The organism is Arcicella sp. GW821-FHT09D11 (assembly GCF_059416265.1).
Genome location: NZ_JBWKOV010000013.1, coordinates 1 through 57,671, shown reverse-complemented (window position 1 = coordinate 57,671; position 57,671 = coordinate 1). Strand labels below are relative to the sequence as shown.

At 35.8% G+C, this 57,671-nt stretch carries 51 protein-coding genes (1 of these 51 running past the window's edge); 27 read left to right on the top strand and 24 right to left on the bottom strand.

Annotated elements, in window-relative coordinates:
* A protein-coding gene (locus AC07N0_RS21910; protein ID WP_494590997.1) for a DEAD/DEAH box helicase crosses the window boundary here: on the top strand, positions 1-502 show its 3' portion. 2,435 nt of this gene lie to the left of the window's left edge; only the last 502 of its 2,937 coding nucleotides appear in the window; the start codon falls outside the window, past its left edge; its stop codon occupies positions 500-502.
* Positions 503-681: 179 nt separating this feature from the next.
* Positions 682-1,203 carry a transposase gene (locus AC07N0_RS21905; protein WP_494590996.1) on the top strand — a complete coding sequence of 174 codons (522 nt, stop codon included), beginning with the start codon at positions 682-684 and terminating at the stop codon, positions 1,201-1,203.
* Between the two features lie 204 nt (positions 1,204-1,407).
* Here the strand turns inward: AC07N0_RS21905 and AC07N0_RS21900 are convergent, their stop codons facing one another.
* From AC07N0_RS21900 to gldB, 4 genes are all read right to left on the bottom strand, one after another.
* Positions 1,408-4,608, bottom strand: coding sequence for a S41 family peptidase (locus AC07N0_RS21900; protein ID WP_494590995.1), 3,201 nt, complete (start codon positions 4,606-4,608; stop codon positions 1,408-1,410).
* 407 nt (positions 4,609-5,015) lie between these two features.
* Positions 5,016-5,441, bottom strand: a complete 426-nt coding sequence (locus tag AC07N0_RS21895) for a Fur family transcriptional regulator (protein ID WP_492801311.1) — start codon at positions 5,439-5,441, stop codon at positions 5,016-5,018.
* Complete coding sequence (locus tag AC07N0_RS21890) at positions 5,438-7,366, bottom strand: ABC transporter ATP-binding protein (RefSeq protein WP_494590994.1); 1,929 nt, start codon at positions 7,364-7,366, stop codon at positions 5,438-5,440. The genes AC07N0_RS21895 and AC07N0_RS21890 overlap by 4 nt, the downstream gene beginning before the upstream one ends.
* Positions 7,367-7,491: 125 nt before the next feature.
* Positions 7,492-8,526 (bottom strand): gliding motility lipoprotein GldB, encoded by a 1,035-nt coding sequence (gene gldB, locus AC07N0_RS21885; protein ID WP_494590993.1) that lies wholly within the window; start codon positions 8,524-8,526, stop codon positions 7,492-7,494.
* A gap of 74 nt (positions 8,527-8,600) precedes the next feature.
* On the opposite strand from gldB, the gene AC07N0_RS21880 reads away from it, so the two are divergent.
* Positions 8,601-9,365 carry an outer membrane beta-barrel protein gene (locus AC07N0_RS21880; RefSeq protein WP_494590992.1) on the top strand — a complete coding sequence of 255 codons (765 nt, stop codon included), beginning with the start codon at positions 8,601-8,603 and terminating at the stop codon, positions 9,363-9,365.
* Here AC07N0_RS21880 and AC07N0_RS21875 read toward each other — a convergent pair.
* Entirely contained in the window at positions 9,362-9,850 is a 489-nt protein-coding gene (locus AC07N0_RS21875; RefSeq protein ID WP_494590991.1) for a SixA phosphatase family protein, read from the bottom strand. The genes AC07N0_RS21880 and AC07N0_RS21875 overlap by 4 nt on opposite strands.
* A gap of 158 nt (positions 9,851-10,008) precedes the next feature.
* Positions 10,009-11,784, bottom strand: coding sequence for a signal peptide peptidase SppA (sppA, locus tag AC07N0_RS21870; protein ID WP_494590990.1), 1,776 nt, complete (start codon positions 11,782-11,784; stop codon positions 10,009-10,011).
* Positions 11,785-12,005: 221 nt separating this feature from the next.
* Here sppA and AC07N0_RS21865 point away from each other — a divergent pair, with 221 nt between their 5' ends.
* Positions 12,006-13,886, top strand: coding sequence for an ABC-F family ATP-binding cassette domain-containing protein (locus AC07N0_RS21865; RefSeq protein WP_494590989.1), 1,881 nt, complete (start codon positions 12,006-12,008; stop codon positions 13,884-13,886).
* A gap of 348 nt (positions 13,887-14,234) precedes the next feature.
* Here the strand turns inward: AC07N0_RS21865 and AC07N0_RS21860 are convergent, their stop codons facing one another.
* Entirely contained in the window at positions 14,235-16,451 is a 2,217-nt protein-coding gene (locus tag AC07N0_RS21860; protein WP_494590988.1) for an alpha-galactosidase, read from the bottom strand.
* Between the two features lie 142 nt (positions 16,452-16,593).
* On the opposite strand from AC07N0_RS21860, the gene AC07N0_RS21855 reads away from it, so the two are divergent.
* The 6 genes from AC07N0_RS21855 to AC07N0_RS21830 all read left to right on the top strand — a co-directional run bounded on the left by AC07N0_RS21855 (position 16,594) and on the right by AC07N0_RS21830 (position 23,043).
* Complete coding sequence (locus AC07N0_RS21855) at positions 16,594-17,943, top strand: glycoside hydrolase family 88/105 protein (protein WP_494590987.1); 1,350 nt, start codon at positions 16,594-16,596, stop codon at positions 17,941-17,943.
* A 156-nt stretch (positions 17,944-18,099) separates the two neighbouring features.
* Positions 18,100-18,828, top strand: a complete 729-nt coding sequence (locus AC07N0_RS21850) for an SIMPL domain-containing protein (protein WP_494590986.1) — start codon at positions 18,100-18,102, stop codon at positions 18,826-18,828.
* A 225-nt stretch (positions 18,829-19,053) separates the two neighbouring features.
* The gene (locus AC07N0_RS21845) at positions 19,054-20,310 is read left to right on the top strand and encodes a metal-dependent hydrolase family protein (protein ID WP_494590985.1); all 1,257 of its coding nucleotides are present in this window, start codon (positions 19,054-19,056) and stop codon (positions 20,308-20,310) included.
* 94 nt (positions 20,311-20,404) lie between these two features.
* The gene (locus AC07N0_RS21840) at positions 20,405-21,877 is read left to right on the top strand and encodes a DUF4301 family protein (protein ID WP_494590984.1); all 1,473 of its coding nucleotides are present in this window, start codon (positions 20,405-20,407) and stop codon (positions 21,875-21,877) included.
* Positions 21,878-22,057: 180 nt separating this feature from the next.
* Positions 22,058-22,552, top strand: a complete 495-nt coding sequence (locus tag AC07N0_RS21835; protein ID WP_494590983.1) for a hypothetical protein — start codon at positions 22,058-22,060, stop codon at positions 22,550-22,552.
* A 5-nt stretch (positions 22,553-22,557) separates the two neighbouring features.
* A complete protein-coding gene (locus AC07N0_RS21830) occupies positions 22,558-23,043 on the top strand; it encodes a GAF domain-containing protein (RefSeq protein ID WP_494590982.1) in 486 nt (161 codons plus the stop codon).
* 78 nt (positions 23,044-23,121) lie between these two features.
* Here the strand turns inward: AC07N0_RS21830 and AC07N0_RS21825 are convergent, their stop codons facing one another.
* Complete coding sequence (locus AC07N0_RS21825; RefSeq protein ID WP_494590981.1) at positions 23,122-24,672, bottom strand: FG-GAP repeat domain-containing protein; 1,551 nt, start codon at positions 24,670-24,672, stop codon at positions 23,122-23,124.
* 106 nt (positions 24,673-24,778) lie between these two features.
* Complete coding sequence (locus tag AC07N0_RS21820; RefSeq protein WP_492801326.1) at positions 24,779-25,438, bottom strand: phosphatidylserine decarboxylase family protein; 660 nt, start codon at positions 25,436-25,438, stop codon at positions 24,779-24,781.
* A 179-nt stretch (positions 25,439-25,617) separates the two neighbouring features.
* Here AC07N0_RS21820 and AC07N0_RS21815 point away from each other — a divergent pair, with 179 nt between their 5' ends.
* Together AC07N0_RS21815 and AC07N0_RS21810 are read left to right on the top strand one after the other, a co-directional pair.
* Complete coding sequence (locus AC07N0_RS21815) at positions 25,618-26,169, top strand: RNA polymerase sigma factor (RefSeq protein ID WP_492801327.1); 552 nt, start codon at positions 25,618-25,620, stop codon at positions 26,167-26,169.
* A gap of 51 nt (positions 26,170-26,220) precedes the next feature.
* Entirely contained in the window at positions 26,221-27,684 is a 1,464-nt protein-coding gene (locus AC07N0_RS21810) for a putative outer membrane beta-barrel protein (RefSeq protein WP_494590980.1), read from the top strand.
* Between the two features lie 7 nt (positions 27,685-27,691).
* Here AC07N0_RS21810 and AC07N0_RS21805 read toward each other — a convergent pair whose 3' ends face one another.
* From AC07N0_RS21805 to AC07N0_RS21790, 4 genes are all read right to left on the bottom strand, one after another.
* Positions 27,692-28,777, bottom strand: coding sequence for a type III polyketide synthase (locus AC07N0_RS21805; protein ID WP_494590979.1), 1,086 nt, complete (start codon positions 28,775-28,777; stop codon positions 27,692-27,694).
* Between the two features lie 118 nt (positions 28,778-28,895).
* Complete coding sequence (locus tag AC07N0_RS21800) at positions 28,896-29,681, bottom strand: alpha/beta fold hydrolase (RefSeq protein WP_494590978.1); 786 nt, start codon at positions 29,679-29,681, stop codon at positions 28,896-28,898.
* Between the two features lie 6 nt (positions 29,682-29,687).
* Positions 29,688-31,112, bottom strand: coding sequence for an MFS transporter (locus AC07N0_RS21795; RefSeq protein ID WP_492801331.1), 1,425 nt, complete (start codon positions 31,110-31,112; stop codon positions 29,688-29,690).
* Between the two features lie 152 nt (positions 31,113-31,264).
* On the bottom strand, positions 31,265-31,705 hold the full coding sequence (locus AC07N0_RS21790) for a Dabb family protein (RefSeq protein WP_492801332.1): 441 nt from the start codon (positions 31,703-31,705) through the stop codon (positions 31,265-31,267).
* 190 nt (positions 31,706-31,895) lie between these two features.
* Here AC07N0_RS21790 and AC07N0_RS21785 point away from each other — a divergent pair, with 190 nt between their 5' ends.
* Positions 31,896-32,474, top strand: a complete 579-nt coding sequence (locus AC07N0_RS21785) for an NAD(P)H-dependent oxidoreductase (protein WP_492801333.1) — start codon at positions 31,896-31,898, stop codon at positions 32,472-32,474.
* 171 nt (positions 32,475-32,645) lie between these two features.
* Here AC07N0_RS21785 and AC07N0_RS21780 read toward each other — a convergent pair whose 3' ends face one another.
* The 8 genes from AC07N0_RS21780 to AC07N0_RS21745 all read right to left on the bottom strand — a co-directional run bounded on the left by AC07N0_RS21780 (position 32,646) and on the right by AC07N0_RS21745 (position 41,194).
* The gene (locus tag AC07N0_RS21780; protein WP_494590977.1) at positions 32,646-33,350 is read right to left on the bottom strand and encodes a sulfite oxidase-like oxidoreductase; all 705 of its coding nucleotides are present in this window, start codon (positions 33,348-33,350) and stop codon (positions 32,646-32,648) included.
* Between the two features lie 304 nt (positions 33,351-33,654).
* Positions 33,655-34,884: an MFS transporter gene (locus AC07N0_RS21775; protein WP_494590976.1), complete on the bottom strand. Its 1,230-nt coding sequence runs from the start codon at positions 34,882-34,884 to the stop codon at positions 33,655-33,657.
* A gap of 94 nt (positions 34,885-34,978) precedes the next feature.
* Entirely contained in the window at positions 34,979-36,511 is a 1,533-nt protein-coding gene (locus AC07N0_RS21770) for a M20/M25/M40 family metallo-hydrolase (protein WP_494590975.1), read from the bottom strand.
* A 404-nt stretch (positions 36,512-36,915) separates the two neighbouring features.
* Positions 36,916-37,908 carry an aspartate-semialdehyde dehydrogenase gene (locus tag AC07N0_RS21765; protein ID WP_309924535.1) on the bottom strand — a complete coding sequence of 331 codons (993 nt, stop codon included), beginning with the start codon at positions 37,906-37,908 and terminating at the stop codon, positions 36,916-36,918.
* Between the two features lie 39 nt (positions 37,909-37,947).
* The gene (locus AC07N0_RS21760; RefSeq protein ID WP_494590974.1) at positions 37,948-38,445 is read right to left on the bottom strand and encodes a hypothetical protein; all 498 of its coding nucleotides are present in this window, start codon (positions 38,443-38,445) and stop codon (positions 37,948-37,950) included.
* A 201-nt stretch (positions 38,446-38,646) separates the two neighbouring features.
* On the bottom strand, positions 38,647-39,219 hold the full coding sequence (locus AC07N0_RS21755) for a 5-formyltetrahydrofolate cyclo-ligase (protein ID WP_494590972.1): 573 nt from the start codon (positions 39,217-39,219) through the stop codon (positions 38,647-38,649).
* 7 nt (positions 39,220-39,226) lie between these two features.
* Complete coding sequence (locus AC07N0_RS21750; RefSeq protein ID WP_494590971.1) at positions 39,227-40,147, bottom strand: S66 peptidase family protein; 921 nt, start codon at positions 40,145-40,147, stop codon at positions 39,227-39,229.
* 63 nt (positions 40,148-40,210) lie between these two features.
* Positions 40,211-41,194, bottom strand: coding sequence for an ion channel (locus AC07N0_RS21745; protein WP_494590970.1), 984 nt, complete (start codon positions 41,192-41,194; stop codon positions 40,211-40,213).
* A gap of 297 nt (positions 41,195-41,491) precedes the next feature.
* Between AC07N0_RS21745 and AC07N0_RS21740 the strand changes: the two genes are divergently transcribed.
* The 4 genes from AC07N0_RS21740 to AC07N0_RS21725 all read left to right on the top strand — a co-directional run bounded on the left by AC07N0_RS21740 (position 41,492) and on the right by AC07N0_RS21725 (position 45,692).
* Positions 41,492-42,067: a thioredoxin family protein gene (locus AC07N0_RS21740; protein WP_494590969.1), complete on the top strand. Its 576-nt coding sequence runs from the start codon at positions 41,492-41,494 to the stop codon at positions 42,065-42,067.
* A gap of 119 nt (positions 42,068-42,186) precedes the next feature.
* The gene (locus AC07N0_RS21735) at positions 42,187-43,680 is read left to right on the top strand and encodes a M20/M25/M40 family metallo-hydrolase (RefSeq protein ID WP_492801342.1); all 1,494 of its coding nucleotides are present in this window, start codon (positions 42,187-42,189) and stop codon (positions 43,678-43,680) included.
* 78 nt (positions 43,681-43,758) lie between these two features.
* Positions 43,759-45,084, top strand: a complete 1,326-nt coding sequence (gene ftsZ, locus AC07N0_RS21730; protein ID WP_492801343.1) for a cell division protein FtsZ — start codon at positions 43,759-43,761, stop codon at positions 45,082-45,084.
* Between the two features lie 101 nt (positions 45,085-45,185).
* A complete protein-coding gene (locus AC07N0_RS21725; RefSeq protein ID WP_492801344.1) occupies positions 45,186-45,692 on the top strand; it encodes a hypothetical protein in 507 nt (168 codons plus the stop codon).
* A 21-nt stretch (positions 45,693-45,713) separates the two neighbouring features.
* Here the strand turns inward: AC07N0_RS21725 and AC07N0_RS21720 are convergent, their stop codons facing one another.
* Positions 45,714-46,040: a DciA family protein gene (locus AC07N0_RS21720; protein ID WP_309924515.1), complete on the bottom strand. Its 327-nt coding sequence runs from the start codon at positions 46,038-46,040 to the stop codon at positions 45,714-45,716.
* Positions 46,041-46,148: 108 nt separating this feature from the next.
* Between AC07N0_RS21720 and AC07N0_RS21715 the strand changes: the two genes are divergently transcribed.
* The 9 genes from AC07N0_RS21715 (at position 46,149) to AC07N0_RS21675 (ending at position 54,087) form a co-directional block, all read left to right on the top strand.
* Positions 46,149-46,544, top strand: a complete 396-nt coding sequence (locus tag AC07N0_RS21715) for a hypothetical protein (protein ID WP_492801345.1) — start codon at positions 46,149-46,151, stop codon at positions 46,542-46,544.
* 307 nt (positions 46,545-46,851) lie between these two features.
* Positions 46,852-47,691 (top strand): MotA/TolQ/ExbB proton channel family protein, encoded by an 840-nt coding sequence (locus AC07N0_RS21710; RefSeq protein WP_323253843.1) that lies wholly within the window; start codon positions 46,852-46,854, stop codon positions 47,689-47,691.
* 76 nt (positions 47,692-47,767) lie between these two features.
* Positions 47,768-48,373: an ExbD/TolR family protein gene (locus AC07N0_RS21705; RefSeq protein WP_323253841.1), complete on the top strand. Its 606-nt coding sequence runs from the start codon at positions 47,768-47,770 to the stop codon at positions 48,371-48,373.
* A gap of 115 nt (positions 48,374-48,488) precedes the next feature.
* The gene (locus tag AC07N0_RS21700; protein WP_323253839.1) at positions 48,489-49,004 is read left to right on the top strand and encodes an ExbD/TolR family protein; all 516 of its coding nucleotides are present in this window, start codon (positions 48,489-48,491) and stop codon (positions 49,002-49,004) included.
* 142 nt (positions 49,005-49,146) lie between these two features.
* A complete protein-coding gene (locus AC07N0_RS21695; protein WP_492801346.1) occupies positions 49,147-49,983 on the top strand; it encodes an energy transducer TonB in 837 nt (278 codons plus the stop codon).
* A gap of 145 nt (positions 49,984-50,128) precedes the next feature.
* The gene (locus AC07N0_RS21690) at positions 50,129-50,380 is read left to right on the top strand and encodes a hypothetical protein (protein ID WP_492801347.1); all 252 of its coding nucleotides are present in this window, start codon (positions 50,129-50,131) and stop codon (positions 50,378-50,380) included.
* Between the two features lie 15 nt (positions 50,381-50,395).
* Positions 50,396-51,346: a PstS family phosphate ABC transporter substrate-binding protein gene (locus AC07N0_RS21685; protein WP_494590968.1), complete on the top strand. Its 951-nt coding sequence runs from the start codon at positions 50,396-50,398 to the stop codon at positions 51,344-51,346.
* A 226-nt stretch (positions 51,347-51,572) separates the two neighbouring features.
* Entirely contained in the window at positions 51,573-53,234 is a 1,662-nt protein-coding gene (locus AC07N0_RS21680) for a tetratricopeptide repeat protein (RefSeq protein WP_494590967.1), read from the top strand.
* A gap of 82 nt (positions 53,235-53,316) precedes the next feature.
* The gene (locus tag AC07N0_RS21675) at positions 53,317-54,087 is read left to right on the top strand and encodes an SDR family NAD(P)-dependent oxidoreductase (RefSeq protein ID WP_492801350.1); all 771 of its coding nucleotides are present in this window, start codon (positions 53,317-53,319) and stop codon (positions 54,085-54,087) included.
* Positions 54,088-54,126: 39 nt separating this feature from the next.
* On the opposite strand, the gene AC07N0_RS21670 is transcribed toward AC07N0_RS21675, so the two are convergent.
* Positions 54,127-56,040, bottom strand: coding sequence for a RecQ family ATP-dependent DNA helicase (locus AC07N0_RS21670; protein WP_494590966.1), 1,914 nt, complete (start codon positions 56,038-56,040; stop codon positions 54,127-54,129).
* Between the two features lie 66 nt (positions 56,041-56,106).
* Positions 56,107-56,634 (bottom strand): acyl-CoA thioesterase, encoded by a 528-nt coding sequence (locus AC07N0_RS21665; protein ID WP_494590965.1) that lies wholly within the window; start codon positions 56,632-56,634, stop codon positions 56,107-56,109.
* Positions 56,635-56,803: 169 nt separating this feature from the next.
* Between AC07N0_RS21665 and AC07N0_RS21660 the strand changes: the two genes are divergently transcribed.
* A complete protein-coding gene (locus AC07N0_RS21660) occupies positions 56,804-57,490 on the top strand; it encodes a response regulator transcription factor (protein ID WP_492801353.1) in 687 nt (228 codons plus the stop codon).
* The last annotated feature ends 181 nt before the right edge of the window (positions 57,491-57,671 follow it).

Here is a 57,671-nt window from a genome sequence, read left to right as displayed (position 1 = left end):
TAAGTTGGAAGATGTAATGGAAAAACTAGACACAATTCTAGAAGAAGGGCATAAAGTATTGATTTTTAGTCAATTTGTGAAGCATCTCGACCTTTTTAAAGAACGACTTGACCAAGAATCACGAACGTATGCGTATTTAGATGGCAGTACACATGACCGACAAGCACAGGTAGAGAAGTTTCAGAATAACGAGGACATACAGATTTTTTTAATTTCTTTGAAAGCAGGAGGGCTAGGATTAAACCTTACTGCGGCTGACTATGTATTTATCTTAGACCCTTGGTGGAATCCTGCTATTGAAGCTCAGGCTATAGATAGGGCGCATAGAATTGGGCAAGTAAATACCGTTTTTACCTATAAGTTTATTACTAAAAATACTGTTGAAGAAAAAATATTAGCATTACAGCAAAGCAAACAACGCCTAGCGAATGAATTGATTACAACGGAAGAAAGTTTTGTGAAATCCTTGACGAAGGATGATGTATTGGCTTTATTGGAGTAGATAAGTAGAACTTTTAATATAATATAAAATGATAACGTCATTAAATGATATTTAACACCCATGGCTGGTCTCCCGACCAGTCCATTTCTTTCCCGATCAGTCCATTCTAATTCATGATTTACCTCGTCTATTATAACAAATTCTACACTATGAATACCCCTCAAATACGTAATTCACACATGGAGATTGGAGAAGTTTATTTTTATACATCAACAATACTTGCATGGAAACATCTGTTAAAACATGACTTATATAAAACTATAATTATAGATAGTTTAAGAAATTTAGTAGAACGTGATTGTATAAAAATCTATGGATTTGTCATTATGCCAAATCATATACATCTCCTTTGGGAAATGCTAAAAAAGAATGGTAAAGAAATGCCTGATACTAGTTTTACTAAGTTTACGGCACATCAATTTAAGCATGATTTAAGTAAGAATTATCCTCACATATTAGAAAAATTCAAGTCTGATAAAAATGACCGAGAATATCAGTTTTGGCAGAGAGATGCTTTGGCAATAAGAATTTTTTCACGAGAAGTGTTTATTCAAAAACTAGAATATATGCATTTAAATCCATTACAGGAAAGATGGAATTTGGCTAATAAACCTGAGAATTATGTTTGGTCTTCAGCTAAGTTTTATGAGCTTAGAGAAGATGATTATGGGTTTATTACTCATTTTATGGATAGGTTTTAGCATTAATATTTAGTATTGCTTACGCATTTATGGACTGGTCGGGAGACCAGCCATGGGAATTGAGGGTAACACCCATGGCTGGTCTCCCGACCAGCCCATTTCTCTCCTGACCAGTCCATTGTAATTCATGATTTCAACCAGTCCACAAAAAAAGCCGTAACCAACAATTTGTTGATTACGGCTTTTTATTTTTACTAAATAAATTTACTTTTTAGCATCAATATCCTTTAGTAGCGTTTCTACTGCTACTTTCAATTGTTCGTCAGTTCCTTTAGCTATCCAGTCTGGTGTATTTTCAACGATAACATCAGGAATGGCTGCGCCTAATTCTTGGTTTTTATCAGTTGTTTTAGTGTACCAGCCTCTTCCCGGCAATCTAACAAACGAACCATCCATTAATGATTTTCCTCCTGTTGAAATTACCGAACCATTTGTTGGTAAGCCCACTAATTTACCTATGCCCAAAGATTTGTATGCGTGTGAGAAAATCTCAGCATTAGAATAACTTCCTTCATTACAAAGAGCAATTGATGGCTTCGTCCAAGCTGCATATACCAAACGTTCGCCTATTGGATAATAGTCTCTGAATTTTTTCTTGTCTTTTTCTAAATCAGTACTTGCTCCTCTTGGAATGGTATAAGCGTGTTGTTTATAATTTAAAATAGTCATTAAATAATCCGTTGTCGACCCTCCACCATTATAACGAACATCAATCAAAATACCTTCTTTACCATAACCAGCAGCAGTAAATTCTCTTTCTACTACTTCAAAACTAGGGAAATCCATGCTTTTGATATGGATATAACCTAGACGACCATTTGAGAATTTTTCTACTAATTTCTTTCTGCCTTCAACCCATTCATTGTATAAGTTATCGCTAATGCTTTGTGTAAGACGTACTACTACTTCTCTACTTTTACCTGCGGCATCAACTACACTGACGATTACTTTTTCGTTCACTAATCCATTTAACAAACTATAAAAGTTTTCGTTTTCACTAACTTGTTGTCCGTTAATAGCAGTAATGGTTTCGCCTTCATTGATAACACTCTTAATTTTTGTTACAGGCGTTTCTGGTACAACATGGTTTACTTTCATACCAGTTGGCGTTGGAATAAGTTCTGTTCCTAACAATCCAGTCAATTCTCTCTGCGTTTCAGCACGGTCTGGTGCAGTTAAGCCCATGTGGCTAGAATTTAATTCACCTAATAGTAAATTAAACATATCTCTGAAATCATTAGAGGTACTAGCATTTATACAACGCTCTTTGTATTTATCGTGCAGTTGTACCCAGTTATTTCCGTGGAACTTAGGGTCATAAAAACCATCACGAATGGTTCTCCAAGCTTCTTCAAATACCTGTGTGCGTTCTGCCAAATAGTCTATTTTCATTTTGGCAACAAATGGCATTGGTTCAGACACACCCGTTTTTACATCAACACGAGATAAACTACCTCCCATTTTCGTATAGTAGATATATTTACCTTCCTTATCTAATGTTAGGTTATTAGGGTTACTTCCGCCTTTCGTAATTTCTTTTAATTCTTTACCATCCCATTTAACACTGTATAAATCTCTTCCTTTTGCCGTGCTAGTTGAAGTCGTATAAAAGAATGTTTCACCATCTTTTGAAATCACAAAATCGTTTTCATCGCCAGGGAAACTTGTTACTTGCACTACTCTTTCATGGATATTATCGAAATCAATCACAATTGGTTTTATGCCTTTTTTCTCTGGTTTAGCATCAGGAGCAGGCGTTTCTTTTTCTTGCCAGTCTTGTGTTTCTTTTTCCCAATCTTCTTTTTTCAACCATACAAACCAAACGTCAGCACTACGACCAGCACTTCTTTCTGAAACAAAACCTAATTTAGAACCATCGGCACTCCAGAATGGGTTACTATCGCCACGTGGGTGCATGGTAACATTAACAGGTTTGCTTGAATTATCAGCCGTTCTGATATATACTTCTTGGTTATAATATAAATCTGATTGACTATAAGCGATGTATTTGCTATCAGGGCTCCAAGCGATATCTGAAGGGTTGTTCCAACCTTCTGATAAGATTTTTTCGTTCGTTAGTTTTCCATCAGCGCTAATATCAGCAACGATAAAGTTGCCTCTGCCTCTTACATAAGCAATCTTTTTATTATCTGGTGAAACTGTAGGAGAGGTCTCATCTTCTGGCGTTTTAGTAAGTTGTACGATTTGATGTTTCAACGATTTGAAAATATTACGTTCAGCACCATCAGCAGAATTTACTAAATACAAATCAAAATTGCCATTGTTACGGTCGCTAGTAAACAACAGAGTTGAGTCATTCAACCAAGCTGGAGAAACGTCACGGAAAGCATGTTTAGAAACATTAATGCTTTTTGTTTTTTCCTTGTCAGCTTCCTTGATAAAAATTTCTCCACGAATGCTATAAGCAAGTAATTTACCGTTCGGAGAAACCTTATAATTATCTAATCCTGTAGGAAATGTTTTTTGCTCAGCAGCATCAAAACGTTCATCTGCATTGATGGTTACATTAATTTTATCAACGGCTCCATTTGCAATTTTATAGGTGAAAAGTGCCATTTCTTTTTCAAATACGATCGTATTGCCATCATTTGAAATACTAAAATGACGAATAGATTCATCTTTAAATTGCGTCAATTTTTTAGGAGCACCTACGGCTTTACCTTCGTCCGAAATTTTGATTTGGTATAAGTTATACGCTCCGTCAACACTACTTAAAAAGTAAAGTAAGCCGTTTTTGCCCCATTGAGGAATGATATCGTTGGTTTCAAAAAGGGTTATTTTATTATAGCTTTTGTTTTTGATATTATACATCCAAATATCTCTGTTCGAGCTACCATTATAAGCTTGACGAGCTACAGGGTTAATATCTCCACGAACTAAAGCTACTAATTTTCCATCTGGCGAAAGCACAGGGTCGAAACCAACGGCGTCTAATAAACGAGATTCTGTTCCTCCTTTTGGACTAATTGTATAAACTTCTTGTGGACGCTCAATTTGTTTGAACTCACGGCTTGTCGAGAACAATATTTTATCGCTCTGCGTCCAGCTAGCTACTACATCTTGACTTGAGTGAAAAGTCAAACGTTTAGGCAAGCCCCCTGTTACAGGCATTACAAAAATATCGTTGTTGCCAAAGCGTGTTCCCGAAAAGGCAATTTGCTTGCCATCTGGACTAAAAATAGGATTACCCTCGTAGGCCTCATGAATGGTAAGCCTTGTTGCATTTCCACCTGAGCTTGGTACAGTCCAGATGTCTCCTTGATATGAGAATGATACTACCGAACCATCGTTATTGATACTTGGTTGGCGAAGTAACAGAGGGCTTTGAGCCATAGTACTTCCTGCGGAAAGTAATGAAAAAAGTAATAAGAAATGTTTTTTCATGAATTCGTAATGATTTGATGAAGATTTAAACCACAAATAAGTAATAATTTGCCAAATTAATAAATTATCAAAAGAATATTCGCCCAACAGCCCTTTTTCTGCGATGTTTGCTGGGAGACCTGTTATGGACTTTAGGATTAGAAGACTTTAGGACTAAAAGATTAGTAGATGGTGAATGAATTCTGTTATTCGTTTATAATATATCATAAAAATAGGCTATCCATTTCTGAATAGCCTAATAGTTCTGTCTAAGAAAAACTTACTTTCAACTCCATTACTCCAGACAAATATCTAGTGTTTTCTAACCTAAAATCTAGTATCCTCTAGTCTAAATATCTAGTGTCTTCTAGTCTAATATCTAGCGTCCTCTAGTCCTTAAGTCTTAACATCCTCAAGTCTACAAAAATCTATCGATTACAAACCTTACAAACCCCTTGTACTAACAAATTAGTCTCAACACGTTTATATCCTTCTGGCAGGATAAAATTAGGAATCACCACATGGTCTAAACACGTTGTTAAGCCACAAGTAGTACATTTAAAATGCACATGGTCGTGGTGGTGAGTATGGTCTTCTGAATGACAATTGTCTTTACAAAGTGCATACTTGATACTACCTTCATCGTCCAGCACTTTATGAATTAATCCCTTATCTACAAATGTTTTTAAGGTTCTATATACCGTTACTCTATCAAACTGTTCAGTTAACTGCGATTCCACATCTGCATGAGCCAAAGCGTGTTCTTTGCTCATAAAAACATCTAAAATACCTTCACGACAGTCTGTTTGGCGAAGGTTATATGATTTTAATGTATCTTTTATTGCTGGTTTCATTCTATTATCATTGCATTTTCAAACTGCAACTTCACTAAGTTAGCATAAATTCCTTCATCAATCAATACCAATTCGTCATGCGTTCCTTTTTCGGCTACTTCACCATCTTTCAATACATAAATTGTATCTACATTACGAATAGTTGCCAAGCGATGGGCAATAATTACGGTAGTACGGTTTTGCATCAAGCGGTCTAGGGCATCTTGTACCAATCTTTCAGACTCTGAATCTAGTGCACTTGTTGCTTCATCCAACACCAAAATGGCAGGGTCTTTTAAAATAGCACGAGCGATAGCAATACGCTGACGTTGCCCACCCGAAAGTTTTACACCACGTTCACCCACAATCGTTTTAAAACCCTCAGGAAATGAATTGATAAAATCTAAAGCATTTGCCTTTCTGGCCGCTTCAATGACCAGTTCCTCTGTTGCTTCTGGATTACCATAAGCAATATTTTCATAAATCGTTCCACCAAAAAGCATTACTTCTTGTGGTACAATGGCTATATTTTTTCTTAATTCTGTAATATCAAAAGTATTGATGTTTTTACCGTCTACTAAAACTTCTCCTTTTGCAAGATGATAATAACGCATTAATAATTGTATAATGGTTGATTTTCCTGCCCCCGAATGACCAACTAAAGCTATTTTTTCGCCCGATTTTACGGATAAAGAAATATTCTTCAGCACTTTCATATCTGGGCGAGAAGGATAATTAAACGCAACGTTTTTATATTGGATTTTAGGAATAGCAACCTCATCATTTGCCTTCGCTAGTATTGGTGCAACGGCTGCTTTCGGAGCAGTTAAGTCAACAATTTTTACTTCCGATTCTTCATCTAAAATTTCTAAAATACGTTCAGAAGCACCTATTGTTTTCTGAATCTGCGCATACATATCGCCCAAACCACCCACAGAACCACCGATAAAACCTGTGTAAATGATAAAAGTGAAAAGGTCTTTGAAAGATAATTCGCCTTGCAATACCAAATTACCACCATACCATACTACGCCTACTACGCCCCCAAACAATACAAAAATGATGAACGAAATAAAGCCTCCTCTGAAAGTGGCAGCCTTTAACGCATAATCTACTACTTTTTGAACAGATAATCCGTAGCGATGTGCTTCTAGACTTTCATTCGTAAAAGCTTTTACAACATTGATAGACTGTAAAGTTTCTTCAACAATGATATTAGTAGCGGCTAGTTCGTCTTGTACCTTTTTAGAATTTTTACGAATAAATCTCCCAAAAACAATGGCAGCAATTACCAAGAATGGGAAAGTAAGCAACATGAAAAGTGTTAATTTGCTCGATAAGTAAGAGATTAATACAATGCCACCAACCAAAGTAAACACTTGACGAAAAAGCTCTGCTAACGTTATAGAAAGGATGTCTTGTAACTGACCAATATCGGTTGTAATTCTACTCATTAATTCCCCCACACGATTTTTTTCAAAAAATGGCACTGGTAACGTAATGATTTTACTATATAAGGCATTGCGTAGATCACGCATTGATTGTTCAGAAACCCTTGTGAACGTATATACCCTAAAAAATGAGAATATCGCTTGTAGAATAAGTAATCCAACAAAAATAAGGGTTACTTCATTTAAGGTAAATCGTGGTGCTTCATGAAAAACGCGTTGTAGTTTATCCGTCATCATACCACTACTTATTCCCGAACCTGAGTCTGGCATTTGTTGTGGCGAAACTATTGATCCCACCATCTGACCCATTAATAAAGGGATACTCATCGTAGTAATCTGTGAGAGAATCAGAAAGATGAAGCCTATTAAAAATGTGCCTTTATAGGGAAGGGTAAATCTAAAAATCTTGAAGGCTTTCTGAAAGCCTTCCTTGTTTACTTTTTTCTTGTCTTCTGGAGAAACCTCTGCTCCAAAATTGCTACTTCGCTTTGCCATTTTTTGGTTTAATTACTAAAAAGCTATTAATTTAGTTATGATTGAGTAATGGTTATTTAATTACTCATTATATCAGTATTCGGACTGATAGCTATTATCCGAAGACCGATGACTACCGTCAGAACTTATTCCTGTTCGTCTGGTAATCCTTTATAATGTGACTCTTCAAAAATCTTTTGGGCATTTGTTTCCTTCATCAATTCCTGAATCGTTAATTTATCATTTTCGTCAAAATATTTACCTACAATTCGCCAGCCTAGCCAACGACCAATTCCTCCTGGACAAGATGCTCCAATCTCAGACGTCGTAGGTCTGTCCATGATATACTTTGCCTTGATAGGGTCTTCATTGGTATACAATAATTTTTTATCAATAAAATGAGCCCAAATATCTTTCTGAAAGGTATAACAGTCCGTCAATTGTGCGTCTGAATAACCAATAAACAGGCTATCAGCCTTTGAGGGCATCATCGTATGACCAAAAACATAACTTTTCCCATACCAAACCATATCTGCTAATAACGATTTTTCAGAAGGTTTGGTTGCATTATATTTGGCAGAAAGTAAAAGCACAGCTTGTGGTACAATAGCATGAGGAGAAGCTTTCCTTAATTGATAGTCATAAATGTCAGGTAAGAATTTTCCTTTCTTTCCCATGAAATAATCTAATCCAATAATAATTAATGAGTCCGAAATTATTAATTCTGGACTACTTAGGATATCCTGCGCAAAAAAACCTGTAAAAATTGTAATAATTTTAGGCTCTTTGAAGTCGTGATAATAATATTTCAAGTGCTGGAAAGCTTCTTTAAAATCATCTTCAAGCTCAGTATTTCCAAAAAATGCAGGCTCTTGTGATTGCTTGTAAAAGTCTTGAAAAGCCTGATTTTGGATTACTGGAAGTAACCTTTCAGCGAGTTTCTCAAAGTCTTGTGGTAAAACCTGAAAGTAAGTACTCACAAAGCTTTTATGGGTATTGAAGAAATTTATTAACTGATTTTTGTCTTTACACGCAAGTAAATCTTTGTCAAGTCGTTGAATAGCTACATTTACTTTTACTGAACTAACGTCGGGTTCAGAAGAACTATCTTGTTCGGAAGTACAAGCAAAGACTAGGCTTGAAAAGAGGAGGATAATATAGCATTTATACTTTTGAAGCATAAGTTTTTTAGATTAATAGTTTTAAGCAGTAGTATTCGTCTAAGTTTCAAAACCATATTTAACAGTACAAAATTATGAAGAAAAACGCATTTTTAGTCCTTTTTATTCTGTTGATGATAACGAGAGGTTATGCTCAAAATTATGGATACCCTTCTGGATATGGCGGAGGGTATGGTAATGGACTATATAAATTAAAAATAGGGTTTAAATTTTCACCCACTATTACACTAAACGAAGTGGATGCATCGAAAGAATTTCGTGATTTTGATGCTTCGGGAATCAACCTAAAAATGAGTTTGGGTCCTGTGATAGATTTCTATTTTGCCGAAAAATATGCCTTTAGTACAGGGTTATGGTACAGTGTCAAAGGAGTTAGTTATGCTGTTGGAAGCAATTTTTATGATAATGATTTGTTCAATACGTATCCACTCACTGCCGATGAGCATACGGGAAATAAAGCGGCTTATAACCTACAATATTTACAAGTACCCGTTACACTCAAGATTTTTAGTGATGGCGTTTTTTCAGATACACCTGTTTATTTACAATTTGGAGGTACGTTCGATTTGAAAATTGCCGAAAAACCCATTGATAGAACATCCAATCCACTTTATCAATACAGCCAACGGGTAATGAATCAACCAGATGTTTTTAGTCTGGGAGATATCAATTTGTTATTAGGATTTGGTATTGAAAAGCGGATAAATGGTGGAGACGATTCTTTTATATTTGGCATTCAATACCAAAGAGGCTTAACCGAAATTAATCACACCAAGGGTTATAGTAACTTAATTACTAAAAATGGGCTGATTTCACTAGATTTAGGATTGAAGTTTTAATACTTCTCAGCCTTGAATTCAACCAGTTTTTTGTCTTTTATTTTTACGATATACAGATTGTCATATTCGTTTTCTGGAATTATTTTTAGGTCAAACTTGGCGCCCAAAAGTCTAACAATTTCAGGAACGGTATTTGAATGACCAATAATTAAAATGTTCTTACGAGGTTCAACTTTATCCAAGAAATGAGCATTTCTGGCACTATAAATAGTAGTATCTATTTGATTATTGATACGCAAAGAATCGCCAGTTTGTTGTACTCTTAGGTATTCAGTAGCATAAATTTTAGTGATTTTCTCATTGGCTAAACGCTTGGCAAGGTTACCAGCACGTTGATGTCCCGAAGCACTTAAAGGACGAAAATGGTCATCACCTTTATAGACCAAATCCTTCTCTGCATGGCGTACCACAAAAACGGTAGAGACTTTGCTTGTACAAGCAGACAAGAAGATAACAACTGCTAAAAAAGATATCCATTTTTTCATAAGAATAGTCAATTAGAAATATAAATTTGGAAATCAGACATCAGCTTTCGGCTATCAGTTTTTAACAATAGCTTTTACATATTGTAATTTACCTAAAGTTAAAAACATAAAAAAGGCTTCTTGGGATAAAACCTAAGAAGCCTTTTTATATTTCACATCTATTTAAATTCAATCACCTCTGGCATCAAAGCCATGATGCCTTCACGGGCTTTTAAGTCTTGAATTTGTTTTACATAAGGTGCTAATTCACCAAACTGTGCTTTCATGATTTTAGCTTGTGCTTCTTCCTCTTTTTTCTCAAAAACCTCTTCAAAGAAAGATTTTGGTTGTGGATAAAACTTCGCTTTATAGTCGCCTTCTTTTAGTTTTGCTTTTTGCGCTGCAATTTTAATCGCATCGTCCAAGCCTCCTAACACATCCACTAAACCATTTGCTTTTGCTTCTATTCCCGACCAAACGTGTCCGCCTGCTAATGATTTCAATTTTTCAATAGTCATTTTTCTGCCTTTTGCTGCTTTAGAAGTAAAGGTTTCGTAGCCAGCATCTACACTTCTCTGAAACCAATCTTTCTCAAAATCAGTCATTTCACGCGTAACCGTTGGGAAATCAGAATGAGCATTCGTATTTACACGGTCGTTGGTAATGCCCAATTTATTCTTCAAGAAGTTTTCAAAGTTGAAAAACTGAGCAAAAATCCCGATAGACCCTGTAATAGTTGTTGGTTCAGCAACGATAGTATCAGCCGCCATTGCCATGTAGTATCCTCCAGACGCTGCATAATCTGCCATTGAAGCAATTACAGGTTTTACTTTTCTGGTTAATTCTACTTCACGCCACATTACATCAGAAGCTAATGAAGAACCCCCTGGGCTATCAATTCTTAATACAATGGCTTTTACTTTTTTATCTTCACGAGCTTTACGAAGTTCAGCCACCCAATCATCCGAGCCAATATTTCCTTTATCGGCTTTGGCTCCGATAATCGCTCCTTCGCCTACAATTACAGCAATTTTGTTTTGAGACTCGTTAAAAGGAATAGCAGATTCAGCTTTTAAGAATTTTGAAAGACCTACGAAATCAATTTTATCTTCAGTTTCTTTCTTTAATTTCTTCTTGAAATCAGCCTCAAATTCATCGTAATAACCAACATCTGTTACCAATTTGGAAGCCAACGCTCCTTTTGGTTTGTAGGCAATTAATTCATCAGCAACCTTTTTCAACGTAGCAACGTCGATGTTTCTCGATTTTGCAATTTGCTCAAAGATGTGATTGTTGATGCTATTCAGCAATAATGAGTATTGTTGCTTATTAGCATCACTCATATTTTCACGTAAATAAGGCTCAACCGCTGATTTATATTCACCTACTCTGAAAACTACGGGCTTGATATCTAACTTATCTAAAGCACCTTTATAAAAACTTACTTCAGCGCTGATACCGTTGAAATCCATTCCACCTGCGGGATTCAAATAAATTTTATCAGACACCGAGGTAACATAATATCCTTTTTCAGTAAACGATTCGCCGTAGCTATAGATGAACTTGCCAGATTTTTTAAAATCTAATAGTGCATTGCGGATTTCTTCTAATTGAGCATAGCCTGCCTGAGGATAGTGTGCTTGTAAATAAATTCCTTTGATATGACTATCAACAGCGGCACGTTTCAAGGCTTCTCTGATTTGAACCATCCCAATGCTTTCATTATTGTCCATGAATGCTCCACCTAAATCCTTGAAAGGATTTTCTTCGTCGCTAACATTTTCAACAATGCTATGGTTGAGGTCTAATTTTAAAACAGAATTATCTTTAAGCGTAGTTTCGTCTTTAGAAGAGCCAACTGCGGCAGCAATACCAATAATTATAAAAAGGCTAACAATAGAGAAAACTATTAATCCGACTATGGTAGCTAAAACATATTTAAGAAATTGTAACATGAGTTTTCGTTTTGGTTTTAATACTTACAACCTACAAGATTAAGAACTTTTATGCTAAGTCGTAAACCCAAAAATAAATTGACTTGTTTCCAAAAAAAAGTTTATGTGTTCAATGGAGAATTGGCTTGATAGGAGGGCGGTTTGGAAACTTACTAAACTATCCGTCACCTAATTCCCTCAACTCTCTATCCTTTTACAGCTTTAGTTCCTACATTTGTAGTATGAATTATTTATCAGCAGAAAATATCTCGAAAAACTACAGCGAAAGGTGGTTATTTCGTAACATAAATTTTGGTATCTCGAAAGGAGATAAAGTAGCTTTAGTCGGACAAAATGGAGCAGGTAAAACTACTTTAATGAACATTCTGGCAGGATTGATTCCTTCTGACGAAGGAACTGTAAGTATCCGTAAAGGTATTTCGGTAGGATACCTTTTCCAAAATCCAGAGTTTAATGAGCAATTGAGTGTAATGGATACGCTTTTTGCGGGCGATTCTCCAGCTAACCAAGCCCTAAAAATGTATGAAAGGGCAATGGAGAATCCAGAAGATTCAGACCTTTTGTCGGACGCTTTAGAAATGATGGACAAGCACGATGCTTGGGATTATGAAAGCAGGGTAAAGCAAATTTTAGGTAAACTAGGTATTCACGATTTCGAGCGTAAAATCTCTCAACTTTCGGGCGGGCAACGTAAGCGTGTGGCCATGGCAAAAGTATTGATTGATGAGCCTGATTTGATGATTTTCGATGAGCCTACCAACCACTTGGATTTAGAGACCATCGAATGGTTGGAACAAACACTTTCTGCTCAGAATATCACTTTGTTATTGGTTACTCACGACCGTTATTTCCTAGATAGAGTGTGTAATAACATTGCTGAATTAGATAACGGAACGATTTATCCTTACCGTGGAAATTATAGCTATTTCTTAGAGAAAAAAGCTGAACGAGAAGCCTCGGAAGCGGCAAGTATCGATAAAGCGAAAAATACGTTAAGAACAGAATTAGAATGGATGCGTCGCCAGCCAAAAGCACGTGGAACAAAAGCTCAGTATAGAATTGATGCTTTCCATGAATTGAAAGAAAAAGCTTCGCAGTCTAAAGATGATTCAAAAGTTACTTTGAATGTAAAAATGTCTCGTCAAGGCAGTAAAATTCTTGAAATTGAAGGATTGAATAAAGGATTTGGCAACCAAAAGATTGTAGAAGACTTCTCTTACATTTTCCAACGTAAAGACCGCATAGGAATTATTGGTAAAAATGGTATCGGGAAATCTACTTTCTTGAACATGATTACTCAAAATCTAAAGCCAGACTCTGGTAGCATTACTACGGGCGAAACCGTGGTATATGGTTATTATACCCAAGGAGATTTAGATTTTAAACCGGGCGATAAAGTAATTGACGTTATCAAAGATATTGCGGAGGTAGTAACGGTAGGAACAGGCGAAACTATTTCTGCTAGTCAGTTTTTAACACACTTCAAATTTGAACCAAAGGTGCAATATGCGGCAGTAGATAAACTGTCGGGGGGAGAAAAAAGACGTTTGCAATTGATGAAAGTATTAATCAAGAATCCCAATTTCTTGATTCTTGATGAGCCTACCAACGACCTTGATATCCAAACGTTGAATATCTTGGAAGATTTCTTGATAGCCTTTGGAGGTTGTCTATTGTTGGTTTCTCACGACCGTTACTTTATGGATAAATTGGTTGAACACCTTTTTGTATTTGAAGGCGACGGACAAATCAGAGATTTCCCCGGAAACTATACTGACTATAGAGAGTGGTTGGAAGAAAACGAAATTACTTTAGGCGAAAAACCTAAAGTGAAAAGCGAGCCAGTTTCAACGAATAATCATAAGCTAGAACCTTCTGTTCAAGTTTCAACGACGAAAAGAAAACTTTCTTTCAAAGAACAAAAAGAATACGAAGATTTAGGCAAAGCCATCGAAAAAGCAGAAAAGAAGAAAGCGGAATTAACGATACGACTAAACAATGGTGGTAGTTATGAAGACTTAAGTGCTTGGGCAAAAGAAATAGAAGAAATCAATAATGATTTGGATGAGAAAGAATTAAGATGGTTAGAGCTTTCAGAGTAAGATAGTTTGGCTATCGGATTTCGGACATCAGCTATCGGATAATATGAGTAATCCTGAATTTTAAAATCATCAAAAAAGCGGTCGAAAACTAATTTCGACCGCTTTTTTGATTTATTGATACAGAGTATAGTTTCGTTAGGAACACTATATCGGTAGAACAAATATCCTATTTCCCCTCCAAGCCCCATCGGGGCGAAATATTTCGCCCCGATGGGGCTTGGAGGGGGATGTTGTTTACATTTTTACTACCGATATATAGCCTCTATGAGGCTATTTTGTTAAACTTCCTATTTAAAGAAAATTCGAGATGATTCATGTTTTTTGAAACAAGATTATTACTGAAAGCTTCTATTTTACTTCTGTCAGTTCTAGTACTACACTTGTTCTTCTGCGTGTAATATCTGGATTGATACCTACATTCATCAAATAGTCGCCAGAGTAAACAAGGTCTTTTGCCATACTAGACTTTGTATCAGGATAAATATTAATCTCTTGAACCTTGTATCGTTTCTTAGGGTCTAATCCTTTTAATTTCACAGGCGTAATGCTGAATACTTGGTCATATCGATTCGTCGTTAAGTATGAAAACACCACCGCATGGTCTTGTTGATTATTACTAAACATCAACGAAGCATAAGGATTCTCCCAAGGGTTTTTCAAACGATACAAATCACCATGCCAGATAACATCACTAACATTCTTATAGTTTGCCAATGCCTGTTGGCTAAACTGCAATTCTTTTTCTGAAAGTTGGCTTACTACAATATCATACCCCATTTTACCCATCATTGCTACGTCAGTACGGTATTTAATACCTACTTTACTCCAATCTGTAATATGATTACACTGAGCGATAGCTGGATAAAAATAAGAATATTCCCACTGCAAAAATACTCTTTCAAGTGGGTCGGTATTATCACTTACCCAAAATTCAGTAAAGTACTTCAAGGCTTCGTAGTCTACTCTTCCACCTCCGCCAGAGCATAACATCATGGGCACTTTAGGATATTTAGCCCTGATTTTTTCTAATACTTTATACAATCCACGTACATATTCTACATACAAATGTGTTTGGGGAAGTCCTTTCTTTTGTAAATATTCTGAATGAGCATTGTAGGTTACGGCATTACAATCCCACTTAATAAAAGCAATCTCTGGATTTTTAGTAAATAAGTTATCAATTACACCATATACAAAATCTTGTACTTCTGGATTCGACAAGTCTAAAGGCAATTGATTTCTAAAATATTGTTCTGGGCGTTCAGGCTCACGGATTACCCAATCACGATGTTTTTCATACAACTCAGATTTCGGATTCACCATTTCTGGTTCTACCCAAATCCCAAATTTAATGCCTGCCTTTGTGGCTTCCTTTACTAAATATCCAATGCCATTTGGGAGTTTTTTACGGTTTTCTTGCCAATCACCCAAGCCTGCATTATCGCCATTTCTTGGGTATTTGTTAGCAAACCAGCCATCATCTAATAAGAACATATCGACTCCCAACTTTTTACCATCCTTGAATAATGCTGTAATTTTAGGCTCATCAAAATCAAAATAGGTAGCTTCCCAGTTGTTTAGTAATGTTAGTCTTGAGCCTTCACCATCCAAAATCCTGTATTTTCTAGCCCAGTTGTGCATATTTCTACTAGCTTCACCTTTTCCATTATCAGAGAAAGTAAAGATGAACGAAGGCGTTTTGAAATCCTCATTACTAGCCAAAGAATATTCAGAAGCAAAAGAATTGATACCTGCCAATAGACGAAGATTATGATAAGTATCTAGTTCAAAATCAATCTTGAAATTACCAGACCAAGCTAATGTACCTAACAATACTTTCCCGTAATCTTCCGTAGCAGGTTTATCGAAAGATAACATGAAGGTAGGAGGCTGAAACAAGTTAGCTCTTGTGCCTAATTTAGAATCTAATGTTTTAATTCCAGCCGTTAATTTGGTTTCCTCGGGCTTCATTTCCTTAGCCCAACCACCATGATAATGATTTAAGTAATAATCATCCGCCATGAAATACAAATTGGCAGAAGCATACTTTTGTAAAGTAATGTTTTTAGCTTCCTGATGTTTGATAACAGACCATTGTTCGATGACGTTCTCTTTGAAATAGGTCTTGTAGAAAAGCCTAACTTCTACCGCATAAACAGGGTCTTTCAGGATAATCATTGTCTGAGAAACATTCTCATCAATTTTTGTTACTTCATGGCTTACGTATTTTAGCTCCAACGAAGTATTGCCGTCAGCATGTTTTACTTGAATAGCAGGTTCTACCAAGTTCCAAGTACCGCTAGGCGTGTAAACGGAGTTGAAAATCCCCGAATTTTCATCGCTGATTTTATATTCCTTAGAAACAACAGGATATTCTGAGGCCTGAGCGAGTTTCTTGCCGAAGAAAACTGTTCCGAGACGGTTTTCTTTATCTGTTTGAAAAACCAAGGCATTCTGTGCAGTTTGAATAGGAATTGTGACCACGGGCTTCTGGGCTGAAAGACCAAAGCTGATGAGAAAAAGACCTAAAATGATATAAAACGTTTTCTGAGAGTGATTAAACATATTATTGTTTTTTAATTATTTATGCCAAATTAACTCATTTTGTATAGTTTAATAACCAATCTTATCATGAAATGTCATTAAACTTCATTAGATTTCTGAGAGTATTGCCTTTATGCTCTCAACAACCATAATACATTCAAGCATGAAAAAAATTAAACAAAGCTCTTTTATCTTTCTGTTATGTTTAGCTACAGCTTTACCTTCTTTGGCACAGCAAAAAAAGCCTCTTCATTCAGAAATGCTTCATACTGCTCAGCCAGATTATCCTGTGGCTTATACTACACCCAAAGTAGAGGAGGTTACCCAGTTGCTCAATAGAGTACATAAATATTTGGATGCCGTAACACCTACCAAAGTAATTAGTAATACGACTAAAAAGGAGATTACAGATTTTTCTAAAATAGACACCAGTGCCGTTGTAGAAAGAGGGACTTTTAGTTTAACTAGCTACGAATGGGGCGTTACTTACTCAGGAATGTTAGCAGCTAGCGAGGCTACTGGTGATGACCGCTTTAATGAGTATGCTCGTAAAAGAATGACTTTTCTAGCAGATAAAGCACCTTATTTCAAAGAAGTATTGAAGCAAAATCCTAAGAGCAAAGGACTTCGTCAAGTAGTGATGCCGCATGCTTTAGACGACTGTGGTGCTGTGTGTTCAGCCATGATTAAGGCAACCACAGGGAAGGTTATCAAAACAGATTTACGCCCTTTGATTGATAATTACATGAATTATATCAGCACGAAAGAATTTCGTTTTGCTGACGGTACATTAGCGCGTAACCGTCCGCAAGCGAATACGCTTTGGTTAGATGATTTATTCATGGGTGTGCCTGCGTTAGCACAAATGGGTAAATTGACGGGCGATAATCGTTATTTTGATGATGCTGTTAAACAAGTTTCTCAGTTTTCTAAAAGAATGTTTAATCACCAGAAAAACGTATTTATGCACGGTTGGGTAGCAGATATGGAAACACACCCTGAATTCCACTGGGCACGTGCCAACGGTTGGGCTGTTTTGACGATGGTTGAATTATTAGATGTTTTACCAGAGAATCATGCAGGACGTGCAGAAGTATTGACATTGTTAAAAGCCCATGCAAAAGGCTTGGCTTCATACCAAACAGGAAGTGGTTTCTGGCATCAATTACTAGACCGTCCAGATTCATATCTTGAAACATCGGCAACGGCTATTTATGCCTACTCGTTTGCTAGAGCTATCAACAAAGGGTGGTTGGATGCTAAAGCGTATGGACCAGCTACTTTATTAGCATGGAATGCTGTAGCGACTAAAGTAAATGCAGGTGGACAAGTAGAAGGCGTTTGTGTAGGTACAGGAATGGGCTTTGACCCAGCTTTTTATTATTACCGTCCAGTAAATGTATTGGCGGCACATGGTTATGGTCCTGTGTTATTGGCGGGTGCAGAAATGTTGAAGTTAATGAAATCTGGAAAATATACTATTAACGATAGTGCTTTGCAGTACAACAAATAATAACAGTCTATTTTTATCCAAGAGCCACAAATTGAGCATCAATCTCAATCTTGTGGCTCTTTATTTTTATCTTTATGTGCAATGTTAATCTTTTGTTAATAAAATACTTTTCAAGCAAAAGGCTCGTTTCCCTGTCAAATCAAATTAAACAATCAGATGAAAAAATTAGCTAAACTATTAATGCTCGTTGTTCCTTTCGGACTAGGAGCTTTTGCAAGCACTGCACAACAAGTAATCGTAGAGAAACCTCAACCTAAAAAAATTGAAGTAACAGGAAGTGCAGAACAAGAAGTATTGCCCGATGAAATATATGTATCTGTTACGCTCAGAGAGTACTTTAAGGACAAAGACAACAAAAATAAAGTTGATATCATGACTTTAGAGAAACAACTCCAAAAGGGTATTGAAGAGGCTGGTATTGCGAAAGAAAACTTTACAGTAGGTAATATCAATGGATACCGTGAATGGTTTGGTAAGAAAAAACCAACGATATTTTTGGAGAGTAAAAACTATGTAATTAAAGTTGCTAATCTTTATAAAATTGATGGAATCATTGCTAAAGTAGACGATAAAGGTGTTGCGTCTACCAATATCGAACGCTTTGAATATTCTAAAATAGAGCAACTAAGAAAAGAGATTAAAATAAAAGCATTGCAAGCTGCAAAGGATAAAGCAAAGTATTTACTTGAAGGAATTGGAGAGCAATTGGGCGAAGCATTAGAAATCTATGAAATAGATAACGGATATGCCCCAGCACCGATGTATTCAAACATGATGATGAAATCAGCAAGAGTAGAGGCAGCAGATGCCATGCCTGAAAGTACTGTTGATGTACAGAAGATTAAAGTGAGATATGAGATGAAAACTGTTTTTAGAATTAAATAGTTTTTCTCAAGACGCAAGATGTTAGACGAAAGACACAAGACTTTAAGGAGTAAGGTGATTGCGTCTAGGTAAACGGAAGGGACATATAATGTCTTTTGTTTAAAGTCTTGTGTCTTTCGTCTAGAGTCTTGCATCTAACATCTTATATCTAAAAAAAAACATTTTAATAGCACGATTCTCAGTAGTCGTGCTATTTTTGTTTATAAACTAACTTCTTCAGCAAACATGAAAAAATATTTACTTTACTCAATAATCCTTTTATTCTTTTGCCTACCATCTTTTGCACAACAAAATACTTATTTGTTGAAACCTTCACGCGTTTTCGATGGAGAGGTGATTCATGAAAATTGGCAGGTACTGGTTCAAAAAGATAGAATTGTTGCAGTAGGCGAAAACCTGAGCGTTCCGTTAAATACGGAAATTGTCAACCTACCTCATACTACTTTATTGCCTGGGCTGATTGAAGGACATTCCCATTTGTTACTTCATCCCTATAATGAAACCTCTTGGGATGACCAAGTACTGAAAGAATCCCGTGCTGAACGTATCATCAGAGCAACCATTCATGCTAAAAACACTTTGATGGCTGGCTTTACTACTGTCAGAGATTTAGGTACAGAAGGTTCAGACTATGATGACGTAGGTTTGAAGCAGTCTATCGAAAAAGGTATTATCGTAGGCCCACGAATGTTAGTAGCAGGGCGAGCATTGGTCGTTACAGGTAGTTATGGACCTAAAGGCTTTCAGTCAGATGTAAATGTAATTCAAGGAGCAGAGGAGGCCGACGGGATAGATAATTTATCAAAAGCCGTGAGAACTCAAATTGGAAAAGGAGCAGATGTCATAAAAGTATATGCTGATTACCGTTGGGGACTTTTTAAAGATGCTCAGCCTACTTTTTTAGAATCAGAATTAAAATTAGTCGTTGATATAGCCAAGAGCTCGGGAAGGGATGTAGTAGCTCATGCTTCCACGGCCGAAGGAATGCGGAGGGCAATAATGGCGGGCATCAAAACAATAGAACATGGCGACGGAGCAACTGCGGAAGTATTTGCTTTAATGAAAGAAAAGGGGGTATGTTTTTGCCCGACTTTAGCCGCTGGTGATGCTACTACTCAATATAAAGGTTGGAAAAAAGGACAAGAGCCTGAGCCAACACGTATTCAGGAAAAACGCAAGAGTTTTAAATTAGCTTTAAATGCAGGCGTAAAAATCTGTATGGGTGGGGATGTAGGAGTGTTCCCACATGGAGAAAATGCCCGCGAAATGGAATTGATGGTAGAATATGGGATGAAGCCTATGGATGTTTTACAATCGGCGACCGCTGTTAATGCAGAAGTATTTAGGTTAAAAGAGCTAGGAAGAATAAAAAATGGCTATTTTGCAGATATAATAGCTGTTGAAGGGGAGCCAGAAAAGAGCATCTCTAGTATCAGGAATGTGATATTTGTGATGAAAAATGGCATTATTTATAAAAAATAATACCTAACAGGCTGGTATAATTTTTTACTTATATATTTGTAAGAAAGATAATAAGTTATTACTGCATATATTGATTACCGCAAACCAAATTACTATGTTTACTCAAAACGACCTCAATCAAATTCAAGAATTAGGCATTAACTTAGATACTGTTCAACAGCAAATTCAGGATTTCAAAGATGGATTCCCATTTATGCAGCTTCAAAAAGCGGCTACTCCTGAAAATGGTGTTATACAGCTTTCTGACGAGAAATTGGCTGAGTATGTAAGCCTTTATGAAAGTAAAGTAAAAAGCATTACGCCATTGAAATTCGTTCCTGCATCGGGTGCAGCCTCAAGGATGTTTAAGTCTTTATTTGCCTTTTTGGAAGAAGGAAAATCAGATAAATCAACAAATCAGTTCTTCGAACGATTACCTGAGTTTGCATTTTATGACGATTTGCAGAAAGTTCTCCCTGAAAATGCCGACGAAAAAACCATTGCTGACTATTATTTAACAAGCAAAGGGTTAGAATATGGCTCATTACCAAAAGGACTTTTAAAATTTCATAAATATGAAACAGGCAATAGAACAGCCATTGAAGAACATTTAGTAGAAGGTGCAAATTATGCCAGCACTGACGGCGTTGTAAAACTACATTTTACAGTTTCGCCCGAACACTTAAGTCGCTTTAAGATGCTTTTAGATAAGGTAGTACCTACTTATGAAACTACTTTTGGCGTTAGCTACGAAATTACCTTCTCTGAACAGCGTCGTTCGACAGACACTGTTGCGGTAAACCTAGACAACACACCTTTTCGTGAAAAAGATGGGTCATTATTGTTTCGTCCAGCAGGTCATGGAGCTTTGTTAGCTAATTTGAATGATATTGATGCCAATATCGTGTTTATTAAAAACATTGATAATGTGGTGCCAGATCGTATCAAACAAACTACTTATGATTACAAAAAGGCCTTAGCAGGGGTATTGGTGTATTATCAAGAAAAAATATTTGATTATCAGCATCAATTAACTCAGTTTGCTTCACAACCATTAATTATAGAATTGACTGAGTTTTTTGAAAAAGAACTGTGTGTATTACAGCCATCAAATTTTACAGATTTACCTCATAATGACAAAATAGCTTATTTCCTTAAAAAGCTTAACCGTCCGCTTCGTGTTTGTGGAGTTGTGAAAAATACTGGTGAACCTGGGGGTGGTCCTTTCTGGTGTAAAAATGCTGACAGAACCACTTCTTTACAAATTGTTGAATCAGCTCAGGTTGATTTAGATGATGAAAAGCAGAAAGAAATTTTCAATAATTCAACACACTTCAACCCTGTGGATTTAATTTGTGCTTTGAAAAATAGCAAGGGCGAAAAATTCGATTTACTAAAATTCCGTGACCCTAAAACAGGTTTTGTTACCCAAAAATCTAAAGATGGTAAAGACTTGAAAGCACAAGAATTACCAGGTCTTTGGAATGGAGCAATGGCTGATTGGAATACCATTTTCGTAGAAGTACCTTTAATTACATTCAATCCTGTAAAAACAGTGAATGATTTGTTAAGAGACGAACATCAATAAAAGAAGGAGAATGAAGTTTATAAAATCCCTTTGACTCATAAACTTTCAACTCATTAACTATATACGTTAACGGCTTTAATTTGTAAACTCTTGGAGTTACAGGTTAAAGCCGTTAATTTTTAGGAACTGATTTTGCTTAAAAATCATTATCTCTTTAGTGAAAAAGAAAACAGAAAAAATATGTTTATTCCTTTTGAAAAAATGCCCGATTATGCCCGTGTATGGGTATACCAAACTGATAAAAATTTAACCGATGCTGAATTTATTTATGTGCTAGAAACCCTTGAAGCACAGGTAAATCAGTGGGCAGCACATGGCGTTCCTTTAGTAGGTTCGGTAAAAATATTACATAACCGTTTTATTGTGGTGGCCGTAGACGAAGCTCAAAATCAAGCGTCTGGTTGTTCTATTGATGCTTCTACGCGTTGGTTGAAAGAACTTAGTGCGGAAATGAATATTAATTTCTTCGACCGCTCTATTATGTTTATTCATCAAGATGCCCTTCATAGCGTAGAGATGTTGAAAATTAAAAGCCTTGTAGCCGAAGGAATCATTCATCCAGATACTTTAATCTTTAATAATTTAGTGGCTAATATCGGCGAATTTAAAAACAATTGGCAAGTAAGTGCAGCACAAAGCTGGATGAAACGCTACTTCCAACCTATTACCGCTTAATACGCATGTCAGAAAGTTTGTATATTCCATCAACGACTAATCGTAAAGAAATTTATGAAAGTCTTTTGCCACAAATCAAATCACTCGTTTCAGGAGAAAACGATTTAACGGCAAACCTTGCTAATATATCAGCAGCTTTAAAAGAAGCCTTCAATTTCTTTTGGGTAGGCTTTTATCTACAAAAAGAGAATCAATTAGTATTAGGGCCTTTTCAAGGGCCCATTGCTTGTACACGCATCAATTTCAGTAAAGGCGTTTGTGGGCATGCTTATACTACTAAAGAAGTTGTCATCGTGCCAGATGTAGAGGCTTTCCCTGGGCATATTGCTTGCTCTTCGGCATCAAAATCTGAAATTGTGTTACCAGCTATCAATAAAAACGGAGAAGTTTTCCTTGTCCTTGATGTAGATTCAGATGAATTAGACGATTTTTCTGAAGAAGATGCAGAAGGTCTATCGCAAATCATTAAGCTAATAGAAGAAATGGTTTAATTGGTAAGGCTGTAGTTTTGAGCAATATTCATGAAGAAGAAAATGTATTCCTCTTCATGAACAAGATAAAATTTATGATTAGAGAATAGCCTTTGCTGTTCTCTTTTTATTTTTTAGAATAATAGCAGAGGGAGGCAATTTCCGCCCCATGTTTAACTGTTCAACATCAGGCATACCTCTTCGTAAAAACGAGCCTAGTATGATGTCAGCATCGCCGTCTTGGTCCATATCTCCTACATCCATCACCATCCATTTTCCATGAGTAGCCTCAGGGAACGTAGCAACCTTAAACTGATTATTCCCTTGATTATCTAATAACAAGAAATCTTCATGAGGCTTTTGTGTAGGGTCTGTAAAGAATGAAATCGCAGCAATATCCAAATCTCCATCCAAATCAAAATCGGCTGCCATCGCTTTGGATGCTCCAAACATCGGATAGAAATAAGTTTGCTTAAAATTGTTTTTGCCATCATTCATAAAGATTCTGATGCCATGATAGCTTTTGAGAATAATAGAAAAATCAGCATTATCTCCATTGGTATACAAAATATCCATGAAGCCATCCTTGTTGAGGTCCGCTAATTCCATGTAACTAGAACCATATACCGCAGGGAAGGAAAGAACTTGTTTTTCTTCAAAATTCCCATTGCCTTTGTTATAAAAGATAAAAATACCTTCTCGTGCTTGTGTCATCAATGCCACTATGTCGGGGAGGTTATCGCCATTCATGTCTTTAATAAATGTATTTCTGGCACCTGGGAGTGCCTTTAAAAGGTGTTCTTGTTTATTCTTACCATCATGCCAAGCTAATTTTCCGATTTCGTTACCAAAATTGCAAAGGATAAAATCCTCTTGTCCATCCTGATTTAAGTCACCAAAAGTTGCCTGTACAGGTCTCTGTAATGATTCTACAATGGGCTTTTGTTGTTTCTGGGCATTGACTTCAAACAAACTGCCTTGGCTTAAATTAGTAGGAGCCATCAACCCCATAGTCAATACTCTACTATTTTTTGTAGAAAAGTCTACATCTGAAACAGGACTAGGAACGGCCAAAGAATCTGTTTGTGTAAACCCTAAATTATAAATTTTTAGGAAACTTTGTAATCCGCGCCAGCCTATATAAATATTTTTTTGAGCAGGATTAAATTTAACAAATGTTACATAAGGTACTTTGTTAGGCGTTCCTTCTATTTCCACCACCTTAAAGTTGCTTAAACCCACAGACACCTTTTCTTTTGGGGCTTGTGGAAGGGGCTTCTCTGGAGCGTTATCAATATAATATTTGATAATTTTAGCCCAATCTTCTGGAGCAATCACGGGTTTTTCAGGAAATACATTGGCAGCAGCAAGAATTGGTAATTCTTCGGGAGACATTCCGTCGTACACTTTAAAGAGATCAGGCTCTAATCCTAATCTATACGACATTTTAGGCAATACGCTTCTTTCCCAAGTAGTCTTATCTAATAAATCAGGGGAGGGTAATTGATGGCAACTGCTACAGTAGGTCTGGGCTAATTCTTTCCCACTTTTATTAGAAGGGACAGGAGGGACATAAGTCTCCGTTTTATTTGAACCAGAACAGTTCCAAAGTAAACAAACTACAATGATAAATAATAAACGATTTAACATTTCTTGAGATTGAAGTATAAAAATGGTTTTAAACACAAAAAGGGTAAATTAAAAATACTTAAAATTTTTAATTTACCCTTCGGTATATATACTGTTTAGAAAAATATTAGGCTAATTCAGCAATCACTGTTTCACCGCCTATTGGTCTGTCTTCTAAATTCACTAAAATTTTAGCATCTAAAGGAAGATAAATGTCTATTCTTGAGCCAAACTTGATAAAGCCAAATTCTTTTCCTTGTTCTACTGTCTGTCCTTCTTTTACATACCAGCAAATTCTACGGGCTAATGCACCTGCAATTTGGCGGAATAAAACCTCTGTGCCATTATCGTGTTTTACCACAACGGTTGTTCTTTCATTATCAGTACTTGATTTTGGATGCCAAGCTACTAGATATTTCCCAGGATGATATTTGAAATAAGAAACAATACCAGAAATTGGATTGAAATTGATGTGAACATTGATAGGCGACATAAAAATAGAAACTTGTCGACGTGGTTCTTTGAAGTATTCAGTTTCCACAACCTCCTCAATTACCACTACCTTCCCGTCGGCTGGAGCAATGACGTGTTTTGAATTTTTTTCTGTGGTACGAACAGGTACACGGAAAAATTGTAATATTATTAATGCAAAAACTACACTAAAAGCGTATACGGTGTTGCTTAATATTTTATTTTCAAGAAAAAAATAAGCAACTGCACCATTTAAAACGAGTAAAAAAATGATTGTAACTAAAATAGTACCTTTACTTTCTTTATGGATAGTCATGTGTTTAAGGGGGTATAATCAAACAAAGTTAATTAAAACTTTTGAAAATCATGAATTATTGGTTTGGGATAGTTATCTTAATTGTTGAATAAATAAAGAATAAAAAAAAATACATATTGTCTATATTCCTACGCAACCTTTTAGGATAAAAACCGTAATGGTTATGAAACGTATTCAAAATGCCCATTATTACAGATAAGAATAATAACCTCCAAATCATACTTGAAGGATGCCGTAACGGTGATTCTAAGAGTCAAGAATTGCTATACAAGCAGTTTTATGGCTACGGTATGAGTGTCTGCTTGCGTTATACTAGAACGCGGGATGAGGCTGTGGAGATTGTTAATGATGGGTTTATAAAAGTATTTAACAATGCCGATAAGGTTGATTTGAATAAATCGTTTAAGAATTGGTTCAGAAGAATTATGGTTAATACTGCACTAGATTATTACAGGCAAAACCATAAATACTATGACCATGATGATATAGAATACGCAGAAAATGTAAGCGATAGGAGTGATGATGCATCAGCAAATCTTGCTTATGAAGAATTGTTATCTTTTGTGCAAAAGCTGTCTCCAACTTATCGAACAGTTTTTAGTTTGTTTGCTATAGATGGTTACTCACATGAAGAAATAGCAAAGATGCTAGGCGTTTCAGTAAGTGCTTCAAAGTCAAATTTAGCTCGTGCGCGGGTTAATTTGAGGGAAATGTTAAGTAAACGTTTTTAAAAATAACCAAAAGTATAAAATCAAGATTCAACAAAGAATCTTACTAAAAAGATGTCAGATAAGTGGTGGGATATGTCCGATGACGAACTGGATGACCTTTTCAGAGAAGCCTCTGATAAGGTAGAAATCCCGTTTGACCAGTCGTCTCTGGATAAACTTAAAAATAAGCTTGAACCCCAGCCTGCAATAATACCAGAAAGTCGCTATAAATACGAAAGATGGTTATTATTGTTGTTTTTGCTATGTTTTGTAGGTGGAATTACGATATATTATTTTACTAAAAATAACCTCACAGAAAAATTAACAACGAAAACAGAAGTAAAAAAGAATCAATTAGAAAGCCCAAAAGAAGTATCAAAAGCATCTAAACAAAGCACTACAAAAGAAGAAGAACTAACTAAAAATATTGTTAATCCTACTGCTGTTTCAGCATCTGAGGATAAAAAAACAGTCGTACACCCTAAAGAACAATCATCTGTTGAAAGTGTTGATAAAGGCACTGTGATAGACAATAAGGTTAATGCTGTTTCAAAACAAAATGAAAAAAACAATCCAAAGTCATTAAAAATATTTAAGTCTACCCCAAGCTTATCAAAAAATAAAATAACCTCTAAATCATTTACTAATTTTAATCATACTAGTCCAACTCAGGAGCTATCGAATATTCGTCAGAAAGAACAGCATAGTGCTGGACAAAAAAGCATAGATAATATTAGGCAAAAAACGATAGGAGAGGATGTATCATCCGTACAAGGAAATTTGGTGAGTGATAATGCATTAAAAACATCGGAAAGCTTGGCATTATTGACTAGCAAGCCCTTAAAGCCTCTAAAATCAGCGTTAGAAATCACTTTGCCAGAATTTGAAGAGAGTAGCAGTGAACCTCATATTAGCCCGCTCGTTAAATCTAATAAATTTTCACGTTTTGGCGTTAGATTATCTATTGCACCAGATGCTAATGGGGTAGAAACCTTATCAGGTTTTGCACTTGGTAAATCGGCAGGCATATTGTTTGAGTATAATATCACAAAGCGTATCGTTATTCAAACAGGTGCAGTTTATAGTTCAAAAAAATATAGTACGGGTATCGAAAATTATCATGCTTGGGCTAAAAACTGGACTACCCGCCCTGTTTTGCCTACAAGTGTTGAAGGCGATTGTCAAATTTTGGATATTCCTTTTAATATTCGTTACAACGTTTTACAAAAGGCTAAAGATACTTGGTTTGTAAGTGCAGGTGCGTCTTCTTATTTGATGCTTACAGAAGGATATGACTATTATTATCCAGAAGGCGTTACAGTGCCAACTAACTTCCCTAGGTCAGTATCTTGGAAAAGAGATAATGATTACTTCATGAGTAGCTTGAATATTTCATTTGGGTTTGAAAAACGAATCAATAATCATCTTTCTATCCAAGCAGAGCCTTATTTGAAAACTCCTTTGAAAGAAGTAGGGCGAGGAAAGGTTAATTTATATAGTAGCGGAATTATGTTCTCGTTGAAGTACGGTTTTTAGAAGAGTATTAAACGATTTCCAGAATCATAGATTCTAACGTCAGTCCTGGCCCAAAAGCACAGCTTAGAATATGTTGATTTTTACGAACAATTGCTACATCTTCGACGATAGCCTTTAATACAAAAAGTACTGTTGCCGACGACATATTTCCATAGTCCCTTAGAATCTGATAGGCATAACGATTGTCTTCCGTACTAATGCCTAGTGCCGTTTCAATGGCTTCTAAGATGGCTTTCCCACCAGGGTGCATCGCATACAATGAAATATCCTGCGTAATCAATCCACAGTTTTCTAATAATTTATCTGTCAGTGCCTTGATGCCTGATTTTACCAATTTGGGGATGTACGACGTCAGCGTCATTTCAAAGCCAAAGTCGGCCACTTGCCAAGCCATATCTTGTTTTCCTTCAAGGTATAAATCACAAAAAAACGATTTTAATGCTAATGATTGACTCGTCGCTGAAGGCGTTCCTGCTACTAAAACAGCGGCAGCACCATCTGCAAATAATGCATTAGATAAGAGAAAATCTTCATCCATTTTTTTCTGGAAATGGAGCGTGCATAACTCCACACAAATAACTAAGACCTTCGCTGCTGGATTAGCCTTACAGATAACATCGGCCATTTTCAAGCCATTAAATGCTCCATAACAGCCCATAAAATTAATAGCAGTTCTTTGAATAGTAGTGTTCAACTGTAAAGACGCAATGATTTCAATATCAAGTCCTGGAGCATACATTCCTGTGCAACTTACGGTAATGATGTGGGTGATGTTTGGAAGAGTGCCTAAATTATCAATCGCTTTTAAGCAAAGGGGCAATGCATATTTTTTGTAGGCAAGCATTCTTTGAGAAATACTTGGGAATGGTTCTAAATCTACCGTTTTGGGATAAAATTTGTACTCTGACATATTACTACCATAATCAGATAATACAGAGTAACGTTGGTTGATTTTAGTAGAACGATACAACGCTTTTAGTCGTCGTTGGTCGTATTCATTCATTTGTAACGCAGTAGCCATGAATTCCGCAATATCTTTCTGAGGAAAACAATTTTCAGGAACTGCCGTACCGATAGCATTGATAAAACTCATGAAGGATGATGGTGTTAAACGTTTGTTGATAATGAAAGCTACGTATTATATAGGAGAATACAAATTATATACGAATTTGGAGGGGCAATTGTTTTAATACAATAAAATGAATGTCACTTTATAGCATATTATCTTCATTTTGTAGGTATTCTACTACCTTTTCAAGCATTTTTGTATGTCCCGCTTCAAGTGTTATCATCTGAGCATTTGGTAGTTTTTGTGAAAGGGGCAATACTTGTTTGGTAGGGAGTATTGTGTCATATTTCCCAGTGAAAATACTTACTTTAATCTTTTGTGAATTAATGATTTCGGCTAGTTTGCTCATATCAAACTTTAAATGCCTAAAACCAGTCCATGATTCAAAAACTTGCTTTTTTTTAAGAGGAGTATCCAGCATTTTATGGGCAAAACGAATAGAACTTTCGGGAACAATCCGCATTTTGGCAAAAAATTTAGTTAATACTAGCAGTTTATCTTCCTTAAAAATAACGTACTTGAATAACCTCCTCGTCAGATTAAAATGGGTAGCAAAGGCATAAATTGGATGTTCAGAAATGCCATCTGGCGCGATTAATATTAGCCTTTCTATTTTATCAGGGAAAGCTTCTAGTGTAGCCAAGGCAAATCTGCCCCCCATGCTAAAGCCAATTATTGAAAAAGAGTCGATGTTGTGTTGTTCTATAAAACTTTTCAGAAAATGCTTCCAAATATCTTTTGTAATGATTCCATCGATGGGATGGTTATTTAAACTTTTTCCATGAAAAGGTAAGTCAAAAGCATAGGTAGTGTAGGTATCAGCAAAGGTTTCACCAAATTGTTGAAAACACAAAAAATCCTGCCCAATTCCATGAAAGGCGAGCAGGATTTTTTGTCCGTTTCCAATTTTTTGAAAATGTAATTCCATTAATTATTAATGACCTTTACCGCCTGTAACAACAGCATTATCAAAATCAATTCCCTGACTTTTCAATACACCTTGTACTCTTATACCAAAGAACACCAAGTAAGAGAAACAAATAATTGGTACAAAATACGATTGTTGAATACCGATTGTATCAGCCACGATACCCTGTAATACTGGTACTACAGCGCCACCACAAATCATCATAATCATGTATGCTGAACCTTGGTTGGTATATTTTCCTAAACCTGCTGTGCCTAATGAGAAAATACATGGCCATAAAACTGAGCAGAATAAACCTCCACTAATGAAAGCGAATAAAGTAACTGTTCCGCTAGATAATAAGCCGATAATCATGGCCAAAGCACCCATTCCTGAGAAAACTAATAATGTTCTTACAGGTTTTTCATCGCAGTAGAAGAATGCCGCAATCATAATCAATACACAAATAGCATACGCATACAAATCGCTCATATCGCTTCCGTGCAATGTATTTACGCCCAATACAATGGCAAAAGCTACGAATGGCACAATGATGGTCAACAGTTTTTTAGTAGTAGGGGTAACGTCAAAATTACTGATTGAGGCCGTCCAACGACCAATCATCATACTTCCCCAGAACATCGAAACGTAATGTGAAATCTGAGATGAATCTAACCCTTGTGTTACTTTTAGGTATTCGCCTAAGTTACTACCAATGGTTACTTCTACGCCCACGTACATAAAAATGGCAATCATACCCATTACCAATTGTGGGTATTTCAATACACCTGTTCCGATTTCTACTTCTTCGTCATTCGTAATTCTTGGTAGTTTAGAAACTTTGAAGAAGATAGCTAATAACACAAAAAGTGCTCCTAGAATCAAATAAGGTAATTTCACTGATTCGATGGTTGCATTCTTAGCAGCATCCGCTGCAATTGAACCAAAGATGGCAAAGCTAATAATAACAGGGCCAATAGTTCCACCTAAATTGTTGACAGCACCCCCTAAGTTAATTCTGTGGGAACCCGTTTCTGGTGGTCCAAGGGCAATCATAAATGGCTGTGTAGCCGTTTGTTGAAGCGAGAACCCTAAACCTACAATAAACAATGCTGACAATAATAAAGGAAAAGATTTCATTTCGGCTGCTGGATAAAATAGCAAAGTACCCAACGCCGATATAATTAAACCGTACACAATCCCATTTTTGTAGCCGATTTTGTTCAAGATATCACTTTTTATGGCACTCGAAACGATAAAGTATAAGATAGAACCAACCGTATAAGCGATATAAAATGCAAAATCAACCAATTGTGCTTGCCATTGTTCTAAACCAAATTTTTCCTTGAATAAAGGAATTAAAATACCGTTTGAGGCAGCAACGAAACTCCAGAAGAACCATACTGTCATTAAAGTATAAAGATGGGACTTCTGATTGGATTGTGTGGTCATTGAAAACTTGTTTAAGGGTTATTTTTTGAATAATTAAAAAGGATAATTTTACTTTAAAACTAATACTTTTTAATTGTTTCGTCAAAAATATATTAATAAAATACTAGAGTCTTTACTTATATTGCCGATTAAGCTTATAAATAGAGTATTCACTACTGAACATAAATATCTGCTGAGTCATAAACTACTACTTTAGACCATAGATGATGATTATCTGCTCCAAATTTTTTGTGTAATGGATGTACCAAATACTTTTCTTCATCTTCTTTGCTAGCAAAAATCAACATCACAGAAAAAGAATAAGAAGCGTCAGTTACAGGTTTGTCAAAATCATTGATAGAAGGTAGTCCAATGTGTGCAGATTTGATTACTTCTATTTTTCCTAGTGCTTTCAAGGCTGCTAATAATTGGTCATGGTCTTTTTTATTAGAAGGGTCTTTCAGCCAGAAAAATACATGGTGAATAAAAGAAAGTTTGCCTGCTACGGGTGCTGCGGCTTCTGAATCTGTGGTAGCAATACTTGTCATGATAGTTCCTGCAGCTAATGCTGCTGTTGAATTTTCTAAAAATTGTCTTCTAGTTGATTTTTGCATGATTTTGGATGAGATAAGTAAAATTTACAATGTTTTTGAAGAGTTTCGCAACAAATATATCTTTTCTTGACTTAAGTCTATCATGAAATACCTGTGAACTATTTTTATAGCCATATCGGTTAACTCTATAGATTAAACATTTTTTGTAATTTAAGGCTTAATTAATACCCATTTCCCTAAAACATACATTATGAATATTGCTATTATTGCCACATCGCCCAGAAAAAACAGTAACTCATTACGCTTTTCTAAATATCTTCAAAAAGTACTCTATACAGAAGGTTTTGAGTCAACCACGGTGGTAGATTTCCATCATTTTGATATTCCTTCAGTAGGAAGAGGAATAATTAACAAAGATGAATTAACTCCTTTTCAAAGCGAATTGATTGGTGCTTGGGAAAAAGCCGATTTAGTTTTTTTTGTAAGTCCAGAGTATAATTGGACGGTAAACGGAGATTTATTAAATGCTTTACACCAATTAGGCTCAAAGGATTTTATGCACCTTTTTGATAACAAAGTATTTGCTTTGGCAGGGGTTTCGAATGGACGTGGTGGAAAAATACCTTGTTTAGAATTGACAACCGTTATTAATAAAATCATCAATTTCACGCATCAATATTCAGTGGTTTCTCCAAGGATTTATGAATCGCATGAAACATCATCAAATTTAGATGAGCATTCTGAATCAACAGGTAATAAAATCTATGAATTTACGGTAAAGTCTTTTGTTGAATACGCCGTGGCAGTAGCGCAGAGGTGGGTAAAATAGTTGTGATTGAGTTAGTTTTTAGTTGTGAGTTAGTGAATTGTGAGTTAGGTTTTTAATTGTAAGTTAGTGATTGAACAATTTAAAATGAGCTTCGTCCTAAATGAATTATCCCCAAATTATTTTACTTTTTTTTAATCACTAACTCACAACTCACTAACTCACAACTAAAAACTAACTGTATCTATCATTCCTCCAAGGGTAAGCGGTGTTTGAATAGCCTCTTTCTTCCCAAAAGCCTAGTTTGTTTTTAGGCATAAACTCTATTCTCTTTATCCATTTAGAGCCTTTCCAAGCATATAATTGTGGAGTAATCATTCGTAATGGTCCTCCGTGCTCTACAGCCAAAGGTTGCCCATCTACGGTATGCACCAACAATACATCTGGTTTTAAGGCTTCTTCTAATGACACATTCGTTGTATAAGTATCATAGCCATAACACATTATGTGCGTGGCAGTTTCTTTGGGTTGTACTAAGGTCGCTAAATCCAACAAGCGTACGCCTTTCCATACCATATCTAATTTAGACCAAGTAGTTACACAGTGAAAATCTGAGACATCCTCCGTTTGTGGCAAAGCCATAAAATCATCCCATGTTAATATCAATGGTTTTTCTACTTCGCCATCAATAATTAATCGCCATTTGTCTAAGGGGATTTTCGGTTGATACCCCAAGTCTAGTACAGGCCATTTAACAGTTAGGGTTTGCCCAACTGGCGTATTTGGCATACCGTGCCTATTAATAGGCCCCTTTCCTTGAGGTTTGGAATCAGCCATTGAAGGCGTCGCTTTCATTTTTTCTTCAAAACGAGCTTTCAATTTCATTCTAGCCTCGATGATACGGTCGAGCTTATCGTCTTGATGTTGTTCATTTTCCATGTTAGTATTTTTTCAGCCTTTAGCTTTTAGTCTATTTTTTACCTGCAGATTTACGCTGAAATCTTACGGAGATAACGAAGATTTTTAATTTATCACAACTCTAAATTTGCGCAAATCAGCGGTTTCAAATCTTTGAAATCTGCGGGTAAAATATCTCCCGCAGATTTATGCTGAAATCTTACGGAGATAACGGGGATTTTTTAATTTCTCACAACTTTAAATCAGCGGTTTCAAATCTTTGAAATCTGCGGGTTAAAATATCACCCGCAGATTTTCTACTACAAAAGTATAATCACAATTTACGCTATATTGTTTCTTCGGCATTAATTTTTAACCAAAAAAATGCACCAATAATTACAATAACTCCTAGTAGTAATACAGGAAAATTATACCCAAAATTGGTTGCTAAATAGCCGAAACTTACCGTATTTAAATAAGCAACTAATAATCCTGCCGAATTCATTGCCCCTGAAATAGACCCACTTCTTTTTCCTCCAATATCCATTGAAACAGCCCAAGCTACTGGCGCAGTAACATCCATAAAAGCCATACCTAATGAAAGCAAGACGATAGCAATAGTATTATTAACTGTAAGCGCCGAGATAATTAAAAATATGCCAGAAATACCCATGCCAACCATCGGAACAATTCTTCGTCCCCATTTCTTACCATACTTTTTTACTAAAATATCGCTAATAAAACCACCCATAAAACAACCAAAAGCCGCCAATAAAAAAGCGATAGAACTGATATATTTTAGTTGGTCTTCGCTGACCCCTCTACCTTGTTGTAAGTATTTAGGTAGCCATGTTTGAAAGAAATAAATGCCTGTTGCATAGCAAGCGTACATTCCCATCAAAAACCATAAGTTTTTACTTTTCAGAAAATTTCTGAAGGGTACTTTATCGGCATGATTATCTAATTGACGCTTCGCTAAGATTTCATCTAATTCATCCTTTGAAATATCTTTTGTCTGAGTAGGGTCTTCTTTATGCCAAAAGTACCAGAAAATCACCCAAATTACGCCTACAAAACCTAATACATAAAATGATGCCTCCCAACCATAATGCTGTTGAATCGGAATCACCACTAGCGGTGTTAAACCCGCCCCTAAACGCGAAGCACCCCAAATGATGGCTTGGGCTTGTCCACGTTCGTTAGCAGGAAACCATTTTGCCAAGGCAATAGCAATATTAGGGTATGCACCAGCTTCGCCGATGCCAAACAAAAACCTAATACCAAGGAGCATGACAAAGCCCGTAGAGAAACCCGTTAATACCGTAAAAAACGACCACCAAAGTACTACCCTAATCAAAACCGATTTTGCTCCAATTTTATCACCCAATAAACCTGTAGGAACTTCAAAAAGGGCATAGGCTAAGGTAAATGAGCCCAAAATCCAACCCCATTGTACGGGCGAAAGTCCTAGTTCTTTAGTGATTCGCTCTCCTGCTGTAGAAAATGCAATACGGTCTAGAAAAGTAATGACAGATAAAATAGCAAGTACTAACAGTACTTGGTGACGTTTTTTCATTATTAAAAGGGTTTATTTAGATGGTTAAAGATAAGTAATAGTTATGGATTATAATTTCAAAAAGCTGATATACACTATAATTATGCTGTTCAATTTATTGAATATTCATCAACGCGACATACGTTTCAAGCCCGTTCCATAGGTTTTGTATTCTGATATTTTCATTTTCAGCATGCTGATTATTATCATGATTGGCAATAGGAACAGTAATGGTAGTAGTTGACAAGTATTTACCAAACAAATACAAAGGTAAACTTCCACCTGAGCTTGGCATCAACACGATATCCTCTTTAGAAGTACTCTGCACAGCTTTAATGATAAGTTGAGCGATTGGCAAATCCATTTTAGCTCGTTGTGCATTGTATCCATCTTTAGCTTGCACACGAGCAATAAGCGGATATTTTAATCGCTCTTCGTCAGTTATACTTTCGTTGGTAGTGACATAATAGCCCTGTGATTTAATATGATTAATGAGTTTTTGTACTTGTCGCTGAGCATCATTTCCTAATACCAGGCGTAAGTCTAAAGCAGCCGTAGCTGAAGTGGGAATAATATTGGCTACCATTTTACCTACATTGGCACTAGCTATCCCGTTGATATTTAAAGAAGGTAAACTAATTAATTCTGCTAGTGACTTACCTTCGCCTTCGGCACGCACAAAACCCAGTTCATTTTTCATTTGTTCGTCGGGCGGAGGGATATTGGCTAATGCTTGTTTTTCTAAGGCTGTTAAAGGCGTAACATCATCATAAAAATCCTTGATTAATACTTTCCCTTTTTCATCCTTCATAGATGCTAATAGATTCACTAATAAGTTAGCAGGATTAGGAGCCCAGTTGCCATAATGCCCACTATGAAGTGGACGCTTTGAGGCATATACTTTTACCTCCACATTTACATCCCCACGTACTCCAAACACAACCTGTTTGCGTCCAGATTGATGTACTGGTCCATCACAAATTACCCAGAGGTCGGCTTTGAGTTTATCTTTATGCTTATCTAAAATTTCTTCCAAGTGTGTCGACCCTGCTTCTTCTTCCCCTTCAAAAAAGAATTTCAAATTAATTTTCGGACTAATGCCCATTTTACTCATGGCTTGATAGGCAGATAGGATGGTAAAAACGCCTGCTTTGTCATCAGAAGCACTGCGGCCATAAATTCGCCATTCAGGGTTAATACTTTCTGTGGCTTTGGGTGTAGGAATGATTGTCCCGCCCTTTTCTAAAGAGCCATTTAAGAAAACAGCTTCAAAAGGTTTGATACCTTCTGCCCATTGGTTTGGGTTTACTGGCTGACCGTCGTAATGAGCATAGAAAACCAACGTTTTTGTAGCATTGGGCACAATTACTTCCCCAAAGATAGCAGGAGGAACGCCTTTGGTTTTGGCATCTAACTTTTGCGCTTTGATACCCCTTTCCTCCATCATTTTTACAATATAGTTAGCAGTTTTCTGAATCCCTACGGTATCATACACTACATTAGGAATAGACAGCAGTCCCATGAATTCATTCAAAAGACGATGCTCATTCGCTTTACGAAATTCACGTGTTTTTTCTACTAAAACATTTTGCGAGAAGGCAGACAAAAGGGAGAGGCTGAGTATGATAAGTAAAAAATAGCGTTTCATGGAGGAAGTATGGATTTTAGTTTACCCAAACTTACATTTTGCAACGCATAAAACAAAATTGAGGAGAGGAGGTTGGATGATAGAGATTAGGTTTTAGACTTGAGGATAAAGGACTTTAGGACTGGAGGAGAGTGGATTTTAGACGTTAGACAAAAGACTTTAGGACTGGAGGAGGTTGGGATTTTAAACCGTGTTATGTGGCACACAGAACACAAAGGTAAATGTTCATATCGATGCTTTTATCAACCCCAATAGTCAAGTGTTGTGTTCTGTGTGCCACATAACACGGTTTAAAATCCCAACCTCCTCCAGTCCTAAAGTCCTTTATCATCAATTCTAAAAAAATAAAAAGCCGAGATAATTATCTCGGCTTTCATTTCACTATCAAACAAACCTGTAAACTACTAAATAAGATTGTTTTTAGCCAAATACTCTACAATTTGCACAGCGTTAGTAGCAGCACCTTTACGAAGGTTATCCGCTACAATCCACATATTGATGGTATTAGGTTGGGTTTCATCACGACGGATACGTCCAACAAAAACCTCATCCTTACCATGTGCATTAATAGGCATTGGATATACAAAATTCTTAGGGTCATCCTGTAAGATTACACCCTCTTCATTTGCTAAAATATTTTTTACTTCTTCTACGTCGAAGTCGTTTTCAAATTCAACATTTACTGCTTCAGAGTGTCCACCAATCGTTGGAATACGCACTGTAGTAGCTGTTACCGCGATAGAATCATCCAACATGATTTTCTTGGTTTCATTCACCATTTTCATTTCTTCTTTGGTATAACCATTATCCAAGAATGAATCAATGTGTGGTAAAACGTTCAAATCAATTTTGTGTGGATATACCGCAGGTACATCTGTACGACCTTCACGTTCTGCAAATAATTGGTCAACTGCCGCTTTGCCCGTTCCTGTTACTGATTGGTACGTAGACACAACAACACGCTTGATTTTATATTTTTTGTGTAAAGGGTTCAACACTACAACCATCTGAATTGTAGAACAATTCGGGTTAGCAATGATTTTATCTTCTGATGTTAATGTAAACGCATTAATTTCTGGTACTACTAGTTTTTTAGTAGGGTCCATTCTCCAAGCTGAAGAATTATCTACTACTGTAATCCCTGCCGCTGCAAATTTCGGAGCTAATTCCAAAGATGTACCACCACCTGCCGAGAAAATCGCCACGTTTGGTTTCATCTTAATAGCATCATCAAAACCAACAACGGTGTACTGTTTACCCTTAAATTCTACCTGTTTACCTACTGAACGCTCAGAGGCAACTGGGATGATTTCTGTTACTGGGAAGTTACGTTCCGCTAACACTTTAAGGATTTCGCCACCGACCAAACCTGTGGCTCCGACTACTGCTACTTTCATTTTAAAAATTGATTATTAATTGATTATATAAAAAAATACTTAAAAATTATGCTTTAATCCAACCCCCACTATCGCCTGATGATCAGGTGTTGTCTGTACATTTAGCCCGATTTCGTTATTACGGATAACCTCATTATAACGATTAATCGCATTAGATAAATGCATATTTGCTTTTACATTTAAATAAGTCGAAATCAATAAAGTAGTGCCGACTGTTGACCAATAAAAACCGCTGGATACTTTATCTCTGTTAAAAACTGTATAAAGCGAAACCCCCGCAGGAATAATATTGATTAGCTTAACTAGCTTTTGTTGTTGTTTGTAAGTCAGGAACTCCACATTTACTTTGGGGTCTCTGGCTTGCAACAAGGGTATTTGTAAAGCCGATGCATTGTCGATAATCTGTCTATCGTAAATAAATTTTACGCCAAACAATTGTCGTTTAACTGAAATCGGATACAAAGTTCTTTTTTCTTCCTGAGCAAAGGTTTTAAAACCTATACATAACAAAAAGCATATTAAAATCTTAGTTTTCATGGCTTCTTTCGTGCGATTTATCTTTCAAAAAAATCACATCGTTGAGTAGTCGTCAGAATCATTGAAATTTAATTTCCTTTGAAAGTCAGGGAAAATAAAAAGTTTGCAAAATTACTTGATAAAGTTGGAAGAGAAAAGGAATCTGCTGGGAATAGTAGAGTAAATTTGTAGGAATTCTTGTTTTTTATTGAAATTTTACTTTTAACTGAACGAATATAGTCTATTTGGACTAATACAGTAATTGATTTTAACATCAAATTCATTCACATCCTCAATGCTGTCAATGGGGTCTTCTAAGCATAAGCCAATTGAGATAAGCTCGGGAGAACATTGCTTAAGAAACCTATCGTAAAAACCTTTACCATAGCCCACACGGTTGCCTGCTTTATCAAAAATCAATAGCGGAACGATTACCATTGAGATATCAATAGGCAAAATGGGAATAGTTGGAATAGGTTCTGGAATACCCCATTTGTTTTCAACCAATTGACTTTTATCATATAAATAATGTTCCATCTCGTTGGTTTCAGGAATACTTTTTGGCACCACTAATTGTACGTGAGGAAATTCCTGCTGAATGCTATCAATGATCAGAAAAGTATTGATTTCATGATGCCTGATAATGGGTAGAAATATATGAAGGTATTCAATCGTAGAAAGATTGAAATGCTGAAAGAACAAATCGCAAATAGCTTGACTCTTTTCGGTGATACTTTCCTGACTGAGTGCTTTTCGTCGAGCTAAATAATGTTTCCTGAGAGTAGATTTGTTCATGCTGATTTTAGATTAAAGTATCATTTACAGCATCTCTCACCCAAACACCATTGTTATCTACGGTTAGCGTTACTTCTCTACCACAAGGCATTGCCCAGTTGGCTGGTTCATGTCCGACAGGGAAATCATAACATACTGGGAAATTATATTCAGCAACGGCATCCTCGATAATCTGATTAGCTGTTTTTCCGAATTGTACTTCGTTGTCTTCTAAGTCAGAAAAATGTCCTACAATCAAACCAGCCAAGGATTTTAATTTCCCTGAACGTTTTAGCTGAATCATCATACGGTCGATGCTGTATAAATATTCACCTACGTCTTCCAAAAACAAAATTTTTTCTGTCGTATCAATATCAGAGTTTGAGCCAATGATATGGGTCAACATTGCTAAATTACCCCCTACTAATTGCCCCTTGGCAGTACCCACTTTGTTTAATGCATTCGCAGGAATATGATAATCAAGGGGTTCGCCAAAAAGTACTTTTCTGAGGGTCTCTAACGAATATTCACCGCCATCTTGCATAAATAATTTAAGCATGGTGGCGTGAATACTTTCAATATTTAGGTTATGGATGTGGCAAAGCACCGCAGTAATATCTGAAAACCCAACAACCCATTTGGGGTGTTGAATAAATTGTGTGAAGTCTATGCTATCTAATAACCGTGAGCTACCATAGCCACCTCTGGCGGAAATAATAGCTTTGATATTGGGGTCATCTAGCATCATCTGGAAATCATTAGCCCTGATTTCATCAGTTCCTGCAAATTGATGATACTTACTAGTCAACGAAGTACCCAAAACTACATTCAACCCCCATACCTTTTCTATTACCTCAATGGCAGGTTTTATTAATTCAAAATCTACTTTGCATGCCAATGCTACTAGGCCAACAGTATCTCCTTTTTGTAATGCTTTTGGTTGAATCATTTTAATATTTATAAAGACGAGTTCATAAGCATGAACCCTTTAATTTTTGTTTTATATCCAGCATTATAGCTCACTTGATAGAGGCACATCCTGAATATCTGATAATTTACGCAAGTCTAGCGTTACTACTCCAGCTCCTGGAACATCGCTAAACATAGGAAGGAATTTTGCACCGACTACTACTTCACGCGCATGAAAAGAAGTACGCGAATTTACTGTTTGATTATAAGTCTCTTCTGTAGCTTTGAGCAATACTAAAAACTCAGCATCACTCGATAGCAAATCCTCTTTAGTCAATCCAAATAGCGGACTATCTTCTGTAATTGGATGCACGATTGTCCAATTAGTCGGAAAGAAATTCACTTTGCTTCGTTCTAATTTCAGTCCATAGAATCTCCTTACTTTTTTCCCATGACCTTCATTTCTTAGCATTGATACCGCTAGTTCAACTTGCAAATCGATTAATTGATTACTTTGCTCATTCACAATCCTAAACATAAAGCCCGTAATATCCAGATAAGGCGCAATAATAGCTTTGTCGGAATATAATACTCTAGCGACTGGTCTTGAAAAACGACCATACAGTAAACTAGTAGCCAAGGCAAAAATCAATAAGCCTAATAGCGATTCAATAGCCGCGATGGTGCTTGCCCAAAAACCAATGGGTGCAATTCTTCCATAGCCAACCGTGGTTAGTGTTTGAGAAGAAAAGAAGAAGGCATCCATAAAGCCCGAGCCTTTGGTGGTTAAATCCACACCCTGTAGATGTTCAATCCCTACGGCTTGATAGAGGCAGGCAAATATAAAATTCAATATTAAGTAAAAGGCAACAATGAGGATAAAAAAACGTTTCCATGAACAGATAATAAGCTCATTAAATATATTATAACGTCCCCAAAAATTACCACCAATTCTTTTAACATTAAAACTACCATCTTTATTGAGGAGCCTAGTGTCAGGGTCAGTAATTTGAGAGCCAAAGCCTAAATCTCTACGTTTTTCTTCAGCCTCAACAAGTTTACTTTTTTTGTGTCGAAGTATAGCCATGAATTTATTTGAAGTCAAAAATAGTTAAAGATAATGAGTGAAAATAAAACAGTTGACCGTTTAATCAAAAATCTTTGTAAGGAAAACAAACCTTTTGTAAATTGCTAAGGTAATAGAAAAGCTATTTAGCTAAAATCTGGAAGGACTAGAGACAATCTTTCAGAAAGTTGGACGTCGGATTCAATAAAATATCTTAAAGTATAGTATAATTAAAATTACTTTATCCAATTATCTTTGCTAAAAAGGAGAAAACCGTTTTAGATAAAAATCTCACAGAGCAAGACCAACTTATAAAACATGAAAAACATATTCTTTACATTTCTTATATCCTTGATAGCATTTGCTGGAAATGCACAAATCGCTGCTAATACAGCACCCAACACTAGCCTTATCACTAAAGCAAACAAAGCCAAAATCAATTGGATGACTTTGGAGGAAGCGTATGCCGCTACCCAAAAAGAGCCAAGAAAAATTTTGGTGGATGTCTATACAGGCTGGTGCGGTTGGTGCAAGGTGATGGATCAAAAAACTTTTACGGATGAAAAAGTAGCTGAATTTGTCAATCAAAAATATTATGCTGTAAAACTAGATGCTGAAATGAAAGATACCATCAGAATTGGCAAACAACAATATATCTGGGAAAATGGTTACAATCAGGCAGGAGTTGCTCTTTTACAAGGAAAGATGAGTTTCCCGACGATTGTGTATTTAGATGAGCAATTTAATATGATTCAGCCCGTGGCAGGTTATCAAGAAGCTCAGCAGTTTCATCAAATAGTTACTTTTTTTGGAGATAATCATTACCGTAAAGGAAATTGGGAAAAATATCAAAAAGAGATATATCCCCAACAGTACAGTCTGAATAATAAGTAATTATTTAAAGGCTATCAATAATAGGCATTAATAGGGACTTATTCTTATTTTAAATATGTTAGAGTTTGTCAAGTTTTTTTGTAAATTCCACTATTATTTCCTATTTCACAACAGACAAAATGAAAATAAACCTTTACGTTTTTCTTATTCTAATCCTTATTACTTCAACAGCTGCATTTCAACCTTTAGGAAATGAAGATGAAGAATTAATAGAAACATTCAGGCGAATCAACGATGAAGTAGTAGCCAATAGTAGGGCTTACGAAACATTGGGAGATGCTTGTAAAACAATTGGACACCGCCTTACGGGTAGTGCAAATGGTAAAAGAGCTGAAGAATACACTTATAATTTATTAAAATCTTATGGTTTTAAAGATGTAAAATATCAGCCATTTCAAGTAGAGGCTTGGTCAAGAGATACCGTGACGTTAGCAATTGCCCCTAAAAAAAGTGATAACTTTCATGACATAGAAGTAGTTTCATTGGCAATGACACCCGTTGAAGCCAAAGTAACCGCCGAACTTGTGGATGTAGGGAATGGATTAGAACCAGATTTTCAAGCCGTAAAAGACCAATTAACAGGAAAAATAGCGTTAGTAAACCTCGGATTGTTAGCCCCCTTTAAAGGAACTCGTAATTTACACCGTTCTGAAAAAACAGCCCTAGCCATGCAATATGGTGCAGCAGGAGTTATTTTTGTCAATACCGTAAAAGGAAATGTATTGCTAACGGGCACAGCTTCGGTTACTGGAAGTTTAATCGCGATTCCAGCAGTTTGTGTGTCATTAGAGAGTGGCATCAAAATCCGTTCTTGGATGAGTGAACAACCCAACTTGATGGGCGTAATAGATATGAAGAACTTTAGTAAAATGATTAAAGCTCGAAATGTTATCGCTACCATCAAAGGAGACAATAAAAAATACCGTGACGAAAAAATAGTAATTGGTGGACACCTCGATTCTTGGGATTTGGCTACTGGTGCGTTGGATAATGGCATAGGTTCGTTTTCTATTTTAGATATTGCCCGTACTTTCAAAGCATTAAATCTAAAACCTAAAAGAACGATTGAGTTTGTCATGTTTATGGGTGAAGAAGAAGGTTTGCTGGGGTCAAAAGCGATGATTGAGAGAAGTAAGCGTAATAACTCTTTAGAGAAAGTGGTGTTTATGTTCAACCTCGATATGGCTAATAATGCGAATGGATTTAATACGGCAGGAAGAGACGAAATGGTATCATTGTTTACAAAAATAGGAGAGTGTATGCAAAAGGCAGTACCCGAATATAAAAACAATGTTATCAACCAAGCAGGACTTCATTCAGACCATCAAAGCTTTATGTTGGAAGGAATACCGACGGCATCTCCGATTGGAGGAATCTCGCCAGATGCGGTAGGATGTTATCATGCCAATTGCGACCGCTTTGATTTGATTAACAAGAATGAAATGGTTAATACCGTAAGGTACACAGCAATGATGTTGTATGGAATCGCCAATGTGGATAAGGTGCCAGCGAAGAAATTAGATTTTTACTCGACAAGAGATTTTTTTATAAAACAAAACCTGAAAAAAGAGTTAGAGCTTGGTAGAGAATGGCGATGGGGAGCAGAAGAATAATAGTATATTCAACTGATTTTCAAGACAAATAATACGGGCTATTTAGTAATTAATTAATCCTTAATAATAATTTATAATATGGATTTTTTTCATCATAATATTGAAATTTCATCTGAGACAAAAGACAATATCATTAAAGTGATTGGTGTCGGCGGAGGAGGAAGTAATGCTGTTAGTCACATGTTCGAAATGGGGATTGATGACGTCGATTTTGTAGTGTGTAATACCGACTTACAGGCCCTGAATGATAATAAAGTTCCTGTAAAACTGCAATTAGGCGAAATTTTGACAGAAGGACTTGGTGCTGGAACAGAACCAGAACAAGGACGACTAGCAGCGCTGGAAAGTGAAGCTCAGATTAAAGCATTACTACAACCAAGTACCAGAATGGTCTTTATTACGGCTGGTATGGGTGGAGGAACAGGAACAGGAGCAGCACCAGAAATTGCGAGAATAGCCAAAGAATTGGATATACTAACAGTGGCGATTGTAACAGCTCCGTATTCATGGGAAGGTACAGAGAAAATTGAAGCCGCCAACCGAGGAATTGCTGAATTACAACGTACTTGTGATACTGTTTTGGTAGTATTGAACGATAAATTATTAGAGATTTATGAAGATTTAAACATCTTAGAAGCCTTTGAACATGCAGATGATGTATTGGCCAATGCTGCCAAATCAGTAGCGGAAGTAATTACAAAATCTGGTAAGATAAATGCTGACTTTAAGGATGTTAAAAAAGTATTAAGCAATGCTGGGCAAGCTGTAATGAGTACGGCTACTGCTAAAGGACCAAACAGAGCTAAAGAGGTTATTGAGAAAGCCCTTGATTCACCGCTATTAAACAACCGTGATATTAAAGGTGCGAAACGTGTATTAGTAACGATTGCTACAAGTGACCAAAAAGTAATGGCGGTAAAAGAGCAAACAGCTATTACTGCCCATATCATGGAGGCTATCGGAAATTCACCTGCTGGATTTAAACTCGGTTTTATCATTGACAATAACTTGGGTGATGATATGAGCATCACGGTAATAGCAGCTGGGTTTGATTTACCAGATGGACCCGTGCGTACGCCTTTGAAACAACCAGTTAACGGGAATCATGCTAAAAAAGGAGTTAAAGTAGAACCTGTATCTTTACAGCCTTCAAATATTGTGGAAGATGAAGAGTATAAAGAAGATGAGGACGAAGTAATAGAAGAAGAAAAACAACCTATTAAGCATGTTTTTCCTCCGAGAGAAGATGATACCCCAAGATTGCGAAAAATGATTGAAGATTTTGCAACAAAAATGCCATCTGATTCTGAGGATTTTGATACGCCAGCTTTTCAGCGTTATAATATCAAATTATTAGATATTTCTGAAATCCTTGAACTTGATTATCAGTCACATTCTTTATAATTGAAGCATATAGCTTATCGTTATCAATCCCGCAAGCAATTCAAAATACTTGTGGGATTTTTATTAAACAATATTCAACTATCATTACAATTAATTAGTCGATGAAAAATTTCATTTTATTATTCTTAATGTGCCTTGTATTTACTAAAAGTAATGCTCAGGATAAAATAAAAGACCTTACTACCCAAAGACAAACATTATATCAAAAATACAAGGAATCAGAAAACCTATCAACAGGGCTTTTTGGCAATCGTTCTAAAGATGATATGCAAAAGACGATAGATGCGCTCAATGAAATTATTGATAAAGACAATGAAATCCTAAATGAATACCAAAGTCAGCAATCCAATGCTACTGCTGCTTTCACTGAAAAATACAATGAACTGATTCAGCAAAATAATGACCTCACTCAAAAGAATCATGATTTAGTAGAATTGACAGAAAGACATAAGGGTTTTTCAAAAGAGAATCATCAAATGTTAGAAGAAATAGAAAAATACCAAGGCGTATATATCGCTTTGTTGGGGCTATCGTTGGTAGTCGCGATTGTATTTGTAATCAAATATTTCGGCTTGAAAAATAAAGTAAAAGAAGCAGAGAGGCAATAATCGAAGTTAAAGGATTACTACTTATAAAAATACGACATCCTGAATGATTTTTTCTCCTACTTCTTTATTGATAAGCTCAACGATTTTATTTTTTGCCATCAATAATTCATTTCGAAGCGGAGCGGAATCTAATTGAATAAACAATTTTCCGTCTTTAATATAAATTTGGGTTGTTCTTGAGGCAATCGGAGAACCCATGATTTTTTCCCAATAAGCAACGATATAAGTTTCGTTAAACTTAGAACGAATTTTATACAGCTCAAGCATATCCTCTATGGCATCCTTTAACGAGGATGCTCCTGTTTTTCTACGAACATTTTCTTTATTATAATGATATACCTTCGACATACACTTTTGGGGATACTGCAAGATGATTGAATCAAAGTTACGGTATTTGTTATTTTAAATGTTAATTATTTAGACCATCTCACTTTAAAATTCATAAAAAACTATAAAATGCCTAGTCTTTTTTTATATATCCAAGTACGAAATAGCCAGTTAAATATCAAATATACTAATACTTTCATTGATTTTGTAAAGCTATCAAACCCATCAGTAATAGTTTATGATATTGATAATTTTTCTGATAATTTAACGATTCAGTATGCTATTAAATTAATAAAAGATTCGCCAAAAATACTTGTTTTTCTGGATGCCGAAGAAGGAAGTAGCCTCAAACAATTGATGGCATTATTGACTAATTTATTAGATAAATCAGAAAGTATTAGGGTACTTATAAACGGAGAAAATGAACGCCTTGAAAAAATGATAAGTATTTTAGACTACCAGAAAATCAGAGAAAATACTCATGGAATAGTCTTGCTAGAATCAATACTTAAGGAGTTTTTATAAAAAAAAGACAATCATTGAAAAGTTATATACATTCTTTGTAAAGTTAAATTCTTGAAATAGTCCTGCAAATATGTTTTAAAATGCATGTATTTATTGTTATAGTACAATACATAGGTTTTGTTGAATATTTTTTTAAAAAAACTTCATATACGTGGTATGATAATTAAAAGATTTTTGTGTTAGTTTTGTCATTACCTAAAACAAGTTATTTCAAAAGAATCTTTTGTATTTAGGTTATTTTCATTATTTTTATTTTAAAATTCACCTAAAACTGTTTTTTAACTTAAACCCAAAAATTACCAAACTAATGAGTACACAAGCAAAAACTCCAGCTGCTAAACCAGCAGCACCAGCTCAAAAAAAATCAGGCGGCATTTCAGCTGGCTTGGTTATTTTAATTCTTTTTGTTATTGCCCAATTATTTTTCCGTTTTGTAATGGGAGATGGATCTCGTTTTGAAGGTGGAACGAACGCAGGTCACCCACACCAAGGAGATTATCTTGCTCTTGCATTTAAAGGTGGTGATATCGTACCAATCCTTTTAACTTGTTTCTTGACAGCTTTGACATTCTCTATCGAGCGTCTAATTACAATTAGTAAAGCAAAAGGTAGCGGTGATGTTAATGCATTCGTTCGCAAAATTCAGGCTCTTCTTGACAAAGATGATACTGATGCAGCTTTGAAAGAATGTGACAAACAAAAAGGTTCAGTAGGAAACGTTACTTTAGCTGCTGTTAAAAAATACAAGCAGTTGACAAGTGATGGTTCTTTGGACAAAGAACAAAAATTAGCTGCTCTTAGCAAAGAAGTTGAAGAAGCTACTTCATTGGAATTGCCAATGTTAGAGAAAAACTTAACTATCATTGCAACGTTAGCTTCAGTTTCTACGCTAATCGGTCTTTTAGGAACAGTAGTTGGTATGATTAAAGCGTTCTCGGCTTTAGGTAACTCAGGAGGATCAACAGATTCAACTGCATTAGCAAACGGTATCTCTGAAGCCCTTATCAACACGGCATTAGGTATTGGTACTTCAGCAGTTTGTATCATTGCTTATAACTTCTTTACGTCTAAAATTGACGAATTAACTTACAGCGTTGATGAAATTGGTTTGAGCATTAACCAAAACTACGCAACTCACCATAATTAATAGTTATGTGTTAAGCGCTAAGTGTTATAGGTTAACCTTATAACTCATATCAAACAACTTATAACTAAACAAGATTATGCCAAAAGTTAAAGCAAAACGACAAAGTGTTTCTCTAGACATGACAGCGATGTGCGATGTGGCGTTCTTGTTACTTACTTTCTTCATGCTTACTGCAAAGTTTAAACCTGAAGAAGCCGTAACAATCGTTCCTCCGTCATCTATTTCAGAGAAAACAATAACTGGCGAAAAAGGAATTCTTACTATTTCAGTAAGTCCAGAAGGTGGTATTTATTTAGGAACAGACGACAAAGCTGCTAAGGATTATATGTTGGAAAGAATGGCAAACCGCCTATCTGTTCCAGTATCTGCGGAAATGAAGAAGAACTATGACGCTTCAGAAATCGTAGGTTATCCAGCAGGCGCTATGCGTCAGGTTTTAAGTGTAAAGCCATCAGATGCGAAAGCAAAAGGATATTTGAAAGGTATTCCTTGCGATTCAGCCAATAATGAACTTTTCCTTTGGGTTAGTTATGCAAAAATTTCTAATCCAGGATTAAAGGTAGCTATTAAAGGTGATGCTAACTCAAACTATAAAGTGTTCAACCAAGTAGTTGGTACTTTACAGGAACAGAATATTAACACATTCCAATTGGTTACATCTCCTGAAGGTAAGCCTCAATAGATTTTATTTAGTTGTACTCAGTAGTTTTAACCCTGCCTCTCTTTGAAAGGCAGGGTCTTATAAAGCTAAAACTCTCTGAGTATCATTAACTACCAACAATTAAAACCCCAATACAATGGCAGAAATAAGTCAAGACGGTGGGGGCAAAAAAGGCGGTAAGAAACGCGCAAAGAAAGCGTCAACCAAAATTGACATGACTCCCATGGTTGATTTGGGTTTCTTATTGATTACCTTTTTTATGTTAACCACGACGTTAGCAAAGCCCGTAGTAATGCAGTTGAATATGCCTGATAAAACGGAAAAGGATGATAAATCAGAAGTTAAAATGTCTGAAACCTTAACTGTTATGCCTGATGCCGAGAAAGTATATTACTATCAAGGTTTGCCAACAGAAGCATCAACTCAACTTCAGAAAACAAATTATTCTAAAGACGGAATTAGAACTGTTTTGTTCGATTACAAAAGACGAATCGGTGATAATTTTACGATTGTTATTAAAGCTACTAAAGGAGCTAAATACAAGAACATGGTAGATTTGCTAGACGAATGTGCTATTACAAGTAACAAGCGTTATGCAATCCTTGAAATAGATCCAGATTCTGAGAAGCTAATCAAAAAATCGGGTCTTTAATAAAAAATCACAATAAAACTAAAAAAATAGTTGATAATATTTTGAAAACTAAATTAATAGTTTTATCTTAGTTCAATGAAAATTTAATTTGAAAGGTTTTGATTCAAATTAAGAAACATTAACAGTATTAACATCAGGAATTATGTCAAACGTAATAAGCCCAAATGCAACGTTGGATGACATTATTTTTAAGAATAAGAACAAAGAATATGGTGCTTATATCTTAAGAAAATCTTATCCAAAAGTGGTTTCACGTTCTTTGATAATTGGTATAGCGTCGGTTTCAGCTCTTTTTGCATTATCATTTATTTATAATAAAATCAATGAAGAATTAGCAAAAACTAAAACTGAGGTTACAGCTGAAGTAATGAAAATTGATCAGCCACCACCAGAGAATAAAACTCCACCACCACCACCACCACCACCGCCGCCACCACCACCAAAAGAATTACCAAAGGTGACGACGACAAAATTCTTACCTCCTGAAATCAAAAAGGATGAAGAGGTAACAAAACCTGAACCACCACCAGAAGAAGTAAAAGGTAATACTGCTTCTGAAACCGTAAAAGGAGAAACTGAAGATGCTGGCCCGCCAGTAGATCCAGATGCAAGAGGTACTGCGCCAGAAGCACCAGTTGAACCACCAAAGCCAAAAGAGGAAGAAATCTTTACTGCGGTAGAACAACAAGCTGAATTCCCAGGGGGTATGGCTGCATTTGCTAAATTCTTGCAGAAAAACTTGAAATACCCAGCAGCAGCGCAACGTGCTAACGTTTCTGGAAAAGTATATATCCAATTCGTTGTAAATACTGATGGTAGTATCCAAAACGTAGATGTACTTAAATCAGTAGGTTTTGGTTGTGATGAAGAAGCTGTTAGAGTAATTAAATCTGTACCGAAATGGACACCAGGTAAACAGTCTGGTCGTGCAGTACGTTCAAGATTTACAGTACCAATTAGCTTCGTGCTATCTGAATAATTATATTATTTAGCATTAAGATACAATGAAAACCTGTCAGGAAACTGGCAGGTTTCATTTTTCAATAGGAATCTGTTTTTGTTTTTTTCTATGGGAAATGTATCAAATAGGGTTGTGATTATCGTTTTATATTAAATATCAAAAGATGTCCGGTAGAATTTTTGTACTTGTTAATGTATTAATGGCCCTTTCATACGCTGTGATAGGATTGCTTTTGGTACTTAACCCTGAATCAGCTTTTGCGCAGATGATGTTGCCTTCTTCCTTGTATGTATATGCTTTGGGTGCATTGCTTATCATATATGGCATTTTTAGAGCATGGAGAGTTTACACCAAATTGAAAGATGAAGACGACGATGATAATGAGGAGTATTCATATTATGACGAGAAGAAATAAACAATCACAAAAACCATGAAAACTATATTAAATCTATCTTATTCGATTCTACTAACCGCTACTTTGTTTTCTTGTGGAAAAAACACAGGAAAAGATGGTAAAGAATTAGATGGCCCTGCAAAAGGAGAAATTACTGTTGCTGTTGATGAGTCTTTTCAACCCATCATGCAAGCCGAAAAAATGGCTTTTGAACAGACTTTCCCCTATACAAAAATCAATTTAGTGTATAAACAAGAAGGAGAAGCAGTAGCAATGTTATTAAATGATAAAGCTAGAGTAGCTGTAATAACACGAGAACTGACCGATAAAGAGAAGACAGTTTATACAGATGAGAAAATTACTTATAGGAGTTTTAAATTTGCAGGTGATGCCTTAGCCCTCATTACTAATAAAGATAATCGTGATAGTATGATTACTGTTAACGATTTGGCAAGTGTTATGAAAGGGGAAAAAAAGAAATGGTCTCAGATTAGCAAAAATGGTTCAAGTGAAGATATAGTATTGGTTTTTGATGGAGCAAGCTCTAGTAATTTAACGTTTTTAGTAGAAAAATTTGGAATAGATAAGAAAGAAAAAGTTTCTTTCTTTGCCACAAAGTCGAACAAGGAGGTAATAGAATATGTAAAAACGCATAAAAATGCGATGGGTGTAATTGGTACTAATTGGATTAGTGATGGTGATGACCCCGCGTCTTTAGGTTTTATCAAAGACATTAATGTGATGTCAGTTTCAGAGAAAAACAGTACTAATCCAGAAGATTATTATCAGCCATTTGGGTATAATCTTGCTTTGAAAAGGTATCCATTAATTCGTCAAATTAAATTAATCTTAAAAGAGCCTTATATGGGGCTTGGAACAGGTTTTATCAATTATATGTGTCTTGAACAAGGGCAATTAATTGTATTGAAAGGAGGGCTTTTACCACTTACAAAACCACTACAGATTAGGCAAGTAAAAATGGACTAAACTAAGGTGGCATAATATTTTAAGAATTATTAAAATATAGGAATAAACAAAATATTTTATTTGAATAGATTGCGAATAAAATTTTGAGTTATTGTAACAATTTTTTAATTTAATTTTATAATTTGTTACAAATTCAAAAGATATTTTGGAAATTTGTTTAATAAAAAGAATTACCTGATTTTAGATACTTACTTTTAATTACTTACAACTAAAACTTTAAAAAAAAATGGAAGTAAAGATTAAATCTCTGTTGGTGGCTGCAAGTTTGTTATTTGCCGTTGCGGTAAATGGGCAGACTGTTCAGCAAGGCTTGACGCAGTTGGACGGAGACCAGCCAATTAAAGCTAAAGCAACATTTACATCACTAGTATCGGCTAGCCCTACGGGTGAAAATTTATATTATTTAGGATACGCTCAATTACGTTCAGGAGAATTAAGTGAAGCAAAAGCAACATTTGAAAAAGGCCTTGCTGCAGACCCTAAACAACCGTTGAACTCAGTTGGTTTAGCAACTTTGTTATTAGCAAATAAAGACGGAGCAGGTGCAAAAGCTGCTTTTGATAAAATTTTGGCTGATACAAAGATGAAAAATGCTGAAGTGATTTTCCGTATTGCTGAAGCTTATACATTGTTTGAACATACAAATGACCCTGCGGAAGCTGTTCGTTTGATTGACTTGATTACTGAAAAAACTAAGAAACCTTTGACAGTTGATATGCAAATTGTAAAAGGAGATGCGTTTTTATTGAAAAATGATGGTGGCCCAGCGGCATCAGCTTATGAGCAATCTATCTTAATCAACAAAACAGCAAAAGCTTATGTTAAATTAGGTATTGTATATTTAAGAGGTAAAAACTATCAATATACAATCAATAACTATCAAACTGCTTATGAGACAGATTCATCTTATGCTCCATATTACAAGAGAATGGGTGAATACTATATTATTTTCAACCGTTATAAAGAAGCATCTAAATTCTTTAGAAAATATGTTGAAAGAGCAGAGGCTACTCCAGTAATCTTATTAGAAACAGCTAAATTATTATTCTTAGCGAAAGATTATGAAGGTGCTATGCAGTTTACAAAACAAGCAGAAGCAGGTGGTGCTAAAGATAATGATATCTTTAGAATGAAAGGTTATTCTAATATTGAATTGGGAACTCCACAATTGGGTATAGATAACTTAGAGCAAATGGTGAAAGCTGGTGTAAAACCATATTATTTGGATAATGTATATTTTGCAAAAGGATATCAAGGTTTAAAACAAGATTCTTTAGCCGTTGAATATTATTTGAAGGCAGCTCCTGAAGATACTATCAACAACCATTTCGCTACAATCTATACGATTGTGTATGGTCAGAAAAAATATGCAAAAGCAGCTGATTATGCTTTAAAGGCAATTGACTGGAAACAAAAGAAGAAAGCTCCAATGGCAAGTGCTGATTATTACAATGCTGCTATGGCTCTTTATTTTACAACAGCTTATACGCCACGTGAAGATTCATTAGGTAGATACAACACTGGTATGAAAGCAGATTCAATGTTTGCTAGTGCAATTGCAATCAATGATAAATTTGCTCCATTCTATTTGTTCCGTGCTAGAACTAACAACTATGTGGATTATACTGGCACAAAATGGTTGGCAGTACCACACTACGAAAAGTTCTTGTCAGTGGTTGATTTAGCAAAAGCTAATAAAGAACAATTGTACGAAGCATACAGATACCTAGTAGGATATCATGCAAACGTAACTAAAGACACAGCTAAAATTCAAGAGTATGTAGATAAAGCTGTTGCTATCAAACCTGAAGACCCAGATAAGTTAAAAGAGTTTTTAGCACCTGCTACAGGAACAGCGGCAACGCCAGCTAAGACTCCGAAAAAATAAAAATTTAAAATTTGTTTGATACAAAGCCCTGCCATTTGGTAGGGCTTTGTTAATTTTGAGGCATTCTAACAAAACAACAAACATGTACGCACTAATTACAGGAGCCAGCAAGGGAATCGGGAAAGAAATAGCCGTAGAATTGGCTAAACAAAAATATAATTTATTATTAGTGGCAAGGTCAGAAGGTTTGCTTCGTGAAGTAGCCATTGAAATTCATGAAAAATACGGCGTAACAGTAGATTATTTAGCCGTCGATTTAGCTGCGGTTGATGTTGCTAGAAAGGTATATGATTGGGTTGAACAAAAACAATACGAAGTAGCTATCTTGGTGAATAATGCAGGGTATGGTTCTGTAGGTAATTTTGATACCTATTCTATTGAACAAAATAGAGATATGATGAACCTAAACATGGCTACACTTACCGAGATGTGTCATGTGTTTTTGCCAATGCTGAAACGCCAAAGCAAAGCATATATCATGAATATTGCTAGCTCTACAGCCTACCAAGCTCTGCCAAAAATGGCGGTTTATGCGGCTACTAAAATATTTGTATTGAACTTTACAAGAGCATTAAAAGGTGAATTGAAAGGTTCTTCGGTATCTGTAACTTGTATTAGCCCGGGAGCAACGGATACAGGATTTAATGATAGAGCGGCTGTACCAGCTAAGGCTCGCAAGGCAGCTGAGAAAGTAGCGATGACTCCTGAACTGGTAGCAAAAATTTCTGTAGCAGCCATGTTTGCAGGGAAAACGGAAGTGATTCCGGGCTTAGTAAATAAGCTTGGAGCTTTCTTGGCTTGGCTTGCACCAAAATCGATTACTGAAAATGTAGCGGCTGGAATTTATCAATAAAAGATAAGAATGTCACTGGAAACTAGCTTTTCAGTGACATTAAATTTTCAAATTACCTTCGCCATCATAAGCTATTGCTCCATCAGCAATCATTTCACGAATGATGTCTTTGAATATTTGCATACTAGGTGGTTGCATAATCTGAGTAATTAACGGTAAGCTCATTGCCCCATTAGCCAAAAGCAGTTTTATTTTCTGTCGAGTATTATTGGTAAAATCTTCATCTTCTACCACTTGTTTATTACGCTTCTTTTTCTTCAGACAATTATCACAAATACCACAGGTTTCGTCAGTAATTTCATCGAAATATTCTAATAGAATTTGTGTACGGCACCTAATTTCATGCTGTACATAATGTGCTACTGCTTGGGCTTTTTGTAAGGCTTTTACTTTGCGATAATCAATGTCTTGTACTTGTAGCGGTAATGTTTTTGAATCAAACCGCGGAGTAAGGAAGGTAACTTGAGGTTTATCTTTTTGCCTATCGTAAATCACCAAATCAAATTTTTCTAAATTCGACAGCATCGTTTCAACCTCCTTCAAAGGTATTGAATAAGCTTTGGCAATGTTTACTTCAGAAATGGTTATGAAAGTACTGAAAAGTTCTCCCCCATACATCCTCAGCAATAGTTTAATAAAGGAGTCGTATTTAGGATTTCGTAGTTGAAAATCATATAACTGTCGGTTATCAACTTTAAAAGTAATTTTAGAAGGGCTATGAAATGAATCTGATAGCTGAATGAATCCTTCATTTTCAAGAACTTTTAAAGCAAAATAAGTTTCGGTAGGAGGGAGGTCAAAGCGTTTTTGGAATTCGAGCAAATCAAAATCAAAACTCGAAAATTCACCTGCACCCACCGCCAATTGAAAAAAGTTACCTAAACATTGATATACTTTTTTGACTAATTCAATTGGTGGATAATTCTGTAATATATTTTTCTCTAAACTTTCAATATCTTTTAGGTTAAAAAGGGCTACGCCATACGCCTTTTCGCCATCGCGTCCTGCTCTGCCAGCTTCCTGATAATAAGCCTCTAGGGTATCGGGCAAATCGATATGAATGACAGACCTAACGTCGGGCTTGTCGATACCCATGCCAAAGGCATTTGTTGCTACGATTGTCCTAACTTGATTTTTTATCCAGCGTTCTTGTCTTTTACTACGTTCATCAGCACTCAATCCTGCATGATAAAAAGTAGTATTGATATTGTTTTTATTTAATAAATCTGAAATTTCCTGTGTTCTTCGGCGATTGCGTACATATACTACAGACGAGCCTTGTACATTTTGCAAAATTTTGATAAGTCTCCTTTCTTTATCCTCTTCATTAAAGGCCGAGTAGGATAAGTTGTCACGAGCAAAGCTTTGTTGGAAAACGGATGGAGAATCCATTTCCAGCCGCATCAAAATCTCTTGCCGAACATCTTTCGTAGCAGTGGCAGTTAAGGCAATAAGAGGAACGTTGGGGATATTTTTTTTGAATTCAGCGATTTTCAGATAAGGTGGTCTGAAATCATGACCCCATTGCGAGATACAGTGGGCTTCGTCAATAGCCAACAGATTTACTTTCATCTGTTTGGCTCTTTCAATAAAAATAGTGGTTTGTAATCTTTCGGGCGAGACATATAAAAATTTAACATCGCCATAGATACAGTTATCTAAGGCAATATCAATTTGATTTTTATGCATTCCTGAAAAAATACCAATCGCCGAAATTTTTCTCTGCTTTAGCTGGTTTACTTGGTCTTGAATCAGCGCAATTAAGGGCGAAACCACGATGCAAATGCCATCATTCATCAATGCTGGGATTTGAAAACACAACGATTTCCCCCCACCCGTTGGCATTAATGCCAAGGTGTCTTTTCCATCCACTACCGATTGAATAATATCTTCTTGTAATGGTCGAAAGGAATCATAACCCCAATATTGCTTTAGTACTTCCTGTGCCGACATAGGTAATAAGTAGATTATTCAATAATATAATGTATCTATGACTATAGAACGAACATTGAAAAATATTTAAATAAATGTTCCTGCTAATAGCTCTTGTTTAATCGTTTTGATTCTCGAATTAAGGTTAATGTGTTCAAAGTCGATGCCTTCTACACAAATAGCCGTTAAAAAATCGTTGACTTCTGGCTGATGTGGCGTTTTCTTTCCTGTAATCACATCGATGTATTTAGAAGTTGTCCACAGTACTGCCTTTAAATGTGTACAATTTTCATCTGTCATGACAAACTCTGTAACCAATGTATCATCATTAAAATAAATAGCGGAAGAAATAATACCGATTCTCTCGCTTACTTTAGCAGAATTGACATAGGCTATTTGATGGTTATATACAACCCATGATGTTTTGTTGTGTTCAAAATAGTCGTTATAATCAAACTCATAGATAGTAGCAACTTGGTCTTCACGGGCGTTAAAGAAGTAATCAAAGTATTTCGCATTGTTTAAATGCTTCAAAGGGTCACAATCCTGAAACCTTATTACAGCTTTTGAATATAATTTTTTAGGATATTGTTTATCTGGCTTTAACGAGAACATTGTTTTTCTGTTTATTGACTGTTGATATGGAATGACTTTTTATACTTATTAAATATGTACAAAAGTAGCAATTCGTTACGAATTGTAAATATTAGCTAAAACAAGTACATTAGCAACACAATATATTGCGCCGACAAACATTAAGAAAGATAATCTTATAACCAAACGAATGACAAAAATATTATTAGTCGAAGACGACGATAGCCTAGGATTTGTAGTAAAAGACAATCTTGAACAAGAAGGATACACCATAGACCTTCAAACTGATGGGAAAGCTGGACAAAAGGCTTTTCAGAATAATCAATATGACATTTGTATTTTTGATGTAATGCTTCCTGAAATGGATGGTTTTTCGCTTGCAGAATTTGTAAGAGGTACAGGTAGCGATGTGCCTATTATTTTTTTAACAGCTAAATCACTAAAAGAAGATAGAATAAAAGGACTAAAACTGGGCGCTGACGATTACCTAACCAAACCATTTAGTATAGAAGAGCTTGTGCTAAGAATAGAAGCGATACTAAAAAGAACTGGAAAGAAAACTGGACAAGGAGTTAATCAAAGCGTGCATACTATAGGGAAATATACTTTTGATGTAAAGAATTTAAAACTCTTGTTTGAAAACGAAACTCAAGACCTTACGCACAGAGAAGCTGATCTATTAGCTTTTTTAGTGAATAATAAGAACGAGACGCTGTCGCGAGATAAAATTCTTATTGCCATTTGGGGTGACGACGATTATTTTAAAGGCAGAAGCCTTGATGTATTCATTACTCGTTTGAGAAAATACCTTAATAAAGACCAAAATATCAAACTAACCAATGTTCATGGAGTGGGTTTTCGCTTTGATGTCCCTTGATTTACTCAAATTTTATGCAAAAAGTCCGCTATTAAATAAAAGTTAATAGCGGACTTTTTGTTTTTACATAAGCTTAATATGTAGCAACAGATATTTGAAAAGAATTTTCTCAAATTTTTTTCATTTTTTTCATTGTCAATAACTTCTTGGTTTTCAGTGCAATTATGGTGGATGTTATGGA

Excerpts from the sequence above, each read along its gene's own strand:
- AC07N0_RS21905 (WP_494590996.1), top strand. The coding sequence starts at position 682 with ATGGAGATTGGAGAAGTTTATTTTTATACATCAACAATACTTGCATGG.
- AC07N0_RS21900 (WP_494590995.1), bottom strand. The coding sequence starts at position 4,608 with ATGAAAAAACATTTCTTATTACTTTTTTCATTACTTTCCGCAGGAAGT.
- AC07N0_RS21895 (WP_492801311.1), bottom strand. The coding sequence starts at position 5,441 with ATGAAACCAGCAATAAAAGATACATTAAAATCATATAACCTTCGCCAA.
- AC07N0_RS21890 (WP_494590994.1), bottom strand. The coding sequence starts at position 7,366 with ATGGCAAAGCGAAGTAGCAATTTTGGAGCAGAGGTTTCTCCAGAAGAC.
- gldB (WP_494590993.1), bottom strand. The coding sequence starts at position 8,526 with ATGCTTCAAAAGTATAAATGCTATATTATCCTCCTCTTTTCAAGCCTA.
- AC07N0_RS21880 (WP_494590992.1), top strand. The coding sequence starts at position 8,601 with ATGAAGAAAAACGCATTTTTAGTCCTTTTTATTCTGTTGATGATAACG.
- AC07N0_RS21875 (WP_494590991.1), bottom strand. The coding sequence starts at position 9,850 with ATGAAAAAATGGATATCTTTTTTAGCAGTTGTTATCTTCTTGTCTGCT.
- sppA (WP_494590990.1), bottom strand. The coding sequence starts at position 11,784 with ATGTTACAATTTCTTAAATATGTTTTAGCTACCATAGTCGGATTAATA.
- AC07N0_RS21865 (WP_494590989.1), top strand. The coding sequence starts at position 12,006 with ATGAATTATTTATCAGCAGAAAATATCTCGAAAAACTACAGCGAAAGG.
- AC07N0_RS21860 (WP_494590988.1), bottom strand. The coding sequence starts at position 16,451 with ATGTTTAATCACTCTCAGAAAACGTTTTATATCATTTTAGGTCTTTTT.
- AC07N0_RS21855 (WP_494590987.1), top strand. The coding sequence starts at position 16,594 with ATGAAAAAAATTAAACAAAGCTCTTTTATCTTTCTGTTATGTTTAGCT.
- AC07N0_RS21850 (WP_494590986.1), top strand. The coding sequence starts at position 18,100 with ATGAAAAAATTAGCTAAACTATTAATGCTCGTTGTTCCTTTCGGACTA.
- AC07N0_RS21845 (WP_494590985.1), top strand. The coding sequence starts at position 19,054 with ATGAAAAAATATTTACTTTACTCAATAATCCTTTTATTCTTTTGCCTA.
- AC07N0_RS21840 (WP_494590984.1), top strand. The coding sequence starts at position 20,405 with ATGTTTACTCAAAACGACCTCAATCAAATTCAAGAATTAGGCATTAAC.
- AC07N0_RS21835 (WP_494590983.1), top strand. The coding sequence starts at position 22,058 with ATGTTTATTCCTTTTGAAAAAATGCCCGATTATGCCCGTGTATGGGTA.
- AC07N0_RS21830 (WP_494590982.1), top strand. The coding sequence starts at position 22,558 with ATGTCAGAAAGTTTGTATATTCCATCAACGACTAATCGTAAAGAAATT.
- AC07N0_RS21825 (WP_494590981.1), bottom strand. The coding sequence starts at position 24,672 with ATGTTAAATCGTTTATTATTTATCATTGTAGTTTGTTTACTTTGGAAC.
- AC07N0_RS21820 (WP_492801326.1), bottom strand. The coding sequence starts at position 25,438 with ATGACTATCCATAAAGAAAGTAAAGGTACTATTTTAGTTACAATCATT.
- AC07N0_RS21815 (WP_492801327.1), top strand. The coding sequence starts at position 25,618 with ATGCCCATTATTACAGATAAGAATAATAACCTCCAAATCATACTTGAA.
- AC07N0_RS21810 (WP_494590980.1), top strand. The coding sequence starts at position 26,221 with ATGTCAGATAAGTGGTGGGATATGTCCGATGACGAACTGGATGACCTT.
- AC07N0_RS21805 (WP_494590979.1), bottom strand. The coding sequence starts at position 28,777 with ATGAGTTTTATCAATGCTATCGGTACGGCAGTTCCTGAAAATTGTTTT.
- AC07N0_RS21800 (WP_494590978.1), bottom strand. The coding sequence starts at position 29,681 with ATGGAATTACATTTTCAAAAAATTGGAAACGGACAAAAAATCCTGCTC.
- AC07N0_RS21795 (WP_492801331.1), bottom strand. The coding sequence starts at position 31,112 with ATGACCACACAATCCAATCAGAAGTCCCATCTTTATACTTTAATGACA.
- AC07N0_RS21790 (WP_492801332.1), bottom strand. The coding sequence starts at position 31,705 with ATGCAAAAATCAACTAGAAGACAATTTTTAGAAAATTCAACAGCAGCA.
- AC07N0_RS21785 (WP_492801333.1), top strand. The coding sequence starts at position 31,896 with ATGAATATTGCTATTATTGCCACATCGCCCAGAAAAAACAGTAACTCA.
- AC07N0_RS21780 (WP_494590977.1), bottom strand. The coding sequence starts at position 33,350 with ATGGAAAATGAACAACATCAAGACGATAAGCTCGACCGTATCATCGAG.
- AC07N0_RS21775 (WP_494590976.1), bottom strand. The coding sequence starts at position 34,884 with ATGAAAAAACGTCACCAAGTACTGTTAGTACTTGCTATTTTATCTGTC.
- AC07N0_RS21770 (WP_494590975.1), bottom strand. The coding sequence starts at position 36,511 with ATGAAACGCTATTTTTTACTTATCATACTCAGCCTCTCCCTTTTGTCT.
- AC07N0_RS21765 (WP_309924535.1), bottom strand. The coding sequence starts at position 37,908 with ATGAAAGTAGCAGTAGTCGGAGCCACAGGTTTGGTCGGTGGCGAAATC.
- AC07N0_RS21760 (WP_494590974.1), bottom strand. The coding sequence starts at position 38,445 with ATGAAAACTAAGATTTTAATATGCTTTTTGTTATGTATAGGTTTTAAA.
- AC07N0_RS21755 (WP_494590972.1), bottom strand. The coding sequence starts at position 39,219 with ATGAACAAATCTACTCTCAGGAAACATTATTTAGCTCGACGAAAAGCA.
- AC07N0_RS21750 (WP_494590971.1), bottom strand. The coding sequence starts at position 40,147 with ATGATTCAACCAAAAGCATTACAAAAAGGAGATACTGTTGGCCTAGTA.
- AC07N0_RS21745 (WP_494590970.1), bottom strand. The coding sequence starts at position 41,194 with ATGGCTATACTTCGACACAAAAAAAGTAAACTTGTTGAGGCTGAAGAA.
- AC07N0_RS21740 (WP_494590969.1), top strand. The coding sequence starts at position 41,492 with ATGAAAAACATATTCTTTACATTTCTTATATCCTTGATAGCATTTGCT.
- AC07N0_RS21735 (WP_492801342.1), top strand. The coding sequence starts at position 42,187 with ATGAAAATAAACCTTTACGTTTTTCTTATTCTAATCCTTATTACTTCA.
- ftsZ (WP_492801343.1), top strand. The coding sequence starts at position 43,759 with ATGGATTTTTTTCATCATAATATTGAAATTTCATCTGAGACAAAAGAC.
- AC07N0_RS21725 (WP_492801344.1), top strand. The coding sequence starts at position 45,186 with ATGAAAAATTTCATTTTATTATTCTTAATGTGCCTTGTATTTACTAAA.
- AC07N0_RS21720 (WP_309924515.1), bottom strand. The coding sequence starts at position 46,040 with ATGTCGAAGGTATATCATTATAATAAAGAAAATGTTCGTAGAAAAACA.
- AC07N0_RS21715 (WP_492801345.1), top strand. The coding sequence starts at position 46,149 with ATGCCTAGTCTTTTTTTATATATCCAAGTACGAAATAGCCAGTTAAAT.
- AC07N0_RS21710 (WP_323253843.1), top strand. The coding sequence starts at position 46,852 with ATGAGTACACAAGCAAAAACTCCAGCTGCTAAACCAGCAGCACCAGCT.
- AC07N0_RS21705 (WP_323253841.1), top strand. The coding sequence starts at position 47,768 with ATGCCAAAAGTTAAAGCAAAACGACAAAGTGTTTCTCTAGACATGACA.
- AC07N0_RS21700 (WP_323253839.1), top strand. The coding sequence starts at position 48,489 with ATGGCAGAAATAAGTCAAGACGGTGGGGGCAAAAAAGGCGGTAAGAAA.
- AC07N0_RS21695 (WP_492801346.1), top strand. The coding sequence starts at position 49,147 with ATGTCAAACGTAATAAGCCCAAATGCAACGTTGGATGACATTATTTTT.
- AC07N0_RS21690 (WP_492801347.1), top strand. The coding sequence starts at position 50,129 with ATGTCCGGTAGAATTTTTGTACTTGTTAATGTATTAATGGCCCTTTCA.
- AC07N0_RS21685 (WP_494590968.1), top strand. The coding sequence starts at position 50,396 with ATGAAAACTATATTAAATCTATCTTATTCGATTCTACTAACCGCTACT.
- AC07N0_RS21680 (WP_494590967.1), top strand. The coding sequence starts at position 51,573 with ATGGAAGTAAAGATTAAATCTCTGTTGGTGGCTGCAAGTTTGTTATTT.
- AC07N0_RS21675 (WP_492801350.1), top strand. The coding sequence starts at position 53,317 with ATGTACGCACTAATTACAGGAGCCAGCAAGGGAATCGGGAAAGAAATA.
- AC07N0_RS21670 (WP_494590966.1), bottom strand. The coding sequence starts at position 56,040 with ATGTCGGCACAGGAAGTACTAAAGCAATATTGGGGTTATGATTCCTTT.
- AC07N0_RS21665 (WP_494590965.1), bottom strand. The coding sequence starts at position 56,634 with ATGTTCTCGTTAAAGCCAGATAAACAATATCCTAAAAAATTATATTCA.
- AC07N0_RS21660 (WP_492801353.1), top strand. The coding sequence starts at position 56,804 with ATGACAAAAATATTATTAGTCGAAGACGACGATAGCCTAGGATTTGTA.